The organism is Brooklawnia propionicigenes, from assembly GCF_030297015.1.
Lineage (GTDB): Bacteria > Actinomycetota > Actinomycetes > Propionibacteriales > Propionibacteriaceae > Brooklawnia > Brooklawnia propionicigenes.
In genome coordinates this window covers 2,069,942-2,127,612 of the sequence record NZ_AP028056.1, presented here as the reverse complement: position 1 = coordinate 2,127,612, position 57,671 = coordinate 2,069,942, and the positions used below count along the sequence as shown (strand labels likewise).

The 57,671-nt window shown below is 63.1% G+C and carries 53 protein-coding genes and 3 pseudogenes (2 of these 56 running past the window's edge); 28 read left to right on the top strand and 28 right to left on the bottom strand.

Annotated features, from left to right (window positions below; translation table 11 throughout):
- Positions 1-817, top strand: the 3' portion of a protein-coding gene (locus QUE25_RS09670) for an SGNH/GDSL hydrolase family protein (RefSeq protein ID WP_286264449.1). It extends 26 nt beyond the left edge of the window; only the last 817 of its 843 coding nucleotides appear in the window; the start codon falls outside the window, past its left edge; it ends in the stop codon at positions 815-817.
- 376 nt (positions 818-1,193) lie between these two features.
- On the top strand, positions 1,194-1,646 hold the full coding sequence (locus QUE25_RS09665; RefSeq protein WP_286264448.1) for a hypothetical protein: 453 nt from the start codon (positions 1,194-1,196) through the stop codon (positions 1,644-1,646).
- A 69-nt stretch (positions 1,647-1,715) separates the two neighbouring features.
- Here QUE25_RS09665 and QUE25_RS09660 read toward each other — a convergent pair whose 3' ends face one another.
- The 10 genes and pseudogenes from QUE25_RS09660 to QUE25_RS09620 all read right to left on the bottom strand — a co-directional run bounded on the left by QUE25_RS09660 (position 1,716) and on the right by QUE25_RS09620 (position 9,600).
- On the bottom strand, positions 1,716-2,273 hold the full coding sequence (locus QUE25_RS09660) for an arsenate reductase/protein-tyrosine-phosphatase family protein (protein ID WP_286264446.1): 558 nt from the start codon (positions 2,271-2,273) through the stop codon (positions 1,716-1,718).
- Entirely contained in the window at positions 2,270-3,730 is a 1,461-nt protein-coding gene (locus QUE25_RS09655) for a tyrosine-protein kinase domain-containing protein (RefSeq protein WP_286264444.1), read from the bottom strand. The genes QUE25_RS09660 and QUE25_RS09655 overlap by 4 nt, the downstream gene beginning before the upstream one ends.
- A 220-nt stretch (positions 3,731-3,950) precedes the next feature.
- Complete coding sequence (locus QUE25_RS09650; RefSeq protein WP_286264443.1) at positions 3,951-5,141, bottom strand: tetratricopeptide repeat protein; 1,191 nt, start codon at positions 5,139-5,141, stop codon at positions 3,951-3,953.
- A 199-nt stretch (positions 5,142-5,340) separates the two neighbouring features.
- A complete protein-coding gene (locus tag QUE25_RS09645) occupies positions 5,341-5,631 on the bottom strand; it encodes a type II toxin-antitoxin system RelE family toxin (protein ID WP_286264441.1) in 291 nt (96 codons plus the stop codon).
- 5 nt (positions 5,632-5,636) lie between these two features.
- Positions 5,637-5,921 carry a hypothetical protein gene (locus tag QUE25_RS09640; RefSeq protein WP_286264439.1) on the bottom strand — a complete coding sequence of 95 codons (285 nt, stop codon included), beginning with the start codon at positions 5,919-5,921 and terminating at the stop codon, positions 5,637-5,639.
- 179 nt (positions 5,922-6,100) lie between these two features.
- Entirely contained in the window at positions 6,101-6,979 is an 879-nt protein-coding gene (locus QUE25_RS09635; RefSeq protein WP_286264438.1) for a VOC family protein, read from the bottom strand.
- Between the two features lie 172 nt (positions 6,980-7,151).
- Positions 7,152-7,886 (bottom strand): SDR family NAD(P)-dependent oxidoreductase, encoded by a 735-nt coding sequence (locus QUE25_RS09630; protein ID WP_286264436.1) that lies wholly within the window; start codon positions 7,884-7,886, stop codon positions 7,152-7,154.
- Entirely contained in the window at positions 7,879-8,346 is a 468-nt protein-coding gene (locus QUE25_RS09625) for a zinc-binding dehydrogenase (RefSeq protein ID WP_286264434.1), read from the bottom strand. The genes QUE25_RS09630 and QUE25_RS09625 overlap by 8 nt, the downstream gene beginning before the upstream one ends.
- A 208-nt stretch (positions 8,347-8,554) precedes the next feature.
- A pseudogene (locus QUE25_RS14870) lies at positions 8,555-8,857 on the bottom strand (alcohol dehydrogenase catalytic domain-containing protein); the annotation flags it as partial.
- A gap of 20 nt (positions 8,858-8,877) precedes the next feature.
- Positions 8,878-9,600, bottom strand: a complete 723-nt coding sequence (locus QUE25_RS09620) for an ABC transporter ATP-binding protein (protein ID WP_286264433.1) — start codon at positions 9,598-9,600, stop codon at positions 8,878-8,880.
- On the opposite strand from QUE25_RS09620, the gene QUE25_RS09615 reads away from it, so the two are divergent.
- The 5 genes from QUE25_RS09615 to QUE25_RS09595 all read left to right on the top strand — a co-directional run bounded on the left by QUE25_RS09615 (position 9,500) and on the right by QUE25_RS09595 (position 16,760).
- On the top strand, positions 9,500-10,030 hold the full coding sequence (locus tag QUE25_RS09615; protein WP_286268601.1) for a hypothetical protein: 531 nt from the start codon (positions 9,500-9,502) through the stop codon (positions 10,028-10,030). The genes QUE25_RS09620 and QUE25_RS09615 overlap by 101 nt on opposite strands.
- 145 nt (positions 10,031-10,175) lie before the next feature.
- Positions 10,176-11,636, top strand: coding sequence for a DUF3375 domain-containing protein (locus QUE25_RS09610; RefSeq protein ID WP_286264431.1), 1,461 nt, complete (start codon positions 10,176-10,178; stop codon positions 11,634-11,636).
- Entirely contained in the window at positions 11,633-12,298 is a 666-nt protein-coding gene (locus tag QUE25_RS09605) for a DUF4194 domain-containing protein (protein ID WP_286264429.1), read from the top strand. Before QUE25_RS09610 ends, QUE25_RS09605 begins: the two co-directional genes overlap by 4 nt.
- The gene (locus QUE25_RS09600; protein ID WP_286264428.1) at positions 12,295-15,621 is read left to right on the top strand and encodes an ATP-binding protein; all 3,327 of its coding nucleotides are present in this window, start codon (positions 12,295-12,297) and stop codon (positions 15,619-15,621) included. Before QUE25_RS09605 ends, QUE25_RS09600 begins: the two co-directional genes overlap by 4 nt.
- Positions 15,618-16,760, top strand: a complete 1,143-nt coding sequence (locus QUE25_RS09595; protein ID WP_286264426.1) for a DUF3322 domain-containing protein — start codon at positions 15,618-15,620, stop codon at positions 16,758-16,760. Before QUE25_RS09600 ends, QUE25_RS09595 begins: the two co-directional genes overlap by 4 nt.
- A 223-nt stretch (positions 16,761-16,983) precedes the next feature.
- Here QUE25_RS09595 and QUE25_RS09590 read toward each other — a convergent pair whose 3' ends face one another.
- Positions 16,984-17,934, bottom strand: a complete 951-nt coding sequence (locus QUE25_RS09590) for an aldo/keto reductase (RefSeq protein WP_286264424.1) — start codon at positions 17,932-17,934, stop codon at positions 16,984-16,986.
- 134 nt (positions 17,935-18,068) lie between these two features.
- Between QUE25_RS09590 and QUE25_RS14865 the strand changes: the two genes are divergently transcribed.
- Both QUE25_RS14865 and QUE25_RS09580 read left to right on the top strand, forming a co-directional pair.
- A complete protein-coding gene (locus QUE25_RS14865; protein WP_425332705.1) occupies positions 18,069-19,529 on the top strand; it encodes a Fic family protein in 1,461 nt (486 codons plus the stop codon).
- A gap of 466 nt (positions 19,530-19,995) precedes the next feature.
- Entirely contained in the window at positions 19,996-20,526 is a 531-nt protein-coding gene (locus QUE25_RS09580; RefSeq protein WP_286264422.1) for a GNAT family N-acetyltransferase, read from the top strand.
- 86 nt (positions 20,527-20,612) lie between these two features.
- Here QUE25_RS09580 and QUE25_RS09575 read toward each other — a convergent pair whose 3' ends face one another.
- The 3 genes from QUE25_RS09575 to QUE25_RS09565 form a co-directional block, all read right to left on the bottom strand.
- Positions 20,613-21,581 (bottom strand): YihY/virulence factor BrkB family protein, encoded by a 969-nt coding sequence (locus QUE25_RS09575; RefSeq protein ID WP_286264420.1) that lies wholly within the window; start codon positions 21,579-21,581, stop codon positions 20,613-20,615.
- 320 nt (positions 21,582-21,901) lie between these two features.
- Positions 21,902-22,195 (bottom strand): DUF4235 domain-containing protein, encoded by a 294-nt coding sequence (locus QUE25_RS09570; RefSeq protein WP_286264418.1) that lies wholly within the window; start codon positions 22,193-22,195, stop codon positions 21,902-21,904.
- A gap of 336 nt (positions 22,196-22,531) precedes the next feature.
- Positions 22,532-23,191: a type 1 periplasmic-binding domain-containing protein gene (locus QUE25_RS09565; RefSeq protein ID WP_286264416.1), complete on the bottom strand. Its 660-nt coding sequence runs from the start codon at positions 23,189-23,191 to the stop codon at positions 22,532-22,534.
- A gap of 256 nt (positions 23,192-23,447) precedes the next feature.
- Here QUE25_RS09565 and QUE25_RS09560 point away from each other — a divergent pair, with 256 nt between their 5' ends.
- From QUE25_RS09560 to QUE25_RS09550, 3 genes are all read left to right on the top strand, one after another.
- A complete protein-coding gene (locus QUE25_RS09560) occupies positions 23,448-24,680 on the top strand; it encodes a HupE/UreJ family protein (protein WP_286264414.1) in 1,233 nt (410 codons plus the stop codon).
- A gap of 273 nt (positions 24,681-24,953) precedes the next feature.
- Positions 24,954-26,855 (top strand): purple acid phosphatase family protein, encoded by a 1,902-nt coding sequence (locus tag QUE25_RS09555; protein ID WP_286264412.1) that lies wholly within the window; start codon positions 24,954-24,956, stop codon positions 26,853-26,855.
- Between the two features lie 219 nt (positions 26,856-27,074).
- Entirely contained in the window at positions 27,075-28,226 is a 1,152-nt protein-coding gene (locus QUE25_RS09550; protein WP_286264410.1) for a COG1361 family protein, read from the top strand.
- Positions 28,227-28,276: 50 nt separating this feature from the next.
- On the opposite strand, the gene QUE25_RS09545 is transcribed toward QUE25_RS09550, so the two are convergent.
- Complete coding sequence (locus QUE25_RS09545; protein WP_286264408.1) at positions 28,277-29,002, bottom strand: NUDIX hydrolase; 726 nt, start codon at positions 29,000-29,002, stop codon at positions 28,277-28,279.
- Positions 29,003-29,081: 79 nt separating this feature from the next.
- On the opposite strand from QUE25_RS09545, the gene nadA reads away from it, so the two are divergent.
- The 3 genes from nadA to nadC are packed head-to-tail and all read left to right on the top strand — an operon-like array spanning position 29,082 to position 32,658.
- The gene (nadA, locus tag QUE25_RS09540; protein WP_286264406.1) at positions 29,082-30,131 is read left to right on the top strand and encodes a quinolinate synthase NadA; all 1,050 of its coding nucleotides are present in this window, start codon (positions 29,082-29,084) and stop codon (positions 30,129-30,131) included.
- A complete protein-coding gene (gene nadB, locus QUE25_RS09535; RefSeq protein ID WP_286264404.1) occupies positions 30,131-31,765 on the top strand; it encodes an L-aspartate oxidase in 1,635 nt (544 codons plus the stop codon). The genes nadA and nadB overlap by 1 nt, the downstream gene beginning before the upstream one ends.
- Entirely contained in the window at positions 31,762-32,658 is an 897-nt protein-coding gene (gene nadC, locus QUE25_RS09530) for a carboxylating nicotinate-nucleotide diphosphorylase (protein WP_286264402.1), read from the top strand. The genes nadB and nadC overlap by 4 nt, the downstream gene beginning before the upstream one ends.
- A 303-nt stretch (positions 32,659-32,961) precedes the next feature.
- On the opposite strand, the gene QUE25_RS09525 is transcribed toward nadC, so the two are convergent.
- From QUE25_RS09525 to QUE25_RS09515, 3 genes are all read right to left on the bottom strand, one after another.
- The gene (locus QUE25_RS09525; protein WP_286264400.1) at positions 32,962-33,276 is read right to left on the bottom strand and encodes a VanZ family protein; all 315 of its coding nucleotides are present in this window, start codon (positions 33,274-33,276) and stop codon (positions 32,962-32,964) included.
- A gap of 74 nt (positions 33,277-33,350) precedes the next feature.
- Positions 33,351-34,235, bottom strand: a complete 885-nt coding sequence (locus tag QUE25_RS09520; protein ID WP_286264398.1) for an IS3 family transposase — start codon at positions 34,233-34,235, stop codon at positions 33,351-33,353.
- The gene (locus QUE25_RS09515) at positions 34,232-34,552 is read right to left on the bottom strand and encodes a transposase (protein WP_286263755.1); all 321 of its coding nucleotides are present in this window, start codon (positions 34,550-34,552) and stop codon (positions 34,232-34,234) included. The genes QUE25_RS09520 and QUE25_RS09515 overlap by 4 nt, the downstream gene beginning before the upstream one ends.
- A gap of 679 nt (positions 34,553-35,231) precedes the next feature.
- On the opposite strand from QUE25_RS09515, the gene QUE25_RS14860 reads away from it, so the two are divergent.
- The 8 genes from QUE25_RS14860 to QUE25_RS09475 all read left to right on the top strand — a co-directional run bounded on the left by QUE25_RS14860 (position 35,232) and on the right by QUE25_RS09475 (position 41,048).
- Positions 35,232-35,477, top strand: coding sequence for a toxin HicA (locus tag QUE25_RS14860; protein WP_425332704.1), 246 nt, complete (start codon positions 35,232-35,234; stop codon positions 35,475-35,477).
- Complete coding sequence (locus QUE25_RS09505; protein ID WP_286264395.1) at positions 35,477-35,824, top strand: type II toxin-antitoxin system HicB family antitoxin; 348 nt, start codon at positions 35,477-35,479, stop codon at positions 35,822-35,824. The genes QUE25_RS14860 and QUE25_RS09505 overlap by 1 nt, the downstream gene beginning before the upstream one ends.
- A 238-nt stretch (positions 35,825-36,062) precedes the next feature.
- Positions 36,063-37,853: an AAA family ATPase gene (locus QUE25_RS09500; protein WP_286264393.1), complete on the top strand. Its 1,791-nt coding sequence runs from the start codon at positions 36,063-36,065 to the stop codon at positions 37,851-37,853.
- A 36-nt stretch (positions 37,854-37,889) separates the two neighbouring features.
- On the top strand, positions 37,890-38,750 hold the full coding sequence (locus QUE25_RS09495) for a ParA family protein (protein ID WP_286264390.1): 861 nt from the start codon (positions 37,890-37,892) through the stop codon (positions 38,748-38,750).
- A complete protein-coding gene (locus QUE25_RS09490; protein WP_286264388.1) occupies positions 38,747-39,490 on the top strand; it encodes a hypothetical protein in 744 nt (247 codons plus the stop codon). Before QUE25_RS09495 ends, QUE25_RS09490 begins: the two co-directional genes overlap by 4 nt.
- A 102-nt stretch (positions 39,491-39,592) precedes the next feature.
- Positions 39,593-40,150: an isopentenyl-diphosphate Delta-isomerase gene (idi, locus tag QUE25_RS09485; RefSeq protein WP_286264386.1), complete on the top strand. Its 558-nt coding sequence runs from the start codon at positions 39,593-39,595 to the stop codon at positions 40,148-40,150.
- Between the two features lie 351 nt (positions 40,151-40,501).
- Entirely contained in the window at positions 40,502-40,825 is a 324-nt protein-coding gene (locus QUE25_RS09480) for a hypothetical protein (RefSeq protein ID WP_286264384.1), read from the top strand.
- Positions 40,809-41,048 (top strand): DUF6290 family protein, encoded by a 240-nt coding sequence (locus QUE25_RS09475; RefSeq protein ID WP_286264382.1) that lies wholly within the window; start codon positions 40,809-40,811, stop codon positions 41,046-41,048. The genes QUE25_RS09480 and QUE25_RS09475 overlap by 17 nt, the downstream gene beginning before the upstream one ends.
- 380 nt (positions 41,049-41,428) lie before the next feature.
- On the opposite strand, the gene QUE25_RS09470 is transcribed toward QUE25_RS09475, so the two are convergent.
- Both QUE25_RS09470 and QUE25_RS09465 read right to left on the bottom strand, forming a co-directional pair.
- Positions 41,429-41,758, bottom strand: a complete 330-nt coding sequence (locus QUE25_RS09470; protein WP_286264380.1) for a nucleotidyltransferase family protein — start codon at positions 41,756-41,758, stop codon at positions 41,429-41,431.
- A gap of 353 nt (positions 41,759-42,111) precedes the next feature.
- On the bottom strand, positions 42,112-42,624 hold the full coding sequence (locus tag QUE25_RS09465) for an acyltransferase (RefSeq protein WP_286264378.1): 513 nt from the start codon (positions 42,622-42,624) through the stop codon (positions 42,112-42,114).
- Between the two features lie 780 nt (positions 42,625-43,404).
- Between QUE25_RS09465 and QUE25_RS09460 the strand changes: the two genes are divergently transcribed.
- Both QUE25_RS09460 and QUE25_RS09455 read left to right on the top strand, forming a co-directional pair.
- Positions 43,405-43,593: a hypothetical protein gene (locus QUE25_RS09460; protein WP_286264376.1), complete on the top strand. Its 189-nt coding sequence runs from the start codon at positions 43,405-43,407 to the stop codon at positions 43,591-43,593.
- Positions 43,593-43,961, top strand: coding sequence for a helix-turn-helix domain-containing protein (locus QUE25_RS09455; RefSeq protein WP_286264374.1), 369 nt, complete (start codon positions 43,593-43,595; stop codon positions 43,959-43,961). The genes QUE25_RS09460 and QUE25_RS09455 overlap by 1 nt, the downstream gene beginning before the upstream one ends.
- 167 nt (positions 43,962-44,128) lie before the next feature.
- On the opposite strand, the gene QUE25_RS09450 is transcribed toward QUE25_RS09455, so the two are convergent.
- Both QUE25_RS09450 and QUE25_RS09445 read right to left on the bottom strand, forming a co-directional pair.
- Positions 44,129-45,346 (bottom strand): trans-sulfuration enzyme family protein, encoded by a 1,218-nt coding sequence (locus QUE25_RS09450; RefSeq protein WP_286264372.1) that lies wholly within the window; start codon positions 45,344-45,346, stop codon positions 44,129-44,131.
- Positions 45,347-45,460: 114 nt separating this feature from the next.
- Positions 45,461-46,267 carry a glycosyltransferase family 2 protein gene (locus tag QUE25_RS09445; RefSeq protein WP_286264370.1) on the bottom strand — a complete coding sequence of 269 codons (807 nt, stop codon included), beginning with the start codon at positions 46,265-46,267 and terminating at the stop codon, positions 45,461-45,463.
- 866 nt (positions 46,268-47,133) lie between these two features.
- Here QUE25_RS09445 and QUE25_RS09440 point away from each other — a divergent pair.
- Both QUE25_RS09440 and QUE25_RS09435 read left to right on the top strand, forming a co-directional pair.
- Positions 47,134-47,532, top strand: a pseudogene (locus QUE25_RS09440) (integrase core domain-containing protein); the annotation flags it as partial.
- A gap of 92 nt (positions 47,533-47,624) precedes the next feature.
- Positions 47,625-49,325, top strand: a complete 1,701-nt coding sequence (locus QUE25_RS09435; RefSeq protein ID WP_286264369.1) for a hypothetical protein — start codon at positions 47,625-47,627, stop codon at positions 49,323-49,325.
- Positions 49,326-49,561: 236 nt separating this feature from the next.
- Here the strand turns inward: QUE25_RS09435 and QUE25_RS09430 are convergent.
- From QUE25_RS09430 to rfbB, 5 genes and pseudogenes are all read right to left on the bottom strand, one after another.
- Positions 49,562-50,067 (bottom strand): annotated as a pseudogene (locus tag QUE25_RS09430) (IS1634 family transposase); the annotation flags it as partial.
- A gap of 268 nt (positions 50,068-50,335) precedes the next feature.
- On the bottom strand, positions 50,336-51,853 hold the full coding sequence (locus tag QUE25_RS09425) for a deoxyguanosinetriphosphate triphosphohydrolase family protein (RefSeq protein ID WP_286264365.1): 1,518 nt from the start codon (positions 51,851-51,853) through the stop codon (positions 50,336-50,338).
- A gap of 1,009 nt (positions 51,854-52,862) precedes the next feature.
- Positions 52,863-53,075 (bottom strand): site-specific integrase, encoded by a 213-nt coding sequence (locus QUE25_RS09420; RefSeq protein WP_286264361.1) that lies wholly within the window; start codon positions 53,073-53,075, stop codon positions 52,863-52,865.
- 219 nt (positions 53,076-53,294) lie between these two features.
- Complete coding sequence (locus tag QUE25_RS09415; RefSeq protein WP_286264360.1) at positions 53,295-54,680, bottom strand: sugar nucleotide-binding protein; 1,386 nt, start codon at positions 54,678-54,680, stop codon at positions 53,295-53,297.
- Positions 54,681-54,684: 4 nt separating this feature from the next.
- Positions 54,685-55,686, bottom strand: coding sequence for a dTDP-glucose 4,6-dehydratase (rfbB, locus tag QUE25_RS09410; protein WP_286264358.1), 1,002 nt, complete (start codon positions 55,684-55,686; stop codon positions 54,685-54,687).
- A gap of 94 nt (positions 55,687-55,780) precedes the next feature.
- Between rfbB and rfbA the strand changes: the two genes are divergently transcribed.
- Entirely contained in the window at positions 55,781-56,650 is an 870-nt protein-coding gene (gene rfbA, locus QUE25_RS09405) for a glucose-1-phosphate thymidylyltransferase RfbA (protein WP_286264357.1), read from the top strand.
- A 344-nt stretch (positions 56,651-56,994) separates the two neighbouring features.
- Here rfbA and QUE25_RS09400 read toward each other — a convergent pair whose 3' ends face one another.
- Positions 56,995-57,671: the 3' portion of a GDP-L-fucose synthase family protein gene (locus tag QUE25_RS09400; protein WP_286264355.1), read on the bottom strand. Its footprint extends 301 nt past the window's final position; the window shows 677 of its 978 coding nt (coding positions 302-978); its start codon lies off the right edge, out of view; its stop codon occupies positions 56,995-56,997.

Here is a 57,671-nt window from a genome sequence, read left to right as displayed (position 1 = left end):
CCTGCCAATCGTGGGGTTGATCGTCCTTGCCGTGATCACCGCCATCGTGTCGATCGTCGCATTGCTCCAATACCGCCCCGGAACACAAACCGCCATCCCACCGGCATCGTCAGCCACGCAGACCCCGCAGCAAACCGACGAAACCCCGACGCCCTCTGAACCCGCGACACCGGAGCCCACCCCGGCGACTGCGCTCGATCACTTCGCAACCGCTTTCGCACAAGGTCATTCGGTGCTCGTCTTCGGTGATGGCACCGGCAACGAGGACGACGAATGGGTCTCGATCTGGGCGCGCGACCACATTGCCCACGCTCGCGCTACCGAGTACGTGCTGTGGGACCGTGACGCGGCCGTGTGGGGCGCACCGCTGGCGCTGAGTTCCGTCGGCCAACCGATGACCGTGTGGAATGCGAGCATCCGCAGCCCGCAACTCGACTACGAGACGACCCGGGTGGCGCAGGCCTGGCAGAACGTGGACGCCGTGTTGCTCAGCTACGGGCATGTGCAGACCGCCGATGTCATCGCCGCCGACATGCAGGCGATCCTGGATGCGGTGCGTCTGCAGTCACCGACCGTTCCGGTCGCCGTGATCTTGCAGAACCCCGATCCCACGGCCAGCGCCGACCAGCAGCAGGCCACTGTCGCCGCGATCGCCGCCTGGGCACAGGCTCAGAGCCTGGCGACCATCGACGTGTACGCGGGATTCCCGCAGAACCAGGCCGAGCGGGATGCTCTGGTCGAACTGGATGGCAGCCCCAATGAGCAGGGCTCCCAGTTGTTCGCCAGGATCGTGGCGGACGCCCTTCCATTGGCCTGAGGCTGGCGTTTCCGCCCGCCTGAGGCTGACTTTCGGCCGCCTGAGCGCGTTGTTTTCTGGTATCGGGGTGCACCTCGCGCTCGTCATCGGCGCTGAGCGTGCCTAATCTTCTTCAGTTCGGGCCTCCTGGCTGCCCGCCCACGCTCAGCACCCATCCGGGGGCGCCATTTGGAGAGCAGGTGAAGAAGATGAGGCACGCTGCCCAGCCCCAACTCCCGGGGCCCAGCAGGCTGGAGCCCCGTCGTCGGGGTATCCGGCATCACCGGGTCGGCTGATCGCTTCCAGATGCTGCGATCACTTCGGGCGCACTCCATTCGAGGAGCCTGACGACTGGCACAGGCGCCAAGGCACCCGGAAGCACATCTAGACTGATGCCATGAGTGTTTCGGGGGCTGCGCTGACTACCCCATTCGGCGCATCCGGAACCGCCATTCACGGTCTCGGCGGCTGCGTGCGCGTATTGTCCGACGGCCCCGACAGCAAGCAGCGGATGGCGACGCTGCGGCAACTATGGGCGCGCTGCCTGCAGCCTGAATCGTGCAACCAGGAGGCTCCCGTCATCAGTCTCGGGGCGATTCCCGATGATGGGCCGACCTTCTGGGAGCGCACCACCCAGCAGATCACCGCCGAGCTGATCGGCCAGCAGGCCGGCAAGCTGCTGATGCTTCACGCCGGCGGCCTGTGCAATCCCGAGACCGGCGCAAGCGTCGTCTACGTGGCGCCGAGTCGTACCGGCAAGACCACACTCACCTTGTCGCTGAGCGGCCGGTTCGGCTACTTATCCGATGAGACGATCGCCTTGGACGAGCAGCTCCACATCCTCGGCTAGCCGAAAGCCCGGCGTCATCACCAAATCTGAGCTAATCAGACCGGGGCCTCATCGCCCCTACGCACCAACTCAGTGAACAGCGTCCACGATCACGTCCACCGCATCGCGGATCATCACGAACGAGGACGCAAATACCTCGGGCCCACGCCGGAAGGGGTCCGGCACGTCGTCGTCGACGACACCGTCGGCTCCCAGCATCCGTCGCGGAGCCGCTTGTTGCACCATTTCCCGGAGACGATCCGAAACGGAGTCCGTGGTCAGGGCAGGAAACGCCGGCGAGCCGACGATCCGCGCCAACTCCAAGAGGGTGAACGACCGCCGCACTGCAACCGGCGCCAGCCGCACCGCCTGACTACGATGAGCCGTCGTCAGCGCCAAGATCAGGTCTGCTGACTTCACCATCGCGGGCGTGAGTTGCCGCGCGGCGAACCCATCCACCGATGCTCCGGCGGCCTGCACCAGGGGCACCATGGCGGCGTCCATCGGATACCCGGACAGAGCCCCCGTCCCGGCGCTGGTTACCTGCGCCGCGTCGCCAAGACCGGCAGCGAGCAGTCGCTCAGCGGCGGGCGACCGGCAGATGTTCCCGGTGCACACCGTCAGGATGCGGATGGAGTCGGCGCTCACTGCACTGGCTGAATGGCTCGGGTCGGGCGCCGCCCTGTGCGGGCCCGGGCGGAGGAGATCGGCGCAGGCTCATTCTTGTCCCGGCTTGCGCGCGACGAGCTGTGCCCGTCCTGTCCGTAGACGTACTCGTAGTGATAGGCGCCGGCGTCGCCGCCCCGCACCCGCGTGAGCAGTAGACCAAGCACCCGGGCGTCAACCATCTCGAGCTTTTCGAGTGCCTTCTCGAGTTCCGGACGCCGAGCAACGCCGCTTCCGACTACAACCAATGTGCCGTCGGCGACTCGCGACAAGACTGCTGCATCCGTCACCGGCAGCAACGGCGGCGAGTCGATGATGACCGTGTCATACCGGCGCGACGCCTCGGTGATCAACTGCTGCATATGTGGCAAGCCGAGCAAGTCGGCGGGGTTCGGAGGAATGGGTCCGGAAGCCAGCACGTCCATCAGCGAATCATTGGTGGGCTGGATGACCTGCTCAAGCCGGGCCTCACCGATCAGCACGGTCGTTAGCCCGACGCTGCCTTCGAGTCTCATCAGCTTCGCCACCGTCGGACGCCGCAGATCGGCGTCAATCACCAGCACTCGCTCCCCCGAGGCGGCAATCGTGGACGCGATGTTGATCGCGGTGGTTGTCTTGCCCTCGCTGGGAACCGACGACGTGATGACGATCGCACGCTTGCCTCGGTCCAGCCCCAGGAACTGAAGGTTCGTGCGTAAGGAGCGATAGGCCTCGGCCCGTGCCGAGCGAGGGTCGGCGTCCAGGATCAGCGGATTCACCGCGGCGTCATCGTCGTTGGGCACCATGCCGATCACCGGGATCTCCGTGACGCGAGCCACGTCGCGCTCCGAACGGATGTCCAGGTTCAGCATGTCGCGCAGGATCGCCTGGCCGGCTCCGAGTAATAGCCCCAGCAACACCCCGAGCGCCAGATTCTGCATCGTCTTCGGAGTGGTGGGCGAGGTGGGCACCTGCGCCGGACGAATGATCGTCGCGACAACAGGCTTGGTCCCATCGGGCGAAGGCGGGGACAACTCGTCTACGGCCTCCACCAACTGCTCACTGATCGCCGCCGTCACTCGGGCAGCCTCATCCGGGCTGCCCTGGACGACCGCGATGTCGAGCGTGGCCGTTCCGGTTGGGACGCTCACCGTCACCTGCTTGGCCAACTCGCTGGGCGTCGTAGCCAGCCCGAGGTTGTCGATCACGGGCTGCAGGACGATATCGGAGCGCGCCACCTTCGCGAACGACTGCACCTGGCTTTCCGCGTAGCTCGACCCGGCATTGAGATCGCCACCACTGGATGCCGTACGCACCGACAAGAACAGCGACGCATTGGACGTGTAGGTGGGTTTCGCAAGCATTGAGAATAACGCGGCGAACAAAACGGCGGCCAGCGTGACCGCTGTGGCGCTGCGCCAATACTTGCGCAAGATGCTCAAGTAGTCGGTTAACTCCATGCTGTGCTCTTCTCCCAGGGTGCCGTACTCGTTCTAAGCCTAAGCGAAAGCGCAGCCAAGCCGGTGATCGCGCCAGTTCCAGGGCCCTGAGCGGTGTTGAAGGACCCGTGTGCCGCCGCCCGGCAGGTCGCCGCGGGAGTGCTGGCTTGGGGAATGTACTCGGCGCCTGCCCAGAACGCGCCTCGCTTCGCCTACGACCGCCTCAGGAGCTTCTGACATCTCACTCGTGAGAGCCAGACGAGGCACCTCCGCTGACCTCGAGTGAGTTGACTACGTGCGTGCGCAGTTGATCCACATAGGAGTCCAAGGCCATGACCGCGAGTTCGAGTACACCGCATTCTCGTTCCAACCACACGGCGGCGTTACCATGCGCGACTGCGATTTGGTCGAGGAACTGAGCGGCCAGCTGATTGTCGCCTAGCAGATGGTTGACAAGAGCGCGGTTTGCCAGGCTCAACGCCGGGTTACCCATCGGGAGTTGGGCGCCTCTCGCGAGCGGCCCGAGGGCCCGCACTGGCGAGACAGGAATTATGCAGAATCCCAGATTGTTCAAGGCGTCACCGTCCGCCGGATTCATGTATGCAAGCGCGGTGAACATCTCCTCCGCTGCTGCCTGGTTTCCCCTCCGAAGGTGAATCAGCGCCTGCTGGACGAAGTGCTTGGTGCTGAGGTCCGGGGCAGGCTGATTCCGGTGCGGGGTTTGACTGGCCAACTTATCGAGGGCAGCTGTCGCGACCACTTCTGCATCGACAACGCGCGCAGCCAACACTCGATCAGGGCACAGACCTGCACGCCTTCCTCTGGCGGTGTCCCACTCGAGGATCAGACTCTCAGTCGCCCACAGCTCGAGATGGGTAACGGTGAAACGATCCCAAATCCACTGAGCCTCCGGATCAGCCTGTGGTGGCGGCAGATTCACGAATACAGCCTTCTGGGGAACGCTCCAATTTAAGAAAGCCTTAATGTCAGAGGCCAGGAGACGAGTGAACCACTCCGTGACCTGCGCTTCGAACCACTGAGGATAGTCGGCGGTACTGCCCCGCCATGCGGCCTGGCAGCCATCCCGCAGTCCTCTCCAATCCATCAACAGGGCTGGCAGCTCAGCAGTCAGCAAAGACGCTATCGAGGCGGCGACGCGAGGAGCGGCGCCCACGCGCAGAACTCTCTCAACCGGCACTCCGCGCCTCGCCAGTTCAGCCCAAATCGCCAAAAACACATCATCGTCACTCATTCGCATGTCCGGCGGTGTCGAAACATGCTTGCTGGCTCGCAGCAGAAGAGTCGTTGTGCTGGCGTTCGGAATAGGCTCCCGCAACTCCCGCATGAAGATCTCGGTTGCGTCGAACGGCGTAAGTCCGGACGCCACCTCAAGCGGTCGCACGACTCCTGTCATGACGAGCCCATCAAGCACAGCGACGGACTCTGTGGGCCGATCCTCTCCATAGTCGACTAACAGCGCGCGGCACTCTTCGTTGCAGGTGCAGCCATCCCCAGCCAAGCGATAGAAGGGGCAACTCGGAGTCAACAACGGCAGGGTGCATGAGTCGCTGTAGGCCGCAAGAGCCCTTCCGATCAGCTGCTCACGCGCACTCCGCATGCATGTAGCCTAATCAGTCGGGATGTGGCCCGATAGTCAGGATGGTGACAGTGTCCTCGCCCGGGCCGTACTGCCAGAAGATCCGCCAAGCCCCCGACGTGTGGTTCTCGACATAGGATTCCCACACGTCTGATCCATCCACGCCCCGGATGGACTTGTACTTGTGAGAGTTGAGGCCCGGATGCCGAGGATTCTGCTCAATAAGCGCAAGAGTCCTGCGCACCTTCCTCAGCTTCACCGCATACTGAGGCGAAGTGAGCTCATTGAGAACCCTCGCGGCTTCTTTGGTGAATCTCAGCACCATCACCGTCAGTCTTCAGCGTCGTCGAGGTACTCCGCGAAGCTGCCCAAGTCGACAGTTTCCCCTGCAGCCGCCTCAGCCAAGCCGCGCGCCAGTGATTCGCGGAGCAGCTGGTCCTCCCACACGATCAGCTCGCGCCGTGGAATCGAGACCAAGGGTGTCAGCAAGATCTGGCCATCGTCGTTCACGGCAACCGCGTACCGGTCATCCTTGCGGACGCCGCTCTTCCCCATCGGCAAGCGACCGCGTTCGTCGGCGACGGCTTCGCCCACGTTCTTGAAATCCGCGATCATTCTAAGTCCCTTCCGCTGCTGGGGTCCGATCAGACATCAGCGATACTCGATCTTGTCACCCCATGGGGGCAATACCCACGATACACACGAGTGGGGCAATGACACAACTGGACCGTGCATCTCGTCTCGTATCAAATCGGGACGCGCGGGCAGTCCCAAGCGCTCGCCAACCCCGGAACTCAGACCGCCTGACCGATCCTGACCTCGTTGCCCCAGGGGTCATACGTCGTGATGCGGTTGCCGTCGTCGCGGATCTCGTGCCCGGCGAATCGAAGCCGCTCGGCGATCCGATCCAGCTCTTCACGCGTGGGGACTGCGATGTCGAGCGAACCGAGACCCAGAGTCTTCGACCGCACACCAGCACCGCGGGAGTTCCACGTGTTCAAACCGATGTGATGGTGGTAGCCGCCCGCCGACACGAACAGCGCCCCGCGTCCCATCCGTGCCGTCTGGTCGAAACCGAGCGTGCCGACATAGAAGCGGTGGGCGGTCTCGATGTCACCGATCTGCAGGTGGGCGTGACCCAGTCGTCCGACCAGGCGCGACAGCCCAGAGGACGATTCTGCAGCGTTGCGGTCAAGATGGCTTGCGACGAAGCGGTTCGGGTCCAGCGGCAGTGAGTCCATGGCCACCTGGTCTCCGGTCCACCGCCACTGCTCGCGAGGACGGTCCACGTACAACTCGAGCCCGTTGCCCTCGGGATCGGTGAAGTAGAAGGCCTCGCTGACCAGGTGATCGGCCGAGCCGATAAATGTCTGCGGGTACCGGGAGGCCATGCTGTGCAGGCTGGCCGCAAGATCGCTGCGGGTATCGAAGAGAACCGCAGTGTGATACAGCCCAGCCGAGTTGGATGGCGCCGGACGCAACTCGGGGGCGTGCACCAGCTCGAGCACCGCCCGATCTCCCAGCCCGAGCACAATGCGCCCGCTCCCCTCGGACAGCGGAACGAGTCCCACCCCATCGGTGTAGTAGGCGAGCAGGCCCGGCAGATGACGGACGCGCAAGCTCAGCATGTCCATGTGGGTGGCCGGATCCAGCCGCTCGGTTGGTGCGTTCATAGCTCGTCCACTCCTAAGTAGTTGAATACTCAACCACTTTGTGGAGACGACTATTCCCTTCAGTAGCGACCGCGGGCCGTCCGGAGAATGCGCACGCCTCGCTGACAGTCCGTGGCGCACACGTGTGGGCAGGGATCGGGGACATGGAGGCGCTCTCCTGGCCCGCGACGCGTCACAAATGTGAGGCGCCCGCGATGGGAATTCCGGCCCCGGCCAAGAAGGGCACACTGCCCAGCATCAGAAAGCCGACCAGGGACGCGATCTCGTCCGCGCTGCCGAATCTGCCCTGCGGAATACGCGCCAGCAACTCCCCCGCGGTCTTGGGATCGTCCAGATATGACTCCGTCATCCGGCTCCTGAAGTAGCCGGGACAGACCGCATTCACCGTGATGCGCTCGTCTGCCCAATCCAGCGCGAGACTCTGCGCGATGCTCAGCGATGCGGCCTTGGACGCGTTGTAGTCCGCGAAGTTCTTCTCTGGACGCAGCGCATTCACCGATGAGTTCACCACAATCGCACCGGGCCGATTCAGTACCTGGAACGCGGCCTGACAAGTGGCCAGTATGCCGATGACATTGGTGGCCAGCACGTCCGCAAAACAGTCCAGATCCAACTCTTGCGCCGGTAGTGCCTGGCCGTCGCCGCCCGCATTGGCGAATACCGCATCAAGTCCGTCCATTTGTTCGCAGGCCGCATAGACACCCTGCTTCGCAGCCCGGGTATCGGAAACGTCGCAGACCAGACTGAACTCTGCGAGCCCTGCCCGGATGGCCTCCGCAACCCGGCCTTCATCACGTCCGGTCACTGTCACCGTGGCACCAGCGGAAGTCAATGCCTTGGCCACGTATGCTCCGATTCCCGACGTACCGCCAGTTATCAGATACTTGCGCCCCTGATGATCACACATGACTCGGCTTCACCACCATCTTCACTCCTGGCAGTGTTGTTCGGCCAGCCAGAAAGTCCCTGGCCACAGCGAAATCCATGATCTCGGTCACGACACCCCGATACGTCTCGGGCGCTTCGGCCAAGGCCGCCAGGCTGCGATCCAGATGGACTGCCTCAAATCCGATCGAGCCCACCAGGCTCCAGCCGTGTTCCACCAGCTCGCGCACCGGTAGCTGAAGCTCCGATTCGCCCAGCGCAATCGCGATCACCGTGCCGCCGTTGGTTAAGCCTGCAAATGCGTCGTCCACCGACCTCACATATCCGGCCGCGTCAATGACTGCGTCCACCCTGGATCCGGAAGAATGCTGAACGGCGTCTACCGACAGCTGCCGAACCAATCCGACGCGTTCGGGCACAACTTCCACGATTTCCACCTCCACGCCTGCGAACCGCTGGGCCACACGCAGCGCGGCCAACACGCCGATGGGTCCACCACCGAGTATCCGCACCGTTCCCGCAGTCGCGGGTAAGTGATCGAGAGTACTGTCGACAACAGCGAGAGGCTCCGCCAAGACTGCGACTTCGGACTGCAATCTGTCTGGGATCCGGTGTAGCGTCCAACTGGGCACAACAACGTATTCGGCGTAGCCGCCGGGTGCTGATTCGCCCATCCACGTGAGACTCTCCGCACAGCCCGCGCGCACCCCTTCGGCACAGCGCACATTGTTCGCACGGACGCCGAGAATCGATGACCACACGTTCGCCGATGCGGATCGCGGGGTCCACAGATTCCTCGACCACTCCCACCGCCTCATGCCCAAGAATCGCCGGCCAATACTCGATCCAATCGCCTGAGGCGATGGCGTGCCGATCAGATCCACAGATCCCGCAGTACTCGACCCGTACCAGCACCTCGCCCGCTTCTGGCCTTCGAACCTCCGCTGTGCCGAGCGAGAGCTTCAGATCGCGACCCAGCAGGATCGCTCGCATCTGGCCCATGGCCACGGATGTCATGGGTGGCTGTCCTCCATCACTTCGGACATAATCTCGCGTAACAGCGTGCGGGCGCCGGGCTCGAAGAGGGTGTCCGAATTCCGCGGCCGGGGCAGATCGACCAGATGCTCGGCGACCATTCTTCCCGGTTTGGAAGCCATCACGAGCACCCGATCAGACAGCAGTACTGCCTCGTCAATGTCATGGGTAATGAAGACCACCGTCAGTCGGTGTTTCTCCCACACCGAGATGAGGAGTTCCTGCATGGATCTGCGGGTAAGCGCGTCGAGCGCCCCGAACGGCTCGTCCATCAGGAGCATGCCCGGGTGGTAGGCGAGTGAGCGAGCGATCGCGACTCGCTGTTGCATGCCCCCAGAGAGCTGTGCTGGACGATGGGTCTCGAAGTCTTCCAGCCCGACCCTGGCCAGCGCCTCGCGAGCCACCGCGGCACGCTCCGGTTTCGTCATCGGCTCGTCGAGCAGCCCGAACTCCACGTTCTCCAGAACCGTCTTCCACGGCAGCAGCGTGTAATTCTGAAAGACCACTCCCCGGTCGCGTCCAGGTCCGTCGATCTCGGTCCCATCGACCAGGACTCGTCCAGAGGTCTGCTCGCGCAGCCCGGCCAGCACGGCGAGCAATGTGCTCTTCCCGCAACCAGACGGGCCGACGATCGATACGAACTCGTTGTCTGCCGCACAGATCGAAACACGCTCCAAGGCGGTGAGACCACCGAACTGCATGGTGATATCGACAGCCTGGCTCTACAAGATCCCGCACTCCGGTGGACAGACGAGCGGCAATGCTGACATCGCTGTCGTGCAGATCGGTTCAGACTACGAATCCTTCCCGCTGAGCACCAACCAGTGGGTCGGCTGCAACGGAGCCGTCAACACTGCGAGCTACAGACTGCAAGCGCAATGGAGCACGTTGTCATTCGCATTTGCGTTGCAGTCACACACGCCGCCCGATCTTGTCGTGGAATGGACCGTGATCGCAGACGGCGCGACGATCTACTCAGGTACAGCCAAGCCTGGGGATCCCTTCGAACGCTTAGAACTCGATGTCTTCGGCGTGCGAGACCTTCAATTCACGGCACGAACCGACAGCATCTGCGGCACGGCCGACAAAGGCTACGCCGCCCTCGTCCAAGGCTACGTAGCCGCCCGCTGAGCACGCTGCGACAAGGTGTCTACGGACAGGCGAGCATGAAACGCGCCCGCTAGAGGGCTGTGTCTTCGCAAATGTCGGACCCGACGATCGGGCCGGATGCGCGCCTGGGCACAGCTTCCCCAGCCGGCAACCTATGCTTGGCTCCATGGCCGGAGCAGTCGGTGCCGCCACGGGGGCCTACCGCGCGCTCGACACCGCTGCCCTCAGACTTCTTCGAGCCAACAACATGCCCGTGATCGTGGCCACCTGCGGCCGCCACCTTGTCGATCGGCGGATCATCGCGTATCCCGAGTTCGTGACCTTGGTTGCCGACGATCTCAGCGAGCTACGAGACGAAGGCATCGCCCTGCCGCGCACTGCCCAGGAGTACATCGCTGACTGGATCCGGGACGGAATCCTCATCCGCCGCGCAACCGCAGCCCGGGACGAGAGCATTGAGCTGTCTCCCACCGCCGCCGACGCCATCGCCTTCCTCGACGCGATCGATCGTCCGGTGGCAACAGTGACATCGTCGCGGCTCGCCAACGTCTCCGATCTCTTGGCTTCGCTGGCCCGCGACACCGATCCCGATCCGTCAACTCGAATCGCAGCCCTGCAAGCCGAGCGCGATCGCCTCGATGCTGAGATCGCTCGGGTTGAGTCCGAAGGATCAGTGCCCGCCGATGACGCCGCGGCGAGCGAACGCCTGGCTGAGATTCTGCGCCTGGCCGAGGCCGTACCCAGGGACTTCGCCAAAGTGGCCGACTCCTTCGAGCGACTCAACCAGGGTCTACGGGAGCAGATCATCAACCACGAAGGACAACGCGGGGAGGTGCTCGACGAGATCTTCGCCGGAGTTGATCTGATCGAGAGTTCCGACGCTGGACGCACCTTCGACGCCTTCTACCGTCTGCTGCTTGACCCCGAACTCGTCGAACGATTCGACGCATCCGTGGATGCCGTGCTGGATCGCGATTTCGCGGCCGACCTCCCGCTGGCCGGGATCGCCTTCTTGCGGCAGTACCTCACCACGCTGCAAAGCGAGAGCGCACAAGTGCGCGGCACGCTGACCGACCTGTCCCGCAGCCTGCGACGGTTCGTCGAGACCCAGGAGTACCGCGAGCAGCAAAGACTGGCGACGGCAATCAACACCTGCGAGCAGGCCCTCATGGGGTTGCTCCACAGCCTGCCCACAACCCACAAGATCGGCGTGGGATTGGACCTGACATCAATGAGGTTCTCGTCCATCGGGTCGTGGGCGCTGCACAACCCCGCGGACGTCCGCACCGCGGAGACGGTCGACGAGCACGACACCCAGCCGCTCAATCTGGAGAATCTGCGCGAGATGGTGCGTCTCACCGAGATCGATTTCGGCGAACTGCACGGCAATGTGGCCGCGGTGGTGGACGAACGAGCGACCGCCACCGTTGGCGAGGTGCTGGAGCGCTTTCCCGCGTCGCAGGGCCTGGCATCGATCGTGGGGCTGCTCGTCCTGGCAGTCGAGTACGCAATCCGGGTGCCCGGCTCAGAGGTTTGGACGTGGCAGTCCCGATCAGGCAGATCGAAAAATGTCAGTGGCCCGCGATATCTCTTTAGTACTGTTCCTGCCGATTGGACGAAGAGATGACGCTGCAGCCTGCGCCCCGCCGCGCAGAAGACACCGGCGACGGAGATCTCGAGATCGCCGTCGAACCGATCGACATTGCCGATCCGAGCCCGCTCCCTCCGGGCGTGCGCCGCGTCCTCATCTACATGATGCAGGGTCCGTACCTTCGCGCCGACGCCAACGCCCGGCTGTGGGAGCAGCTGAAGGCGCAAGAACCACTCGTCCGCTCCCGGCTCGCAGATGTCTATCTTGACTTGGTGGTCGACGACGAGGCGGGAGTCGCCTTCGTCCGCCATCTCGATGTTGAAGGGGCCGTCAAGGCGATCCGCACCCAGCCGCTGACACTGATCGAGACCGCGCTGGTGCTGTATCTTCGCCGAACGCTGCTGAAACGCGACAGCGGTGCGGTGCGGGTTTTCGTGGGCCGCGACGAGATCGAAGATCAACTGCGTAGCTATCGCGCCGCCGACATCAGCGACAAGCGCGGATTCGACCGCCGCATTGAAGCGGCAGTCAACAAGATGAAGAAGTACTCGGTGCTGCTGTCGGTGAGCGGGGACGATGACCGGTGGGAGATCTCACCTGTGCTCGCCCTGGTCGTCGGCGCGGACGAGGTAGCCGCCATCACCGACGAGTTGCAGCGACTGCTGCACGATCAAAGAGCTCAAGGAGATCAAACGTGATCGGCCAGCAACGCCTCTGCAAGGTGCAGTTGGTGAACTGGGGGACGTTCCAGGGGGCGAGGCAATTCGATGTGCCGCGCGCGGGCCTGTTGTTGACCGGTCCGTCCGGGTCGGGCAAGTCGTCATTGTTGGACGCGATGGCAGCCATTCTCGTCAAGCCTGCGCGGGCACGGTTCAATGCGGCCGCACAAGGCACCGATACCGGCGACCGGGATCGCAACCTGCTGACCTATGTCCGCGGCGCCTACAAGCGTCAGACTGACGAGCAGACCGGCGAAATCCAGACCGCATATCTTCGCATCGGTGCCACTTGGAGCGGTATTGCGCTCACGTTCGGTGATGGCCAGCAGCAGCGCGTCACCTTGGTCCGGCTCTTCCATATCGCCAGGGCGACAAACGATGCCAAGGACCTGAAATCGGTCTTCATGCTCGCAGACGGCGATGTTGAGTTGCTGGCGCTCGCGCCTTACGTGGAAAACGGCCTCGAGGTGCGCCGCCTCAAGCGCGAATTCCCAAGTCACGATGTGTACAGCGGCGACGCGTACGCGTCATTCGCGAACAAATTCCGGCGGCGCCTGGGCATCACCTCGGAGCAGGCGCAGCTCCTGCTGCACAAGACCCAGTCGGCGAAGAACTTGACCAGCCTTGATTCTCTCTTTCGGGAGTTCATGCTAGATGAGCCGAGGTCATTCGAGCTTGCGGACGAGACTGTCGTGCAGTTCACCGAGCTTTCCACCGCACACAGCGCGGTGGTTGACGCCCGTCGTCAGGTGGAAGCGCTGACCCCCCTGCGGATCTCGGATCAGGAGTTGACAAGGCTCAACGCCCAGCTCACCCACCTGTCGAACCTCGAAGACCAGGTGGGCACCTGGGTGCGCGATAAGCGGCTGGCCGAATACCGCGGGCAAGAACACCGGCTCCAGCAAGAACTGAGATCGACGGCGGCGGAGTTGTCGTCCGCCGAGCAGGCCAAGCTGGCCGCCGACACTGCACTGCGGGATGCCGAGCGGGCCCTGGACGGGGCGGGCGGAGCCGAGGGCGAACAGCTGCTCGAGCTTCGCGCGGTCCAAATCGCTGTTCTCGGCCAGCGCCGGGCGGAGCGCTCCAGATTGTCCGACCTGGCGGCAGGCGAACGGCTCGGCCTTCCCACCAGCGAAATCGACACAGAGCGCTTCGCGCGCGAGGCGGCGGCACGCGAGGCCGAAGTGAGCGCGCAACTCCGGCAACGCAAGACGTCGACCCACGACAGGCACGCCCGGCGCAGCCAGGCAAGCCAACGCAGAGCCGCATTAGTTGATGCGCTCAAGGGGCTCCGACAACACCATTCGAACCTGGACCGGATGCTGCTGAACGTGCGTTCCCTGCTGGCCGAGCGACTGCAGGTAGATGAGTCCCGGCTGCCTTTCGTTGGTGAACTGCTGGAAGTCCGCGCGGCCGAGCGGGCCTGGAGTGGGGCGATCGAGCGGGTGCTCGGGTCGTTCGCCCGCACGCTGGTCGTCCCGGATGCGCACTACCGTGCTGCCGCCGAGATCATCGACGAAGAGAACCTGCACACTCGCCTGGTTTACGAACGGGTGTTTCCAGGGCAGCCTGCCAGCGGGAACGTTCCCGACGACCCGCGCTCGCTCGTCCACAAACTGGCACTGGCCGATGGCCCGTTCAACGGCTGGCTGTGGGAGCGGCTGTGCAACCGTTACGACTACGCCTGTGTCGACCACCCCGACGGATTTGCCGGGGTTCGGCGGGCGGTCACCATCAACGGCCAGATGAAGCACAGCGAATACCGCCATGAGAAGGACGATCGGTCTCGGCTGAACGATCGTGCGAACTGGGTCCTGGGCTTCACCACTGAGGCGAAGGAGGCCGAGTTGGAGGCCCGGTTGAGGCAAGCCGAGGACGAACTGCGCGCCGCGGAGGCCGAGTTGCAGGCAGACGATGACCAGAACGAGGCTCTGCGGCAACGCCAACGCGTGCTGGACGAACTGCAGAGGTGCTCGTGGGCTGCCATCGATGTCGCGGCGGCCCAGCAGAAGGTGACCGAGTTGGACGCGCGGCTGGCGCAGCTTCACCAGGCCCAGCCCGACCTGGCCAGACTGGAATCGGTGCGAGCCCAGCTGCAACAGCGCGCCGATCGCGCCGAACAGATCCGGCAGCAACTCGCGCTGCGCAGCGCACAGGTCGACCACAGGCTCGCCGAACTCGGCGAGCTCATCGCGAGCCTCGCCGATCAGATCGCCCAAGCTGCGCCTGTCCCCGCCGAAGTCGCCGCGGATCTTGAGGAACTGGCGGCCGACACCAGCGTCGGTGCCGACGAACTCAGGCTGCGCCGCGAACTCGGTCAGCAGCACAAGAAACTGGACGATGCCGTTCGAAAGACACAGCAGTCGGCGGTGCGCGCGATGAGTCACTATCGCCAGAACTGGCCGGTGCCCTCAGCCGACTGGGGCGACGACACCGAGTACCTCGCGGACTATCTCGCCCGATTGCGTTCGTTGGAGGACGACGGACTGCCCGCCTTCGAGAATCGCTTCTTCGATCTCCTGCAGCGACAGGCACGCAACAACATCAGCCAGCTGGCGCTTGTCATCAAGGGGGCCCGTCGGGATGTGCGGATACGGGTTGACGAGGTCAACAGGTCGCTGCTGATGACCGAGTTCGCGCCGGCGTCGTACTTGCAGATCGAAGTGCGGGATCGCACCCTTCCCCAAGTGGAGGAGTTCCTGGCGAACCTGGCCAAGATCACTTCGGGTTCGCTGGCCGGCACGCTTGAGGATCAGGACGATCGTGAAGCAGCGGAGCGCCGCTTCGAGTTGATGCAGGCGTTGCTGGACCGGCTGCGCTCGGCCGATCCTGCCGACAAGAACTGGCGGCGGCTCTGCCTCGACACCCGCCAGCACGTCTCGTTCCAGGCTCGGGTGCAAGATGCCGAGCGCAACGCGCTCGATCACTACACCGGGTCGGGTGGACGATCGGGCGGCGAACGGCAGCGACTGGTCACCTTCTGCCTTGCTGCTGCGCTGCGTTTCCAATTGGCACCGGCAGATCAGGAGCGGCCGGAGTACGCCCTGGTGGTCATCGACGAGGCATTCGACAAGGCGGATCACAACTTCACCAAGGCCGGGCTCGAAGTGTTCCGCCAATTCGGCTTCCAGTTGTTGCTGGCCACTCCCTTGAAGATGTTGCAGACCATTGAGGACTATGTCGGGGGTGTGGTGATGGTGAGCAATGAGGCCGGGAACAGCTCGCAGCTGCACCAGCTCATCTTCGACAACGACGATGTGGACGACAACCCTGGCACCACGGTGCAGGATCGGCTGCTGTGAGAACGCTTGCCGATGCCCGGGAATGGGCGGAGGGCCAGTGGCAGCGCAACTGGAAGCGGTGGCTGACAGCAACAGAAACGGACGCGAAATCGTGGCCGCTTCACCCGCCCAGCCAAGCTCAGTTCGCGGCCGATCCCGAGGCAGTTGCTCGCTGGGCGAGGTCGTGGCGCGACATTCGGGTCGCGGGAGTCGAGGTGGAGTGGGTCGAGCGACAGTGGCCTGCCTATGGCCGCCAACTGCTCCCGCAGCGGCTCATCGCCTCGCCGGAGGCCATCGCCGGGCTAGCGGGGCATGCGTCCGAGTGGCGGCGGGCCAACGCGAACGTTGCCCGGCTGCGCGAGCAATGGCCGGGCCTTGACCTCAGCGCGGCGACCCGACTGGCAGCACGGGCACTGAGCCGTCTTGATGACCATCAGACCGAACAGCTGATTGCAGTGCTGGCCTGGCTGATTGAACACCCGGGGTCGGATTTGTGGGAGCGCGAGCTGCCGGTGCCAGGGATCGACACGAAATGGTGGGAGCAGCACCGGTCGTTGGTGGAACCATTCGCGCTTGCACTCACCGGCCAGCAGGACGCCGCCGCGCCGCCGAACGATCCGGTGTTCGGGGTGCGGGTGCTCGATCCTGGCTTGTCGGATGGCCCGCAGCAGTTCACTGCCGGGGTGGCCGGCCTGAACGCTGCGAGGCTGGTCCCCCGCGTGGTGCTGATGAGCGAGAATCAGGTGCCCGTCTTGAGACTTCCGGCGCTGCCTGGGGTTGTGGGCATCCACAGCATGGGATTCGCTGCCGTCAACCTGGCCAAGGTGGCCTGGATCAGGGATGCGCCCCAGCTGTATTGGGGCGATCTCGACAGCTATGGCTTCCGCATTCTGGGTCAGCTGCGGCAGGTATTGCCGAACGTCCGGTCTGTGCTGATGGACGCAAGGACCCTGCACCGTCACGCTGAGCTGATCATTGCTGAGCCTCATCCATATCGCGGTGAGATCGGTTACCTGAGTGCCGCAGAACGGAGTGTCGTCGCCGAGATTCGTCGTGGCGACCTTCGTCTGGAGCAAGAACGCATCGACAAGGCATACGCGCATGCCGAGCTGACAGCCGCCGTAGCGACGATCATCCGCCTCGCCGAGGACCGCGGCTGACGGCATGGCCACAAACACGAATCCCGGGACGGCAGCCTGGGCTCGCGTGCCTCATCTTCTTCACTGTGGGCCCTCGGCCCGGCCGGCCACGCTCAGCAACCGCCGAAACCGGCATTCTGGGCGCCAACTGAAGAAGATCTGTCACGCCCGCGCCAAGTACCGCGGCTGACGGCATGGCAAAGGCGGCCTGCGGGCCACTGCCCACAGACCGCCCACGACGCCATCAGACGAATTCGTCTGGGTCCTTGCCGACACGCTGGCCGGTGTCGAGGCTCGCGATGCGCTCGAACTCCTCACCGGTGAGCTCGAAGTCGAACACGTCGATGTTCTGGCGAATCCGCTCCTCGTGCACCGACTTCGGAATCACGACCAAGCCGTTCTGCAGATGCCAGCGGATCATCACCTGCGCGGCAGTCTTGCCGTGGGCCTCCCCGATCTCGGTCAGCAACGAGTCGTGCAACAACGTGTTCGGCTTGGACGCAGGCCCCCAACCCGCACGGTCACTGCCCCCGAGCGGGCTCCACGACTGGGTCACGATACCGTGATCATCATCGAATGCCCTTGTCAGGTACTGCGGAAGATGGGGATGCAGCTCGATCTGATTGATCGCCGGGGCGATCGTCCCGTGATCCAGCAGAGTCTGCAGATGGTGCGGCTTGTTATTCGCCACGCCGATCGCGCGAGCACGCCCGGACTTCGCGATCACCTCGAACGCGCGCCACGTCTCGAGGAAACGCTCAGTGTTCCCCAGCGGCCAGTGAATCAGGTACAGATCGATGTAGTCGAGGCCGAGACGCTCCAGACTCGCATCGAAAGCCGCCAGCGTCGAGTCGTAGCCCTGATCGGCGTTCCACAGTTTGGTGGTGACGAAGATCTCGTCGCGCGGTACGGACGATTCCCGCAGACCCTTGCCCACCGCCGCCTCGTTACCGTAGATGCGCGCGGTATCGATGTGCCGGTAGCCGGCCTCGTCGATCGCGAAACGCACCGCACGCTCTGTGTCCTCGTCACTGGCCTGCCACACGCCAAGACCCAGCTGCGGAATCCGGACCCCATTGTTGAAGGTGACAAGCGGCACCGGCGCCGGCGACCCGGTGCCCGTCGTCACCTCCGGCACTTCATCGAAACGCAACGACCTACGTGTGCCGGCGCGCGCAAGAGCACCATCAGCCATATCTGACCTCCTTGCCAGGTCCCCGGACCGATGCCCCGGGATCACGTCCTCCACGGTAGCCGCGCTGCGCAGAAGACACAGCGGAGTCCTAGGGTGCGCTGCCGGTTTTCCGGCTCTTCACAATCGAGGGTGTAGTGCCCAACAACGGCGCGCGACGAGTCGGCGGGGACACCGTTGTGTCGTGCTGGCGCACTTCCGATGCGAAGGCACCAGTGCGACGTATCCTTACGCCGACGGCACGCCTAGTAAACTTTAAGCACCTATCTTTAAGTCAGGGCGCGACCGAAGAAAGGATACGGCGGATGGCCACATGGGAGGGTGTGCACTGGGAATCCAGGATCGAATCAGGAGCACCCAAGTCCGAGCAACGATCGGGTCTGTACCGCCGCTATGTCCCGGATCTTCTCGATGGTGTTGGTTTGACCGTTGATGGAGAGCTGTCACGTCGCGTGATGAAGGTTGAGAGGAACCTTCTAACGCTCAATGGGCCAGGGGCCGAAGGATTGGCTGGAATCGCCCGGTTCTTGTTGCGGTCAGAGGCGATTGCCAGTTCACAGATCGAAGGCATTGCGCCTTCGACCCAGCAAGTAGCCCTGGCCGAACTTGGCCAGTCGGAATCCGTGCGCGGAGTCAGCGAGCAGGCGAGGCTGGTCGCCAACAACATGACCGTCGTGCGGGAGGCAACAACGGCGCTTGTCGAAGCCGAGTCGGTGAGCGTTGATGACATTGTCGGTCTTCATCGCTCGCTGCTGCCCGATGAGCTGCAGCATCACGGGTTGCGCACGGTCCAGAATTGGATCGGTACGTCGAGTTCGACGCCGGTCGGCGCCGCGTTCGTGCCGCCCGACCCAGGACGGGTACCGGAGCTCATGCACGACCTGGTCGACTACCTCAACGGAGCTGCCCATGCGCCGTTGATTCAGGCAGCGATGGTTCACGCACAGTTCGAGACCATTCATCCCTTCACCGATGGCAACGGCCGCGTCGGACGCGCACTCATCCACACTGTGCTCGCACGACGCGGCCTCACCGACCGTGCCGTGCTGCCCGTCAGCCTGGTCCTGGCGACGCTGCGCGATCGCTATCTCGACGGGCTGACCTCCTTCCGGCATGCACGCCCAGCGACCAGCACCGAAGCGAGCGAGGCGATCGGCATCTGGCTGGCCACGTTCATTGACGCCGCCGCCATAGCCGTCGAGCAATCCAAGACGCTCGCAGCGGGCATCCAGGAACTGCGAGAGTCCTGGACACAACGCCTTACCGAGCATCGAGCCTCGGTCGGCCTGCGACCCTCACCGCGGGCCGATTCGGCTGTTGCACGGTTGCTCAACCACCTGCCCGAGGCACCAGTAGTCACGACGACAACGCTGACAAAGATCCTCGGAGTGTCGGCGCCCGCCGCCGGATCGGCGCTGGACGAACTGACGCGGGCGGGAATCCTCACTGGAAAGGCCATCGAGCGCGGCGCGAAAGCGTACCTGGCGCGCGAGGTTCTCGATCTCGTCACCGTGTCGGAGCGCGCCTTGGCCAGCACACAGTTCGACACCCGGATTTCGCCACCCAACCGTGATGTGCCGGCGGCACCTCAAGACTGACTCAACGAGGACGACCCCGATCATGGAGAGCCATGAGTCGCGTTCCGCGACCCTCCAGGTGCTCGGGCCTCGAGCCGGCTACCCCGTCTCGCGTGCCTCATCTTCTTGAGTGTGGGCCCTCAGCCCACCCGGCCACGCTCAGCGACTGCCGAAACCCGCATTTTGGGGGCCAACTGAAGAAGATCTGTCACGCTCGCGCCCAGTGCCGGGCCTGCGAGCGTCGTCGCTCGAAGGCTCATTCTGCAAAGACAAGGGCTTCTGCACAGATCGAGCCCTCGCTACGACGGGCCAGCTCCCAAGACCGCTGACCTGCCGAATGTTCTCGTAGACTGCGGCCTGCTGCCGAATGTCGATGACAAGGGGCGTTTGGACGACGCCTGCCAGGCTACGGCATGCTGGAGGGAACACAGCCGTGCAGGGCGGTGGCGGCGCTGACGAGCCTGATATGAGAAGGATGGGCATCCACGTGACCTTGAGTTTCCGGCGCGCCGAGGCGGGCGCGATCCCCGCTGCGCAGCAGGTCTACCGGCGGATCATCGACTACTCGGGTGAAACGGTGGATTTCTCCCGCTGGCACGCCGAGAACCATCCGACGCCCCAAGAGGTGGCCGACTGGGTGGAGGCCGGCAACCTCTACCTGGCCGCGGATGCCGATGGGGGCATCGTCGGCGCGGTGATGCTGGATCATGAGGCGCCCGGTGGATACGAAAAGCCCGACTGGGCGATCGAGGCCGGCCCAGACGAAGTGCTGATCGTCCATGTGCTCGGGGTCTCGCCCGACCACCGAGGCAAGGGCGTCGCCAGATTCCTGCTGGCCGGCGTGATCGAGGTGGCCCGTCAGCTGGGTTGCCGCGCGATCCGGCTGGACACCTACGTTGGCAACACCCCTGCTCGCGCGCTGTACGCGCGCTACGGCTTCACCGATCTGGGTCGCCACACGTTGCACTACGAGGGCATCGAGGTGACCGAGTTTCACCTGTTCGAGTACGTGCTGTGAGGCCAGAGCGGGAGCGTTCAACACACGTCTGCGTGCGCTGGTAGGCCTAGCCAGACCATCAAACCGCGGACCGGCGTCCGGCCCAATCATTCCCCCGCCTCACCGGCCTCCTGCGTCCGCCCACCTGATTTGCGCAGCGTCTCGGCCCTTTCCATGTCCTTCTCGTACTTACGCGCCCGCTTGTCGCTGGCCTTGGTGTCACGGACGGGAAGCTGAAGGTCCCTCTCGGCGGGCATTCCGGCCTGGAGTTCACGAACACGCTCCAACTCGGCATCGACTTCGGCCCCGAACAGCAATATCGCGTTGACGATGTAGAGCCACAACAGCAGGACGATAACCCCCGCCAGCGCACCATAGGTGGCGTTGTACTTGCCGAAGTTCGACACGTAGAAGAAGAACCCGGCCGTGGCCAGCACTGTGACGACGATGACAACGAGCGCGCCCACGCTGATCCAACGGAACTTGGGCTGCTTTACATTCGGCGTCGCGTAATAGAGCAGCGCGATGACGAAGACCACGATGAATGCCAAGATGAACCATTTGGCGATGTCCCACGCTGCGACGGCGAACGATCCGATTCCCAGAGCGGTGCCGACGGCTTGGGCGATGGGGCCCGAGATCACGAGTGCCACCAACGACACCGCGCCCAGAGCCAAGATGATGGCCGTCAGCAGGTACATCTGAGCGTTGAGCTTGATCGCGCTTCGTCCCTCGTCCACGCCATAGATGACGTTCATCGCGCGACCCACGGCCTTCACATATCCCGATGCAGACCACATCGCGATCAGCAAGCCGACGATCAGCCCGACGCCGGGAGCAGGAGCGGTCAGCACCGCGTCCAGCACGGGTTGCACGGATGCCCAGGTGTCAGCAGGTACTGCCCCCTTGAGCTGATCGAGGACGTCGGTCAGCGCCTGACCGCTCTGGCCCAACAGGCTCAGGATCGACACCAGGGCGATGAGGCCGGGGAACATCGACATGATCGTCCGATAGGTCAGGCCGGCGGCAAGATCTGTGCACCCGTCCGCGGAGAACTCACGCACGCTCGCTCGCATGACGTACACCCATGAGGGCTTGGTGATCTGAGTAGGCGAATCGGGCTTCCTGCTGTCATCGGCTGCGGGCTTCCCACTGTCATCGGCTGCGGGCTTCCCACTGTCATCGGCTGCCGGTTTCCCACTGTCATCGGCTGCGGGCTTCCTACTGTCATCGGCTTCAGGAACATCGCTCCCGTCGCTGTCGTCGCGCCGACGGAAAGGGAATTTCATGATGGTACCTTTCGAGTTCTATCTCACATTCACTGACACGCAACGCGAGGACGAGGTCGCCCAGTTCCGGACGATGAGCCGCCCGAAATGACACCCGCGATCAGCCTCTAGTCACCCGGCCATTCACCGGTTGCCCGCTGGAACAATCTCGCGCCACCGCGATCCACGAGGGCCTTGACGCCCGCGTAGATAGCGCCCTGCACAGCGGCGGCCACCAGCACCTGTCCCAATCCGAATTCGGATTTCAGAGCCTTTGGGGCACCGTCCGAATGGGAGACCTTTTCCCATACCTTCTTGAAGACAATCCCGGCAATGACGCCACTCAGAATGCTGCTGGCTAGGCCGATCGGCCGGTACAGCATCTTCGCGGATTTGCTGCCTTTTTCCTTCTTGGTCATCATGATCTCTCCTCGTGGTCACTGACCTCGACTCGGCGGCTAACCGCGCGCACCACACACAGCGAGTCGCCAAAGGCCCTACACTCCGAGCGTACCTGTCGCGATATCACTTTCAGCCCAGCTCAACACCGAGTCGAACAACCCATCCCGCTACATCAGGAATTTGAATCGGAATTCCACCCTTTCGGGTGTAGTCTTCTCCCGCTTTGATGAGATAGATTTCCGAACGCGGTGGGGGCACGGCACGGCTTTCCACACGTACCGCCCCTCAAGCGGACGAACTACCCCGCCCATGGCGAGCACTCGCGGCCCCGGGCCTACGCGTCCACCAAGAACCGCTCAGTCAATCCAGACGATGATCCCCGTGGTGCCGGTCAGCACTGCTGTCGTCCCGGCCGTGATCGCACGACCCACCCGTTCGGGCGTGAACGAGTCCGGATCGTACGCCGAGGCCATGGGGAGTCCCTCACCGCGAAACGATGCTCCCTCCCAGCAGACCGCCGTGACGTTGTGGGTTGGCTCCGCCACCTCAGCACCGATGATGAGGAAGTCCTGATCGAGATGACTTGCCGTGATCAGCGCGAGCGCATCGATGACACCGTTGCCCGCGCTCACGATCAGATCCGGACCCAGGTCGATGGCTCGGGATATGTCGTCGATCGGATCCCCGGTAGCCTGCACGGTACGCAGATCGACACGCTCGTCCTTGGCCCACTCCTGCACCCCGGCAGTCAGAACTCGCGTCTGGTCGTCGGCGCCGCCGGACACCAACACCACGCGGTAGCCGGCCGATGGACGCACGTCGCTCCACGAACCCGGCGACGGCGTGACCGTGGTTTCCGGGCCCGGTGTGCCCTCCGGAAGAAAACCCGCACCAGGCTCACCCACGGCCGACGGCGAGGCATGCGGCCGCTGCCATGGATCCGAACACCCCGTTGCGAGCATGGCAACCATCAACAGAACCAGTGATGCGATGGCGATCCGCAGACGACGAGACAAGTCTGAGTCCTTTCCGGCAAGCGCACGGGAACGACTGGCGAACCCATCGGCATGCTAACCAACCGCCGACGGGATCGCTCCGCCAGAGGCCCGTTTACACGGCGATGTCTCCCAGAGTTCAGGCCGGGTTAACTCGGCATCAACGCGACGCACACCTGCCGATCATGGGCCCGGCGCATTGTCGACAGGGCACCTGCAGCCCCGTCTGCTGATGACCCCAGAACAACCCGCCCACCGACCAATGAGGAGAACCACCATGCCCCGTCCCCGCGAACGCCGAGTCGAACGCTGCGCGCTCATCGCGCCGCTGCTCGTGCTGCTGGCGGCCATCCTGGCGTCTCTCACTGCGCAGCCGGCGGTCGCCCACGGCTTTTCCTCCGTCGTCTACGCCAATCTGACATCGGACGAAACCGGCCGCATCACCGCAGAACTGCAACTCGAATACGACCTGCTGGTGGTTTCGGCGGCCGACATGCAGCAGGTGGACCAGCTGTTCCGAGACGGCACCGCAGCCTTCGAACGAGCGGACACCTCCGCCCAGGCGAAGGCGCTGCAGGACCACACGGACGCAGTGGAGAGCTATGTCACCGAGCGCTTCACCATCGCCACCGCGTCCGGGCAGTCCTGCCGGTCGAGCGCCGGCAGGGATGTGACGATGACGGTGCAGCAGGGCGTGCCCTACGCGGTGGTGACGCTTGACTACACCTGCGCATCCGACGCGAGCGCCCACGAGGTCACCGCCACGCTGTTTCCGGACGACGAGGGCTACGTGCGCGACACCGAGACGATCGTCACCTACGAACTCGACGGCCAGTCCGGCAGCGCGGCGCTCAGTGCACAGCAGCCCTTGTTCAGCACCGAACAGAGCGCCGGGCAGCGATTCGTCCAATTCTTCACGCTGGGCGCGGAGCATCTGCTCACCGGTATCGACCACATCTTGTTCCTGCTCGCCTTGATCGCCGGTTCGAGACGGCTGCGCGAAGTCATCCTGGCGGCGTCGGCGTTCACGCTGGCCCACTCGGTGACCTTCATTCTGGCCGCCACCGGTGTGGTCAAGGTGCCGGACGCCGTCGTCGAGCCCGTCATCGCGCTCTCGATCAGCTTGGTCGCCGCCTGGTACCTGTGGTTGATCTGGCAGCGTCGCGCCCACGCGAACGAGTTGGACAGGTCAGCCGGCCCGATTGGTATCGACCGAGCCGGATGGTTGCGCCTCGGCGTCGTCTTCTGTTTCGGGCTCATCCACGGCCTGGGATTCGCCGGAGCGCTCGGCATCGACGAGCCGTGGTCGTGGACCCTGCTGTGGTCGCTACTCGTATTCAACCTCGGCATCGAGGCGGTGCAGGTCGGCATCATCGTGATGATCTTCCCCCTGCTCGCGCTGTTGCGCCGCCGCGCCCCGCAGGCCGCCCTGTGGGTGACCGGCGGGCTCGCCGCCCTTGTCGCCATCACAGGTCTGTACTGGTTCGTGGAACGTGTAGTTGCGGGGTAAACAACAGGCCAACGAGAGTTTCCTTCTTGGACACGAAGAGTCCGGCCGACACTCACTGTGAATTCACATCGGATTGACAGTCTGCAGAGGCATCGGCCCAAGGGACCGTGCGTTACTCACAGCCCTGCACGAACACAGGAAAGAAGAACGATGTCCCCGTCTGCTTCACGCGCGACCTCTCAACAAGGCGCCAAAAGACACCTGATCGCCTGGCTCTCAGCAGCCACGCTCGGACTCACATTCGCCTCCAGCTCGCTCCTCACGGCACCGGCCATGGCCGAAGAAGTGTCAACCGCCCCCACTGCCATCGTCCTCGGGGTCGGCGCCAACGAATCACAGCGCATCCTCTCGTGGTACACCAGCGAAGACACCAGCCAGCTGGTGCAACTCGCCCCCTCCGCATCGGTTATCAACGGTCAGTTCCCTGGAAATGCCACGAGCTTCGCAGCTTCCGGCAATGCGAACACCACCACGGAAAGCGCCGGCACCCACAACCGTCACGCCGTCATCACCGGCCTTCAGGAGAACGTCGAGTACACCTACCGGGTGGGCTCGGACAACAACTGGTCACCGGCCTACACCTTCAGGACGCAGAGCTTCGAGGGTGACTACGACTTCTTGTTCTTCGGGGACCCGCAGATCGGATCCTCCGGCGACGAGGTGGCCGACGGCCTGGGTTGGTCCGAGACCCTCGACTACGCCCTGAGCGTCAACCCCGATGCCGAGTTGCTGGTCTCCGGCGGCGACCAGGTCGAGAAGGCCAACATCGAGACCCAGTGGGACCAGTTCCTGGCCAATGACAACCTGCGTCAGTACCCATGGGCGGCCACCATCGGTAACCACGATGTGGGTGGCCGGGCCTACGACCAGCACTTCTACACCCCCAACACCGATCGCGCACCCAAGTACTATAAGGACGCCGACAAGACCGCGACCACCTCGGGCGGCGACTACTGGTACATCTACAAGGATGTGCTGTTCATCGACCTCAACAGCAACAGCTACGCGAGCTCGGCTGCCGGAAGTGGCGGCGACGAGGCACATCTCGGCTTCGTGACCGACGTCATCAACAACCACGGCTACCAGGCCAAGCACACGGTGCTCGTCTACCACCACGCGATCTACTCGCCGGCCGACCACGCCAACGACACCGACAACGCGATTCGCCGCGTCGACTTCCCGACGGCATTCTCGGAGCTGGGCGTGGACCTCGTCCTGCAGGGACATGACCACAGCTACTCGCGCAGCTACGAGATCAAGAACGGCGAGAAGGCCAACCCGGACGAGCAGGCCGGCGACGCTGACATCTTCACCGGTGTCGGCGGCGTGATCTACGTGACGGGCAACTCGGCCTCGGGGTCGAAGTACTACGGCCTCACCGAGCCGGACTCCAGCAAGAACGGTGGCGACTTCGGCGCAGATCCGACCGCAACCCCCGACTCCAACGGCCACACTCGCCACTGGGCGAACTCGGTCGAGAATCAAGAGAACGTACGCACCTACGTTAAGGTCGCGGTGAAGGGTGACTCCCTGACGGTGCAGAACATTCGCGCCAGCGCGACCGGTGACGTCAACCCGGCCTTTGACCGTGGCAACGTGAAGTGGCAGGGCACGGTCTCGCAGAATGGCCAGTCACAGACCCTTGCCAAGGGCACCATCGTCGACGAGTTCACCGTCTACCCGAACAACGGCGAAGGCAGCCAGACCATCCAGGTCAGCGTCAACGAAACCCCCGGCGAGTTCGGCTGGACGATCAACGGCACCAACCGCCTGGTCGACCTGGGGACTGCTGAGGACCACAACGCCGAGTACTACCTGGCCAGCGGCCAGATCAACCCGATCACCGTCACCGACACCCGGCGCCCGAAGTCGCCGTGGTCGCTTTCCAGCAAGGTGGGCGATTTCACCGACGGTGACAAGAGCTTCAGCGGAAAGTACCTCGGCTGGGCTCCCAACGTGCAGGAAGCCGGTGCCGGGGCAACCGCCGGTAACGCCGTCGCCTCCGGCTATGACAGCGGCTCGGGGCTTTCGTCCTCCCGCGTTCTCGGAGCGGCCGCTCAGGGCCACGACATCGGCCAGGCAGTTCTGGGCGCCGACCTGAATCTGAAGATTCCGGGCACGGTCTCGTCCGGCAGCTACCGCACCACCTTGACGATCACCTCGTTGGCTCAGTGAACAACACTCGCCGAACTACTTGCATGATCATCATCTGACCGGACGACAGACCAGGGCGGTCGGCGCGCACATCGGCCGGCCGTCCTGGTCCGTTCCGGTGGAATCGAGCGGATCGGGCGGATCGAGCAGTCCCCCGAACCAAGGAACCATCGCTCGTCCGCACCACAACTCACTACTTCGCACTGACTACCAGATATCGCAACACGCTGAGGACCTTCCATGAGCGCTCATACCCGTCATCTTGTCCGCATCCGCCCCCACCTCCAGACTCACCGGCCCCCCGCCCACGCGATCGTCACCGCCCTCATAGCCGTGCTGGCCGCCGTCGTGGGCATTGGTCTGGCCATCCCCACGCAGGCATTTGCCGACGGCGAGGTGACGTGGACGGTGCGCACCGGCGACAACGGATTCGGGGCGCAGCGCAGCAGCTACAGCTACAGCATCAATCCGGGAAACGAACTGAGTGATTCCATCGTCATCACCAACCGCGGCAGCGAATCGCTCGAACTCGGCATCTACGCCGCCGACGGCTACACCAATGAAGACGGCCAGCTCGATCTCAACGAGGCCGGCGCGACACCGACAGGCGTCGGCGCCTGGGTGCACGGCGAGGGCGATCATCTGAGCATCGATCCGGGTTCCTCGGTCGAGTACGCATTCACCGTGAGCGTGCCGGACAACGCCACCCCGGGCGACTACGTCGGCGGCATCCTCACCTCGCTCACGTCGTCGTCGGACGCGAGCCAGGTCAACACCGACAGGCGCCTCGGCATCAAGATGGCGTTGCGCGTCAGCGGAGATCTCGCCCCCGGCATTGCCGTCGAGAATGCGCAGCTGGACTGGGCGGGCAGCATGAATCCGTTCGCCGGCGGCGACGCCACGCTCAGCTACACCATCCGCAACACCGGAAACACCGTCATTGCGGCCCTCCACGGCACCGACGTGTCCGGCCCGTTCGGCCTCTTCTCCTCCGAAGTGGAGGCTGAGGACGATCTCCCGCAGCTGTTGCCCGGGGAGACCTGGGACGTCACCACGGTCGTCCACGTCGCTCCTCTGGTGTGGTTGACCGGCACCGCCACCGTCATTCCGCTGGCACTCGACGCCGCGGGGACCACGTCACAGTTCGACCCCGTCTATGCGAAGGCCGGCACGCTAGCCATCTCGTGGATGCTGCTGCTTACTCTCGCGGCAGTCGGAGCGCTCGTGTGGCTAGGTATTCGTCTTCGCCGGGAATCGGCCGCGCGTCGCCAGGAACGCGAGGACGCACGCGTGCAGGAGGCCGTCCAGCAGGCACTCAACACGAACGCTGCCGACGCTTCGAAGAACGGCCAGTCCGACCCCGCCAATCCAGAGCCGAATCCTCGCGTCTGAGACCAGTGGTTGCGACTCCGCGGCGTCCAACACTCGCGGCCAGGTCGAAACTAGACCGTCGTCCGCCGACCGGGACCCAGCGCTGCGAACGGATCAGTGACCTGGTACTCGTTCGAAGTGAACTTCCAGGTGCTCGGCGGACGCCCGCCGCGGGCCCCAGACCCGGCGAGAGTGCCGACCCGTTCGATCTGCCCGCGGCGCTGGAGCACCCGCAGGAGGTTGGTGACGTCCACCTCGTGACCGAGGGCTGCCTCGTAGATGCCACGCAGGCTCGCCATCGTGAACTCGGCCGGAGCCAGCGCGAACGCGATATTTGTGTATGAGAACTTGCCGCGAAGCCGCTTCAGCGCGCTCTCGATGACCAGGTGGTGATCGAAAGCCATCTCCGGCAGATCGGTCACGTCCACCCAGACCGCTTCAGAAACCAACGACAGCTCGGCGTCGCTCGGCACCAGGCCCAGATACGCGGTGGCGATGGTGCGTTCGAAGGGGTCCCGTTCGGGATCGGAGTAGGTCTCCAGCTGCTCGCGGTGCGCGAGTCCGGCAAGCCCGAGCTGACTGGCCAGATGGCGGGTAACCGCGTCCTCCATCGACTCGTCCACCTCGACGGGGCCACTGGGCAGGGCCAGCTCACCGGCGAACGGCTCATGTTCGCGGCGCCGGACGAGCACCTTGAGCCGCGCCTGCTCACCATCCGCGGCACGGAGCACGACGGCGAGCACCTCGTGGCGATACTTCGCCACCCCCGTCCGGTCTCTGAAAGGTGCTCTCTTCACGACGCATATGCTACAGTTCAGATGTTTTCGACTATCCGTCGAAAAGTTCTCGTCTCTGAATCGGATAGGGAGCCTTCTGATGACGACCACAGTTCTGCCGCCCTCGGCGCCAAATGTGACACCTTCGGCGCCAACCTCGACACCTTCAGCACCAACCATCGACAACGACTTCGAGCAGTGGGCCGACCGGGTACGCCGGGCAGCACGCAAGCAGGACGCGGTCATCTTGGCGCACAACTACCAGGACCCCGCGATTCAAGACGTCGCCGATCACGTGGGTGATTCCTTGGCGCTGTCGCGGATCGCTGCCGAGTGCGATGCGTCCACGATCGTCTTCGCCGGTGTGCACTTCATGGCCGAGACCGCCAAGATTCTCTCCCCTGACAAGCGGGTGCTCATCCCGGACGCGAAAGCCGGCTGCTCACTGGCCGATTGCATCACCGCCGATCAGCTGCGCGAATGGAAGGCCCAGCACCCCGGCGCAGTGGTGGTCAGCTACGTCAACACCACCGCTGCCGTGAAGGCCGAGACCGACATCTGCTGCACGTCGTCGAATGCTCTTGAGGTGGTCCGCTCGATTCCGGCGGACACCGAGGTGCTGTTCTGCCCCGACCAGTTCCTCGGCGCGCATGTGCGCCGCACGCTGGGCCGCGACAACATCCACACCTGGATGGGCGAATGCCACGTGCACGCCGACATCTCGCCCAGCGATCTCATCGATCAGGTGCACGCCAACCCGGACGCCGAGTTGTTCGTCCACCCCGAGTGCGGCTGCACCACCAGCGCGCTATGGCTGGCCGGACGGGGCGAGTTGCCCGCCGAGCGCACCCACATCCTGTCCACCGGGGGCATGCTGACCGCAGCCCGCGCCACCACCTCGGCGACGGTGCTGGTGGCCACCGAGGTGGGCATGCTGCATCAGCTGCGCCAGGTCAACGGGCTCACCGACTTCGAGCCGGTCAATCCTCGCGCGATCTGCCCGTTCATGAAGATGACCACCCGCGACAAGCTGCTGAGCTGCATCGAGGAGGGCCACGACGAGGTCACCGTCGACCCGGCAATCGCCGCCAAGGCGCGCCGGGCCGTCGAGCGAATGATCAGCATCGGCAACCCGGGCGGTGGTGAGTGATGAACGGCGCGCAACTGCCGAGCGCAGAGGTCTCGTGGACGCGCCACTGCGATGTCGTGGTGGTAGGCACCGGCGCTGCCGGCTTGTCGGCGGTGGTCGGCCTGCTTGCGGCGGGACTTGATGTCGCAGTCGTCACTCGCGGCGAGATCACCGACTCCAGCACCGATTGGGCCCAAGGCGGGCTGGCCGCGGTCTGGTCGCCCGATGACGATGCCGAGCTTCACCTCAATGACACTCTGGTCGCCGGGGCCGGGCTGTGCGACGAGGACGCTGTGCGCGATCTGGTCGTCCATGCCCCGGATGCGTTGCGGCGGCTGATCGGGCTGGGCGCCCACTTCGATACCGACGCCAGCGGTGCCATCGACCTGCACCTGGAGGGCGGCCACCACGCCCGCCGGATTCTGCACGCCGGCGGGGATCAGTCCGGTCACGAGGTGGAACGTACCCTCATCGATTCCGTGCTCGGGAAGCTTGACGTGCTGACCGGCACCCGGCTCGTCGATGTGCTCACCGATGCCGGCCACCAGGCCTGCGGCGTCCGTGTTCTGGACGATCAGTCGCGCATCGGGGAGGTCAGCGCCCGCGCCGTGCTGCTGGCGACCGGCGGCATCGGTCAGCTGTGGCCGACCACCACCAACCCGGAGGTCTCGACTGGCGACGGGTTGGCGGCGGCGCTGCGTGCCGGCGCGGTGATCCGCGACGCCGAGTTCATGCAATTCCATCCGACGATCCTGGTGGTGCCGCCGGCGCATCGGATTCCCGGTGACCGTGGCGTCCTGATCTCTGAGGCCGTGCGCGGCGAAGGCGCATTCCTCATCGACAGCGCCGGACGCCGGGTGATGGCCGGGGTCCACCCGCTCGCCGATCTCGCGCCGCGCGATGTGGTCTCCGCCGCCGAGCAGGCCCACATGGCCGCCACCGGAGAAGACCATCTGTTCCTCGACGCCACCGGCTTCGGAGCCGAGCGCTGGGAGACCTCTTTCCCGTCGATTCTGGCCATGTGCCGCGAGCGCGGAGTGGACCCGGTTACTGAGCCCATCCCAGTAAGGCCGGGCGCGCATTACCATTGCGGCGGGGTGGCGGCCACGATGTCGGGCGTCACCAGCGTGCCGGGGCTCCGGGTGATCGGCGAGGCGGCCTGCACCGGTGTCCAGGGGGCCAACCGGCTGGCGTCCAATTCGCTGACCGAAGCATTGGTGATGGGCGAACGTGCGGCGGCCGAACTCGCGGTCGATCTTCGTTCGCGTCCGCTGCCCGGACCGGCTTCCGCCCGCCCGGCCGCCGGATTGCGAGCTGCCGAGGTGGTCGACGACATCCGGGAGGCCATGGCTGATCATGTGTCGGTGCTGCGGGATGCCGTCGGACTGGCTGATGCCCTCAGGGTGCTGGCCGATCTGCCTGCTGCCCCTCGACTCGACGATGCCGTGCTGACCGCAACCAATGCGGCGCAGGTAGCCCAGCTCGTCGCGACGGCTGCCGCCGAACGCACCGAGTCGCGCGGCTGCCACCGGCGCAGTGATTACACGCAGCGCCGCGAGACGTGGCGACTTCACATCGATCAGCAGCTCGACGAGGCCGGCCAGGTCGTCCTCAGCTTCACCGACCCGATCTGCGGTCACCAGGTGGCGGCATGACCCGCCAGCGCGTCGGCGCCTGGGGGGTCGCTCTGGAGGACGCCGGCCTCGATACCGCCCTCGTCCTCGAGGTCATCAACCGGACGCTGGACGAGGACCTGTCCTGGGGCCCGGACGTCACGACCGGCGCCATCTTCGGGCCCACGCAGCGTGGCCGGGCGCGGGTGGTCTCCCGGCAGGCCGGCTGCCTGGCCGGGGTCCCGGTAGCCGCCGCTGCCCTGCATGTGCTCGCCGACCGCAATGGCGATGACGCGTCCACCTCGATATTGATCAGCGATGGCAACAGGGTGCGTCCAGGAGACGCGGTCTTGGAGATCGAGGCCCCGCTTCGGACCCTGCTGACTGCCGAGCGCACGCTGCTCAACCTGCTCGGACAGTTGTCGGGGGTGGCCACCGCCACCGCTGCCTGGGTCGACGCCCTCGGAGACTCGGGGGTCCGCGTGCGGGATACCCGCAAGACCGTCCCGGGGCTGCGCGTGCTGCAGAAGTATGCGGTGCGGTGCGGCGGTGGCGTCAACCATCGGATGGGACTGGGAGATGCGGCCCTCATCAAGGACAATCACGTGGCCGCCGCGGGGTCCATCACCGCGGCACTTGAGGCGGTTCGCGCTCATGCTCCCGGCGTGACCTGCGAGGTGGAGTGCGACACCCTCGACCAGGTCCGCGAAGCAGTGGCGGCAGGTGCCCAGTTGGTGCTGCTCGACAACATGCCCGCGGACGAAATGGCCCAGGCCGTGCAGATCGCCCGGCCGGCCGGCGTGATGACCGAGGCATCCGGAGGGCTCACCCTGCCCGACGCCCCCGCGGTCGCAGCCACCGGCGTCGACTACGTCGCTGTGGGCGCGTTGACCCACTCGGCCGTCGTCCTCGATCTCGGCCTGGACATGGTTTGAGGCCCAGGCCCCGCTGCTGTCTGCCGCAGAGCCTGCATCGACGAACGGGCACGGGTCGATGGACAGCTGCTGTCTGAGCCATTCGTTGGCGATGGCGATTTGGACGGTGCTGCTGCCCACGAAGCGCGAGTCCGTCCCCGTCGCGTCCCCCGTCCACCACCTCCCAAACGCTCGCCGTAAGTAAGTTCGCTCACGTTCCAACAGAAGCGAACTGCCTTACGGCGAGCGGATTGTACGGACGGCGAGCGTTTGGGACCGACAGCCTTCAGCATGGACGCGCTCACCCGCGCTCCCCCATGCCCCTCACTGGCCCTGCCGCCCCTCGGCAACGAACTCGGCGATCACGATGACCAGGCTGACTCCGATCCAGCCCCCGATCGAATTCGCCACCACGTCGCCAAAGCTGGAGTACCGCCGCGGCAACACCACGAACTGCGCACACTCAATGACCGCAGACAACAACGGCAGCACGACGAACCCGATCCACCGTCGCGCGGGCGGTAACGCCAGCGCCAGCACCACCCCGAGCGGGATGAACATGACAATGTTCGACACCGTCTCCAGCTCGCTGTAGCCGAACGACTCCGAAACCCCGATCCGGTGAAGAACTGACAACACAGCCGCAACCCAGGCACCGCGCCCCTGATCGACCGGCGTAGGGCTGGAGTGTTCCCGATAAAGTGGATAGCTGTTTAGGCTGCGAGTTCAAGTATGTTTCTGTAGCCTAGCTCATATTCTTGCGGTGTCAAGTATCCGAGCGTTGAATGGCGACGAGTCTGGTTGTAGTATTCCTCAATCCAAGAAAACGTGTACTTCTTCAGAGTCTTGAGGTCTGGCCAAGGCCGGGTATGGATGAGTTCCTTCTTGTAGGTCGCGAAGAACGATTCCGCGACGGCGTTATCGTAACAAATCCCGGTACGGCCCAATGATCGACGAATCTTGTGTTTCCGACAGTACTTAGCAAAATCCGTCGACGTATACTGCGTCCCACGGTCCGAATGAAAAATCACGCGTGTCCGAGGCTGGCGATGAACCCGAGCCATATCTAAAGCATCAGTGACCAACGAGGTACGCATATGGTCATCGACAGCCCAGCCCACCACCTTCCTGGAATACAGGTCGATCACCGTCGCCAGATAAGCCCAGCCATTCCACGTCTTGACATACGTGATATCACCGCACCACTTCTCGTTCGGTGCCGACGCCTCGAACCTTCGACCGATCAGGTCTGGGGCTGGCACCGGATGCTCGCCAGCCACCGTGGTTCGCCGCCACGCCGCGGGATGACGGCCCTGGACACCCAGCGCCCGCATCAGCCGCCATACCCGCTTGCGCGATACCCGGTGCCCGCCAGCAGCGAGTTCGGCATGAATGCGTCGGACCCCAGGCCGGCCCGGGCTGCTGGCGTGAAAATGTCGAATCAATCCCATCAGCAGATCGTCTTGGTCGTGCCTGGCCGAAACCCGATGGCCCCGCCACTTGTAATAGCCCGAGGTCGACACCTGGAGTTCCCGACACATGAACACCACCGGATAAACGCCCTGATCAGCCCAGTCCGCGATCGCAGCAAACTTCACTGCTGGTCTTTCGCGAACCAGGTCGCCACTTTTTTTGCGAAACTGGCCTGCATCTGGAGATGAGCGTTTTCGTCCAGCAGTCTCTGGTAATCCGCGCGGAGCTGTTCGAGCTCGGCCCGTTCCGAGCGGGTCAAAGGCTCGTCCGGGTCACGCTGCTCATCGCGCAAGTCTCGTTCTTTCTTCACCCATTTCCCTAACGTCTTCTCGAGGACGCCGATATTCCGTGCCGCCTCAGCGATCGACCGCCCATCATCCAACACCAACGCCACCGCGTTAGCTTTGTACTCCGCCGTGAAATGCCTCCGCGTAGATCCCATAATTAGGTCCCCTTCACCCTATCGGGAACCGCAAACCTCACCAGTGTCCACCAAACCGGGAACGGTCCAGGCTCAGCGTGATCGCAAGCACCAGCCCGAGGAGCACAAGAAAGCCCACGACACTCGCGCGTCGGGCTGAAGTCACCTCCCCAGGCTAGTCGGACGCTGGCGCCACAAACTCCACCTCACTACGGGCGGACGAACACCCCACCCCAGACGGCCGCCCCCAACCAGACGACCACCCCCACCCACACCCGGTCCGCCAACCCGAGGAAAACCCTGCAGCACGCTGAAGTCGCGATCCTTGGGTCAGGTTATCTACGACAGTCGCAGATAATCAGACCCAAGAATGCGGATTGGCCATCCCCAACCGGCGTCCGCGCCAGATCGTGGCAGAACTCCGCCCCTGCGATTCGCCAGCGGGTCGACCCGCGCCGACTACGTCGCCGCGATCGCCCAGGGTGGCCGGTCGAATCCCCGGCAATATTGGTGCATGTCCATGACCGCGGCAACGCCCGAGACGCTCGCCCTCCGCGGGCTTCTTGATGCGCGCCGCGAGGAATTCCAGGCTGTTCGGTAGCCCGGCGACGACCTTATCTACCGCCCCTGAGGAGATCTGGCCACTGCAGTCTGGCCCCAGCACCCTTGACCACGGTACTGCCCGCGGTACCATGGGGATGTGGCGACCGTCGACAAGCTCGTGAAAGCGATGCGGGAAAACCCACAAAACGTGCGCTACGACGACCTCCACAAGGTCTGCGAGCACTACTTCGGTCCACCCCGTCGAACCGGCGGATCGCACGCGGTGTTCAAGACTCCTTGGCCGGGCGATCCCCGGGTGAACATCCAGAACAGCAACGGCAAGGCCAAGGCCTATCAGGTGCACCAGGTACTGGCCGCAATCGACAAGAAGGAGGCGAAGTGATGGCCCAGACCCAGACTGCCGACGTGTCCCGCTACACCTACCGGGTGACGTGGTCGATCGAAGACGGTGAGTTCGTCGCCACCTGCGCCGAGTTCCCCTCGCTGTCATGGCTCGCCGACTCCCAAGCGGCCGCACTCCAGGGGCTCGTCGACCTGATCGCCGACACCGTGGCCGATCTCACGGCAGAGGGCGCGGCCGTCCCGGAACCGCTGTCGGAACGGAGCTACTCGGGCAAGTTCAACCTCCGGGTCGGGGAAAGCCTGCATCGCCGGCTCGCGATCCAAGCCGCCGAGGAACACCTCAGCCTCAACCAGTACGTCGTGCGACGCCTCTCAGAAGCCTCCTGAGACCATCAGGAATATGAGCCCGTGCGCTCCTGAAGCGTGCGGGCGATCGGCGTGAACCCACGCGATCGGCACCTTAACCTGGTCCCCGCGGAGGAGCCTGTATTCATCAGAGGTCTCCCAGGCGACGCGGACGATGACCGCCGACCTCCGCTGTCACAGCCCGCCCCTAGACTGGCTTCCGACGACGAGGTGTACGACGAAGCGGCGCGCACCAGATGGACCGGGGGTAGGCGGGAGCGTGTCCGAGCAGGGCGAAGTTCTGCAATGCGAGCAGGCGATCAACCGGAGGTACCAAGAGGTCTTGGCGACCATGCCGGAGTACATCGCGATCGACGATGCTCGGGTGCAGTTACATCGTGCGGTGCCTGGCCCGCTCACCGGACGGGTGCGAATGCGCTACCCGGGAGACGATGAGGACGACAGCTTCTACGTGGGACCGACCCATGCGCGCATCGACCTGGGCGGGGGCCGCGAAACGCAGGTGGTCAGCTGGGTGGCCCCGGCGGCGGCGGCCTTCTTCGAGCGGCACTACGAGGCCGGGTTGGTCAAGGTCCGCCGGCACCTCGACTCGGACGGCCACGACCTGACACGCGCCTGGGACGAATGGCTGACCGACCCCGACGGCATCGCCTTCGACGGCGACCCGGTCGCGCAAACGGAGGAACCCGGCACCGCCTCGACGGCCGAGGACGCATTGCGTGAGCGGCTACTTGCCCCGCGAACCCCGCTCACCGCGCTGCTCGGCATGCTGCAGCCCGAGCAGTACGCGCTGGTGGCCGCCGACCCGACTTCGTCCCTGGTGGTGCAGGGCCACGCCGGCACCGGCAAGACCGTAGTGGCCACCCACCGAGCCGCCTGGCTGACTCACGCCGAGCGAGAGCAGCGGCTCAGAAACGTCCTGTTGCTGGGGCCCACCCCCACCTGGGCCAGTCACATCGCGCCGGTCATCAGCGAGCTGGCTACACCGGACACCGTCATCGTCCGCTCGTTTGGGCAGGTACTCGCCCAGGTACTCAGCGCGAACTCGAATCCGCCGCACAAGCCATCTCGCAGCGCAGACGTGGTGCACGCCACATCAGAGCAGCTGGGCAGGACGCTCGCCACCGTGGTCGCCAATCAGTTGCGTACCGATCCCGAACTCACTCCCGCCAAGGCGTACACCGCGTTCCTCAAGACCAATCGGGTGGCGCCGCCGAGCGGCACCCGCCAGGACTTCCTCGAATGGCGCGAGGCCCTGCCTCGTAGGTTCGACGAGGCGCTGGCCGACGACCGCCTGTGGCCGCTGCTGGCATACCTGGTCGTCCTGCTGGGCGAACCCGAGGGCCACGCGCATGTGATTGTGGACGAAGCGCAAGACCTTCGTCCGCTGGAGTTGATGGTGCTGGCCCGGCTCAATGCAGGCAGCTGGACATTGATCGGCGACATGCGGCAACGGCGCACCAGCCACACCCCCGGCTCGTGGAAGCGGGTCTGCAAGCTGCTCGGCATCGACGACAGCCCCGAAGAACAGCTTTCGGGTGGGTACCGCAGCACTCAGGCGATCATCGACTTCGCGGGTTCGCTGCTGCCGAGGTCGGCCGCGCGGCGCAACCCGGCGATGCTGGGCGCGGGGACGCCGCCCCGCGTGGTGAACGCGTCCGCCGCCGAGCCGAGCCTTCCGCAGGTAGTGCTGGACGAGGCAATTCTCCTAGTGGATGCGCATCCTGACGGAACGGTCGCGGTGATCACCGAGCTGGTCGAGGAAGTCGCGAACTGCGCGTACGACCATGGCTGGCAGACCGAGGGAAGCCAGATCTGGACGGACGATCACGGCCGGCGATTCAGCCTACTGAGCTCCGAGCAGGCCCGGGGGTTGGAATTCGACGCCGTCGTGGTTGCCGAGCCCGCGGCGTTCCGGGAGCGGGCCGGGGATTTCGGGCCCCTGTACACGGCGCTGACCCGGGCCAACCTGGAGTTGACCGTGGTGCACCGCCGTTCGCTGCCGCCGCCGCTGATCCGCTACATCCGCGAGCATTCCGACCGATTCTGACCACCCCAAAGCCGATCAAAGGAGACGTCAGCGACGATGACGCACGTGATATCCCTGCTGAATATGAAAGGCGGGGTCGGCAAGACCACCAGCACCGTTATCTTGGGCGAGTTCCTCGCCGGAGAGCTCGGGCGCAAGGTGCTGCTGATCGACATGGATCCGCAGATCAGCCTGTCGATCACGATGCTGGGCGAGAAGCAGTGGCTGCTCCTCAACGGGAACCGCTTCACACTGGCGCAGTTGTTCGTCGACGCTCTGCACGAGGACGACGAGCCCCGCTTCAACCTTGGCCAGACGCTGCAGCGCGATGCCTCGAATGTCAAGAACGTCTGCGACCTCGACCTGCTGCCGTCGTCCCTGGACATCATCCCGGAACTGCCCCACCTGGAGGCGATCAGCGCCGCGGCGCGGTCGGCGGACCCGCCGGTCTGGGAGATCTTCCGTCAGGGTATCGAGCCGATCTTGGACGACTATGACTATGTGCTGGTCGACTGCCCGCCCAACCTTGGGGTGATGACGATGAGCGCGCTGCGAATCAGTGCTGGCTACGTCATTCCAACCATCCCGGATGTGCTGTCGACCTACGGCATCTCGGCCGTGCAACGCGAGGTGAAGAGATTCGCCAAGACCGCGGGCATCGCGGAGCCGGAAGCACTCGGCACGATCATCACCAAGAATCAACGAGGCATCGGGGTGCACAAAGGTCAGCTCGCCCGGCTGAAGAACGATCCCGATATTCCGCCGCTACTGTATCCGCCAATACCGCAGAGCAATCAGATCGCCGGATCAGTCGAAGGCGATTACAGAACCCTGAAGAGCAAGTACAGCCGAAACAACTACGACGACCTGTTTGATCTGGCCGAGGCATTTCGGCAGCGCATTGAGGAGGGCGAATGAGTTCGGCATCGAAGCGGCAAGCCAAAGCGCAGATCCGGCGGGCAACCGCAGCACTGAATGCGCTTGCCGAACGCGATGAGCAGAGTGCGGTTCTCGCTGCCCAGCTCGCCGGCTTGGTGGCCGTACTCGCCGAAACAGCCACCGATGGGACGCAGTTCAACGCTGGACTCGTCACAGCGCTCGCGGGGCCGGTGGGCCCGAAAGTGGCCGGCGAAACCCACGTCGCGAAGGCCGCCGAAGCACCGGACGTAGCAGCTGCACCCGATGCGACGACGGTGTCCCAGGCATCCGGTCAGGACGAGGCAGTCGATGATCAGCGGCGCCGACTGAATGCGATGACCGTGGCACAGCTGCGGGCGCTGATCAAGGAGCAGAGGATCCCGCACCCGCAGATCTCAGCTCTGTCCAAGGCCAAGAAGGCGGACCTGATCGAGACCATCGCCGCAGATACACCGCTGGCCGGCCAACAAGCTGGCGGCAAGCGCAAACGTATGCCCAGCGTGCTCGACCCGTACGCGCTGGCCCGCCAAGAGGGCGAGGCCGCGCTCCGGGCACGGCTTGGCGACCTCGACGTCGACCAACTCAAGGATCTGGTGCACGACTACGGGATGGACTACGACCACCGAGCGATGCGCTGGACCGACCAGCAACGCCTGATCGGCCGCATCATCGAACGAGTCGACTTCGGTACCACGCAGGGATCGGCCTTCCGAGACGCGGCGCTCCCGGAGAACCCGTAACCACGTCACTCACCAGCACGTTCGGCACCTGCTCAGGAGCACAAGGGAGGAACCCGACCGGCTAGGCTGCTCACTCGGTCGCCATTCGTGATGGGAGTTCAAATGGAAGACCCCCTGGACCAGGTGGTGCTGCTCAACGAGGACGGCCAGCCGATCGGCAGCTACCCGCGGCAGAAGGTTCACAGTTCCGAGACACCGTTGCATTTGGCTTTCTCGTCCTATCTGTTCGATCCTGCTGGCCGGTTGCTACTGACACGCCGAGCGCTGAGCAAACGGACTTGGCCAGGGGTGTGGACGAACTCCTGCTGCGGACATCCTCGCCCAGCCGAACAAATGGCCGACGCAATCCGGCGCCGTGTAGTAGTCGAGCTGCAAGTGCATCCAACTGAACTGTGGTGTCTGCTTCCAGAATTCAGATATCGGGCGCGTGACGCCAATGGACTGGTGGAGAACGAGATCTGCCCGGTATGGGCAGGCATCATTGATCCGGCCGACATTCAGCCCAATACCAACGAAGTCGCCGAAGTCAGCTGGGCGCAGTGGGACGACTTCGTGACTGCAATCCGTGCCTTTCCCGCGGGCTTCAGCCCCTGGGCCGTGGACCAGGTCGCGCAGCTGGGTGGAACTCACCCGATGAGCCACCCATCGGCGCCACGATAGGAGTTCCGCGAGCTGGGTCCTGGCGCTTCCAGGGGTCACCCGCGGAGCTGACGGGCCCGTTCGGCCCTCGAAGAACGCGCTGCTGGATCTCTTGGGGAACAGACTGATTAACCCTGTTCTGGGCCACTTTGCCCAGGGCTCGAAGCGGCGGCGTGCCTAATCTTCTTCACCTGCGGCATTGGATCGATCCAAACCCGCTAAATCGGCAGTTCTGGGCTCAACTGAAGAAGATCTGTCACGCCACCGCGATCGCATCCGATCCCGAGTCTCCTGGCCGGAACGTGGAAGGTTCGGCCGCAGCCGGTCGAAATCAGACGTACTACATCGTCTGACATCAGGTATCATGGAACGATGAGTGAGGAACTCATCTGGGACGACGAGTCGGCCACCTACATCCGCCTACGACAGAACCGCTACCCCGGCGCCATAGGCATCCAACCGGCTTGGACGCAAGAGGTGATGGCGGACGCCGACCTAGCGGCATTGGAGCCGGACCCGAAGTCACGAATGGGCGCCTCACGATTCGTCGGCTACTCCCCGACTGCAGGCCGGGTATTAGTGGTGATCGCGTTCCGCGACACCGACGGAGACCTACATGGCATCAACGCGTGGCCAGCCAGCGGCGCGGACCTCAAGATCTACCGGAAAGAAGCAACCAATGGCCAAGACGATTGACCCAGCGTTCAGGGACGCGCTCCGCGAGGAGTCCGAGCACACAAGGGACGAGCCCTACCCCGACATCACACCGACCCGACCGAACAGGTCTCGGGTCTACTCCATCCGCCTCAGCCCCGAAGAACAAACCCGCGTAGAAAAGGCCGCCCGCGACAAGCACCTCCCGCCCTCGACACTCGTGAGGGCTTGGATACTCGAACGGCTCGAACAAGAGAGCGCCTGATACGGCTGATCATGTCCGTCTCCCGGACAACCTCACTATCGCTCGCGTACGCGCCGGACGCGACGCGCTCCTTCAATGCCTCGGCCATGCCAGGGCTCGAAGCGGCGGCGTGCCTAATCTTCTTCACCTGCGGCATTGGATCGATCCAAACCCACCAAATCGGCAGTTGTGGACTCAACTGAAGAAGATCTGTCACGCCACCGCGATCGCATCCGATCCCGAGTCTCCTAACCGATCGCGGAGCATGGGAGGTTTGGCGATAAACGATCGAAATCAAACGTAGTACATCGTCTGACATCATGGAACGATGAGCGAGGAACTCATCGAGGACGACGAGTCGGCCACCTGTTCACCTCGCCGCTGTCGAACCTTGCGGTCCATCACAAGAGCACCGCCTCACGGCGGATGTCGTCATCGATCCTCGGCTTCAGGCCGCCCCACGTCACGAGGTCGATCTCGCGATCCAGTACCTGTTCAAGGAGCGCCTTGAAGCGCGCGAACGCGAACCCACTCGTGCCCGCAGGTGCTTCGACCAGGAGGTCGATGTCGGAGTCGGGTCGAGCTTGACGGCGGGCGACCGATCCGAAGACAGCCAACTTGGAGTAGCCGTGTTCAGCAGCCAAAGCCCTAAGAACCGGCCCAGCGGCATCAAGCAGAGTCTCGGGATGGACCTCGCCGAGCCCGGGCGCGAACTTGAGCTGCTGACTCACTGCTGGCTGACTGATCCGGAGCGCTTCGGCGACTTGGCGCTGGCTCATCCCAGTGGCAAGCATGGCCCGCAGTGCGATAGCACGCCGAAGCCGCGCGGCGTCTTCATCGCGCCGAGCGTTCTGATACTCCGCCAGGAGGGTCATAAGACGATCTTATCGGGTCCTCGCGGGTCACTCAGCGAAAGCAAAGGTCGACGTGGGCGATTAGAGAAGCAACGCGAGTCCGCCCGCGCCAAATTCAACAGTCGCCTGAACTGGCTCAAGATGGAAGCCCCTCATGAGCACAAGCGGCGCCTCCGATCACCGGCCTGAGTATTCGCACTCGTGAGGGCCACTGAGCGCGAAGAATCTGGTCAACGACGCCTGAGTCCCCATTCGTACAGCGACGAACGCCGATCCCAGAGATCATCGGTCGCGCATATAGGGTGTGCAGGATTACCTGCAACGACCGTGTTCGGTGCGACGTCTTTCGTGACCACGGAACCCGCACCCACGATGGCGCCGTCTCCGATTGTGATGCCTGGAAGCACGATCGTGCCGATTCCCAGGAACGCGCGAGCACCGATGCGGATGGGCGCCGTGCGGCTTATCTCCCGCTCCGATTCCCCGAATCGACTCTCTGCAACCCGGTCCAAACTGAAGTCGTGCGTGAGCAAGAAGACACCGTGGCAGATCACGCAACGGTTTCCGAGAGATATGGCCCCGGGAAAGCCAAGATCAAAGTTTGTCTGAGGACTCACCCACAGCGGACTGCCGTCGACTTCGACTCCACATCTCCTTAAGAGAATGACCGTCAGCTGACGGTAGCGAGTCTGGCTGAATCTGTCGACCAGACTGACGGCCCTCAGAAACCTCGCGGGATTCATGTCATGTTCCCTCCCATTCTCTCGCCACCCGCGATGATTCTAAGCTGCCGATGCACAAGCCAGCCCTCGCACCCAGAAGTCATCGCGATCCGGGCTGCACGACCGGGTCAACCTTGGGATCGCAGCCGCGACACCGCGACTTGTTCACGCGCCCCCCAGCAGGCATCACGGCATCCACGGCCTGCCGCAGATCAGCGAGAAGATCGTCGGCATCCTCGAGCCCGACAGAAAGCCGCAAATGACCGAACCGACGGAAGTGTTCAGGGTAGTGCTCCCACCCACCCCGGCCGGTCGGACCCACCTGGACGATCAGCGACTCGTCATGGCCGAGCGAAACCGCTGACATGATCACCGAAATACCAGTGCCACACATCGCTGGGGCAGACTTGCACTTCTGCACGGCCTCTAGCACGGGATCCAATTGGGAGGAAATGGCGCAAGGGAGGTCAGATGGATTCTCGTGTCGCGAAGCATCGCGCCTTCCGCCCCGGGAACTTGGTATCAATTCGGTGCGGTTACTGTCCGAGGAACGCATCAAGCTCGTCGTTGACGGCGCGCATGCCGTGATCACCCCTCCGAGACCGAAGGACTGGTCCGCCTGGCCATCCTCGGCGGTGGAGCTTGGGCGGCGGACAAATGCGCCGAAGGAACCCGGCATGAACTCGCTCGAGACGCCTTCGCTGGCTCTTGGTCAGTGCCGGGCCAGCGTTGACGCACCAACCGAAGTTAGTAAGTAAAGATGGCTTGACTTGAATACTAAAGTGCCCTAGACTTATAGTCGTGAAGCGCAGGGACTTGATGAAGCAGCTCGCGGTGATCGCCAAGGATGCGAACCAGACGATGGCCATTACTGAGGGCGGAAGCCACACTCGAGTCCAGATCGGTGAGAACGTCACCTATGTGCCTCGTCACAGCGAGGTCAACGAGATGACAGCCAAGGCGATCATCAAGCAAGCGAAGGGGATGTGATGGCGACCATCATTGCGAAGGCCACTCGCTCGGGCGAGTGGTGGGCGGTGGAGTTCGAGGGACCAGCTGGCCAGCGCTTCACTCAGGCCAAGCGTTTGGATCAGGTAGAGGCGATGGTTCGCGATATCTGCGACATGGACGGCGTTGAGGTTGATGCGGTTCAGGTCGATCCGGTTGTCGGCGATGTCGAGATGGAAGCAGTCGTTAGCTATCGCGAAGCTGCCGAGGCGGCCGCGCAAGCGAAGGCGCAGGCGTCCCTGGCCTCGCGGGCTGCGGTGTCGCGGTTGCGCGCCGAGGGTCTGAGTGTGCGAGATGTTGCGGCGCTGATGGGTGTTACACCGCAGCGCGTGTCTCAGCTGGCGGGCTGAAGCGACACGCCCATAGCGACGAGGTGCGCGCCGCGACCGTGAAGCGCCTTGGTCTGTTATCCGCATGAACGACATGCCTGCCAGAGTCAGCCACTGACCACCGTGATCGAGCATGGGACAGACACCGACCGAGGCACCGAGCTAGCGATTTCGCGTAGTGAACTCGTTCACGCGCCCCCAGCAGGCATGACGGCATCCAGGGCCTGCCGCAGGTCAGCGATAAGATCATCGGCGTCTTCGAGTCCGACAGATAGCCGCAAATGACCGAACCGGCGGAAGTGTTCAGGGTAGTGCTCCCACCCACCCCGGCCGGTCGGCCCCACATGGACGATCAGCGACTCGTCATGGCCGAGCGAGACCGCTGACGTGATCACCCGAAGCCGCGCCACGAACCGATTCTGAAGCTCACCGTCCCCGGCAAGCGCGAACGCCAGCATGCCACCAAAACCCCGGCGCCCGAACTGGCGCAACGCAAGATCATGCTGCGCATGGGACGACAAGCCCGGGTACTCGACGAAAGCCACCCGTGGGTCACCGGCCAAGAACTCCGCAATGCGCTGGGCGTTCGCCTGATGCTGCGCCAAGCGCAACGGCAAGGTCACCGAACCGCGCATGATCAACCACGCATTGAACGGCGAGATCACCCCACCCACATCGGTCAGCGCATCATGACGCAGCGTTGCGATGTCGGCAGCAGAGCCGATCACCGCCCCACCCATCGCGTCCCCGTGCCCGTTGATGTACTTCGTGAGCGAATGCACCACCAGATCAGCACCATCGGCCAACGGCCGGTACAACGGCGGCGGAGAAAACGTCGAATCCACGCTCAGCACGGCCCCGGCATTGTGCGCGATACCGGCCAACTCGGTGATGTCGGCCACCCGCGTCGTCGGGTTGGCGATCACCTCGGTGTGGATCAACCGGGTGTTCGGACGCAACGCTGAGCGCACCGCGTCCAGATCGGATGTGTCGACGAAGGTCGCCTCGATGCCGTACTTCGCCGGCAACAGTTCGGTGAACAGCCGCCACGTCGCCTCATAGGCAACGTCGGACACGATCGCATGATCACCGCTGGCCAAGAAACAGAAGAACACCCCGTGCAATGCGGCCACCCCTGAGGCGAACACAGCTGCAGCCGCACCGCCGTCCATCGCCGCAAGCTTTGCCTCCAACGCCTGCTGATTGGCGCCGGTCGTGCGGGTATACAACAACTGCTCAGGGTTCGACCAGTCGATACCGCTCGGATCATCAGGCAAGAGGTACGCATTGGCCATGATGATCGGGGTACGGATCGCCCCCGATCCGCCATCCACGGCATTGCCACCATGCACCGCCCAGGTGGCATCCCCCACCGTCCGCGGATCATGCCTGTCTGGGACGATCATCTTCGCTCCTTCTTCCCGGGTACACCCGTTGTAGCAGACAGCGGACGGCCATCTACGAGCAGTTGCAGCTCCTGCCACGATCCGGGCTCATGCCTCGAGCCGAGGACTCCCGCCCTAGCGCAGATCAAGAATCCGTTCAGGGGTGGCATGACCGCCACCCTTCATGTCGTCCCACAGCGCCAGACAGTTACCGATGAGCCGCTGTCGCCGCATGGCATACCTCTGGCCGGGGATTGGCGCCAGAATCACGTTCATGGCCATGGGACGCAGCATCACCCGAGCCACGAGTCTCTTGGTGAAGGTCCCTTTCTCCAGCAACCAGAGCGGATTGGCGACCTGAGAGTAGCCGAATCTCAGATGAGCGGTGCGTCCGCCCGAGTCGGATCCACGATGCACAGCCACCGCCTCGCGCAGCTTTCGAATCTCGCCCCGAACCAGCAGCTGCCGGGCAAGATCGAAATCCTCAAGCCACGAGTAGAGCGGCAATCGCTCGTCAAACCGCAAATCTCGCGCGGCTGTCCAGCGCACCGCGGCGTTGCAGCCATAAAGTTCGAAGTGCTCGACTCCAGTTGTTGGCGAGTCAGCGGGCGTGGTCTCCCAGCTCAGATCAAGGAGCGCCACAGCCTCCTCCAGCGGAACCTCTCGCTTTTCGCCAGCGCCGTCCGCCAGGAGAGTTCCCGTCGTCGCAATCACACCAGGATTCGACGCGAAGAATTCGCAGGTACGCGCAATGTAATCAGCCCGAGGAATCGTGTCATCGTCGAAGAAGAAAACAACGTCGGTGTCAGCGGGAACCAGGTCAAGCGCAGCATTTCTCTGGGCCGACGCACCCCGACTCCCAGTTATGAGTTGCCAAGCCGGGCCCGACACCCGCGGAAGATCGGCCTCCGTCGGGGCGGAGACAATACCGCGCACCTCCACGCTCGCATCATGAATCCGACCGTCAATAGCGGCCAAGGCTTGCTCGCAAGCCGACACCCGACCCACTGTTGCGATAACCACAACGGCCTTCAAAGCCACCACCCCGTTCAGGTAGTCGGTGGGCTTTGCCCGTTCTCCGGAGCTGAATCAATGCTATCGATTGTCCGGTCAATCAAGTGCGGCCAGGTGACTCATGGTGGGCCTGCACGCAAAGCGGTGCCGGTTTCAGGATTGGTTTCGTGGCGCCTGCGCGGACGATGACCACGATGTCTGTTCAGAGACCATCAAGCCCCCGGAGGAGACCTCCAAAAGGCGACCCGCTAGCTGAGCGAATTCACAGTCCGCAACGCGAGTGCGAGCGAGCGCCCGCCGCCAGGCACGAAGCCGCCCCGGCGACGCCGCTCACTCAGCCCTCCGCATGATTCGGCGCGGAGGCAGTTCACCGACACACCGAAGCCAAGCGCCCGACCCCCGTCACTGGGTCCCCCACTCACCAGGTCGCCAGTCAGAAGATCGACTCCGCGAATCAACCTACCGCCGGGCATGCGGCTGCAAAGCGCAACCGTATGCCTGCTACTTAGACCCCGAGCACTTCGGAATCTGACTGCAGCTATGTGTCGAGTACTTGTTCGCCCGCGCCTCTTTGCACCAGGCACACTGGCAATTGCATGACGCCACACTGATCACTTCCTCACTCAGACCGCGAACACCGTCGCCCGCTATGACTACCTTCCATCGCTATCTTGACAGACACGCGCACCGAGCGGCCGTTGGCCGTTGACTATGTCATCCGTGACGCACCAATCCGAAACCTGAAGGAACTTCAGGCACGTCTCATTCAGTTGAGTCACCCCGGTCTCGCCGCCCTCGCCTGCTCCGAAATCCCTAGCGACGGGCGGAAACAGACCGCTGCCCGATTCACGGACCGGGCCTTGGCGTTCTTCACCAGTATCGGGCGGCGCGTGACAAGGGCTCCTGCCACCGCTCCTCCCTGTTCGACAACGTCCTGACCAGACACCGCCAGACCGGGCCCTACCAGCCCCTGACCAACCGGAAAGTCGAACGATTCAACCGGACCCTGGTCAACGAATGGGCCCACTCATGTCCCTACACCAGCGAAGCCGAACGCGAGCAAGGCCTACGCCACCTGGCTTCACCGCTACAATCATCACCGGCCCCACACCGGCATCGGCGGCCAGACACCTCAGAACGCGTTCGCAAACTCGCGGAGCTATACCCCCGGCAAAACAGCAAACACTCCTTAGTTTGAACCAAACCCCCGACAGCACTCGAGAACGTCAGCCACAAGACAGCATCAGACCACAACCCCAGATACTGCAGCCCAGAAGGAACAGAAATGAAGATCATCAAAGCGATTGTTGCGGCATTCGCTGTCATCGCGCTAGTTGTTGGGGCAGCCATGCCACTTCGCTACTATGAGTACATTCATGACCAAACCTGGGCAGATGTCCAACCACCGTTGTACATCACACCCATCAGAGTAATTCTCTTGACTGCGGCACTGGTTATCACCTATACAACCTCCACCTGGGCAGCACGTAATAGGCAACGACCCCTTAGGGCGACGGCGGATGAGCTCAAGCACTCTAACCTCGTCCCTCTACCCCACTGCGACGTGGCCAAGCAGCTTGCATCTCGCTATCAGGACGTCGCACCAACCACAGACCCTGGAGAACTCGACAAGTTCATCAGCGACCTCTTAGATCAGCAGGCCAGATCGGCGGTCCGCGAGTCTGTCGAGATCGATCGCTGGTCGCTAAGCCGCACTGTTCGGATAGAATGTCATCCACGCCAAACGTTCATAGTATTGACTCGCCCCCGAAAGGGAGAGACATATCGGGCATTCAAGCCCGGCAGTGAGGACTTCAGCGTACTTCCATTTGTAAAGACGCAGGCATTATGTTTGGCGGCGCTCGTGGGCTGCTGGAAGCAGACCGGACGCCCCATTACTCGCAGACTGGTCTACGACTTCGCCCGCATGGTTACCGAAGGATATGCCAACCCCGATGAGTCGTTCAATCTCGCTGTAAGCTACTTGGGGTCAGAAAAGGGAAGAAATGCCAAGGAAGTACGCTTTGCACGACTGCTCAGCATGCTTTCTCAAGTTCGACCGATCGTGGCTCAGCGCACAGGTGCCGGTCATTCAACCGTCTCGTTTTCATACTCGCAGAGCATCGGCGAAACAAGGCTTAACGACTATCCTGCTTGCCTGACATCATGGCCAACACTAAAAGAATGGGTCGCACGTCGACTTGGCATCAGGCGTAGTACTTTTCGGATTGCGACCGATCGCGGGCGACTGAGCGGTCGCTTCCAACTTGATGTCCAAGCGCCTTCGGGGATGTACATTCAAGATGCTGCCGGGCGCGCAACCCCTAACAGACATTCATCCGCATCGGGACGCTGGTTTCCGAACATGAATCGCGAACTGCATTATAGCACATTCAGTAGCGTGGAGATCGCACCGGATCGCGTGCACTGTCGATGGAATATAACTAATGGGTATCCTTTGCAGCTAGATTCCTTGCAGCTAGTCATCCGCCTTGCCGAGACACCATGGGGTTCTCGCGGCATAGCAGCCGCGCTTGCGCTGCTTGTCGCGCTAGAAGTATGGATGGTCGCCACCTCTATAGAGGTTGGACGGAAGACAGGAGACACAGGTATCAACGCCCCCGAGTGGGTCCAGTTCATGTTGGCAGCGCCAGCAATGTTGCTCGCGTTCTACTCGCTACACAGGCGTGCAGCCGGATTCATCTCTGGATCTGCCCTTGTTTCGATGGCCATGAGCGCAGCAATCAGCATAGCCTCCACAGTCCTATATGTGTCCGCAGGGCGAGGCCAGACCTGTACCACAATGATGCCGATCTGGATATGTGGGTCAGACTCCGTGTTTTTCATTTCCGACCCGATCTGGTTGTTGGTGACATTAGCGTCTATAGCTGCTTGCCTATGTTCGGTAGCATCCGCAGTTTCCGCCAATGCTAGATACAGGTCATTACTAGAAAGATCGCCGGCTGGATCTCACCGCGAGTCTTAGTGAGCCCGGCTTGGCCAATTTGGCGCCAGCCCGAGTTCTTAAATGGTGGTGGGCGCTTCCCCCAATCGTTAGAACTGAAGCCGCTCGAGCCAGCCCTTTCCGCCGGGGGAAGAAGGTCCACAGGGTTCATTCTCCAACTTCGTGGAGGAGGCTGGCCTGTCGCGATGGATTCGCCTGTCGACACCCGCCGACCGAAGTCCAAGCCGACACAGAAGCGTATCTCTCGGCGGGCTCTCGCCGGCGTCGGTCCGGACGTGGGTGAAGCAGGCCTTCGCGATCTGTTCGCGGTAGTCACCAGCCATGCAACGACGCAGCGCGGCGTAGTAGGTGTTCTCGTGGAACGCGTGCATGCCGAGTTGGTTGATCACCCGGATGCTGTCGCGTTTCGAGGTCGGCTCGACGAGCCGGGCTGCGACCAGCTGGAAGAACGCCTCGTCATCGATCACGGTGAACCCGAGCCGGCCCCAGGAGGCCCGGATCGCATCCATCAGGAGTTTCGATCGTGTCCCGGCGACTACCGCGACCGCACCCACCGGCGCACCGTGGGGATCGATACCCAACTCCAAGGCGGGCTGGCCGGCGTGAAGCTTGTCGTGGCCGGCCCGCATCAACGCCGCGAGCTCGGCGTCGGTATGGGCCGACCCCAGATGCTCCACGATCACTCGCTGGCCGTGCTTGGTCTCCACGATCTGCACCGCGGTGCACCAGACCGGGTCTTCACTTTCCGCAGATACGGGCTCACAAGCCCGATTCTAACCGCCCGTTAGTGCTCGAAGAGCACCAACCGCGAGCCTCTGACAAGCACAAACACTCACGAAACACGCGCACCTGTAAAAGTCAGGAGATTAAGAACTCGGATGCGCACTAAATTGGCCCAAGTCGGGTTCTACTATCCCGCTCCGGAGAACATGAAGAGGCACGAGAAGAATTCACACACGCGGTGCAGTCGAGACCTGAATGTGCTCTGGGCTGGCTCAACCTCGGCTCAGAGCTGATACCAGCGTACCTGCCTACATGAACGGGAGCCCAACTCGAGGTGCCCTAGAGCCAAGTAATGCATCCAGCAAAGAAAGGCACTGGAGGTCAGTCAGCGAGCAGAGGTAGTCCAACACGCACCGTTTCCTTTCTTCCTCTGTTTGCGCAAGCGCGTACAAATCCTGAAGACGCCTCGGTGCGCGCCTACGATCCTTTGAGTCGTTTATCCACTTATCAAGTAGTCCAGCAAGTGTCTTGAGTGCCGCAGCCTGCCCGCGCTGAATCACCGCAATATCGGATCTTGAGATTACGTAGTTCATTGTGATGGCCTTGAATATCTGAAGCTCATGCCACTGTCGCCTATCGACCGACAAGTGCGGTCCCCCGACCCACAAGGGCTGCTCCGACAGTTTAACCGCCAGAATATACCTGCCAATTAAATCAGAGGTGGCTTGACGGACTGTCGGCTCCACTTTTGGGCTAGTCAGGCGCGGGAATTCGTCGGTCAGTTTGGACCGGACATAATCTGCAGCCTCTAAGAACATGCTGTGGTCGTAGTACTCCACATTATTCTGCGAAAGACTGGACTCAAGCTTCTCAATAGGGCTCGGCGACTGGGGGGGCTTTTCCGAAACCAGGTGGCGCAGTTCCTCAACCACGAGCGAGCTGTCTAGAAGACCGGATAAGTAGAAATCTTCAAGATCATGAATCGCATATGTGATGTCATCAGCAATATCCATGATGGAGGCTTCCACGGTCTGCGTCCCCGCGCCAATGCCGGTCGCAAACTCTCTGACACGTGGCAACAGGTAAGCTTGACTATTATAAAAGCTGAATTTGCTCCATTTCTTGCGATAGTCCGAATCGTTGTCGATTTGATCGTCATGATTCTTGTGGCGTTTAGCTCTAACCCAGGGATACTTGGCAATGGCCGCGAGAGTGGCGGATGTTAAATCGAGACCCAAATATTCAATCGATCGAACATTTCCGGTTGTAACTATTCGCATCGTCTGCGCGTTGCCCTCAAAGCCGTCATCTAGATGCCACTCCTCTCGAGCGATCTGATCTAGCGTTTCCTCGCCTATATGGCCAAAAGGCGGATGGCCCAAATCGTGAGCCAGGCCGGCAGCCTCGCACACGTAGACATCTATCCCTCCGAGCTTTCGAATCAATGCCGAGCGTTCGCGTTGTAAAACAGTTGCAGCAATCGTCCTTGATACCTGCGCTACTTTCTCGGAATGCGTCAGCCGATTGTGCCAAGTCGGGTAGTCGCTATAGGGGGTGAGCACCTGAGTGACCCCATCAAGACGCCGCCAAGCCCAGGAGTAGGTAATTCGGTCGCAATCGCGAGAGGACTCGGAACGTACGTCACCCTCGCCCTTGGCTCTACCGCTCTCTCGCCGATCTCTCTTACGGGCCACATCTGGGGTGACTTTCGCTGCCGCGCGGGCTGCAGTAGTGCGGGGCTTCGCACCGGCGTGGGTGGCAGAGCTGGCTCTGGATGCGTTGGCTCTAGGTGCGTCGGCTGGCCGCTGTGCGGCAGGGCTTGGCATTCCGCATCAGAGCCTTCTCTTGCGATTCTTGCGGCGGAGGCGAACTCGGCCATCTGGCTTCTCAACCAAGTCGAGTGAGGCCAACGCCACCTTGACTGTATCTCGATAGTAGGGCCCTGAACGAGCAACTTCGTCAATCAACTCCCCGCGATTGATTGGACCGTTGGCAAGCGCAGCCTTCGCCATACGCCTCGCCCGTTCCAGATCGCGATCAGGGCATGCAACTGTCATCTCTTCGTCCCCTCCTCGTTCCATGACTCGAACCGTAGCGTCAGTCTCTGACATCTTTGTGTTCCCCCGACCTGCGGGCAGTATTTTGACACCTCTCCTCTTCTCTCGTGGCAAAGCTATGCTGTCCGACCAGCACATTCGTGTTGACTCTCCGGAGACTCACCGAAGTTCACCCGAAATGGTGGAGGCGTTCATCAAGCTTCCTCACGGTCACCGTCTTCTCAACTCTGGCACAGCGCGATAGCCGCAGGAACTGACTATGCCGACCGCAAACAGCCATGCGCTCGCTGCGATTGATCGCGAACGGATCGCGGAGACAAGTACCACTTAGCACCACGCACGCGGCGAAGCGACCACGGGGACGTCATTCTACTTTTCGACCGTCATCGTCAGGCAGAGCCGCTAAGGCCTCAAACCGGCTGTCACTCATCCTCTGGGCAAACACCATTAGCCTCTCTTCGACGGGCGCGTCCTCGGGGGTCAAGTGAATGATGGGAAGTGGTCTCGTTGTCCCCCGCCTGATAACCCACGAGCAGACTAGACCTCTACCACCGGCTTGCGCGAGTTGATCATGAAGTGCGAACGCGTATGCAAGCGTGTGCAGCTCCCGGAGCATCGCCGCTGGAGTGTGAAGCGCTGCTCCCCCCCGTCCGATGAGAGTCACCTGCACTGCACGGGACTGTACAGTTAATGGTGCAAATCTGCACAGGCCGTGGCCGTAGATGGCGCGACCGCGCTCCCCGGCCCGATGAGAGTCGTACAATCCTGGCGGCCGGTGTCACCGTCCCAGGGTGTCGAGCCAGCCGATCAGCGACGTGTCTGTGGTCCAGTCCGGCAAGGTGTCTGGGGTCAGCGGCTGGTGGGCGCTCTCGATCGCTTTGCGTTTGGTTTCTGCGTCTGCGCGGGCGTAGATCTCAGTGGCAAATACGTCGGCGTGGCCGAGCAGGTCGAGGATGCAGATCAGGTTGACGCCGCCTTTGCACGCGTACATCGTGACCGCGCACCCGACCCCCGAGCGCGGTGATCACGTCTTCTACAGCAGGACCGCGGACACCCCGATCGACCAGTCGACGATCTACGTGCGGTTTCGTGGTTGCCTGGCCGGCGCGGGTATCCATCTGATCGCAAGAAGGTCAACGAACCCCGCAGCACGGCCCATGAATACTGCGAACAGCCTCTGGGCTGTCATCGCGTGACTGGGAGACCCAAATCACGCCCCCAGGTACTCCCGCAACGCCCCACCCGCATCCCGCGGCACAAACCCGACGGACTTGATCTTGTCCAACCCCAGCCCACTATGAACAGGTCGCGGCGCCACGACCTTCCCCGCCCCAAACTCGGCCGTGCTCTGCGGAGCGACATCCGCCGGATCTCGCCCAGACAGCGCAAAGACATCACGCGCGATCTCGAACCACGACGTGACCGGTCCATCATTTGTCAGGTTGTAGGTGCCGACCGCAGGTCTCACAGCCAGCAGATGCGCGATCCCAGCAGCCAAGTCAGCCGCGAACGTGAGCCGGCCAAACTGGTCGTTCACAACCCGGGGTGAGACTCCCCTGGCCGCGAGACTCTCCATCGTTCGCACGAAGTTCTTGCCATCGCCAATCACCCAGCTCGTACGCACGACGTAATAATCAGGCAGCGTCATCACCACCGAATCACCAGCCGCCTTGGTTGCCCCATAGACGCTCAACGGACTGAACGGCTCATCCTCGGCATGCATCTCGGCCACACCATCAAACACATAGTCACTGGAGACCTGAACAAGGGTGATGCGGTTCCTGGCTGCAACATCGACGAGGTTCCTAACCCCATCAACGTTCACCGCCCAGGCTCCACGACGCCCCTCCCCAGTTTCAGCAGCATCCACAGCTGTCCAGGCAGCAGCATTGACGATTACGCCCACACCTTGCCAATCGAACGACTGAACCGCGGCACGGTCGGTGATATCAAGCTCCGCACGACTCAGCGCAACAGCACCCGGCAGAGCGTCCCGCAGCGCAAGGCCAAGCTGACCACCCGCCCCCACAATCACCGTCCGGCGTGGCTGCATCGGAGCCACCGCTGCCAAACGCGGGTGCGCAAGATCCGCATCAGACAAGATCGCCTCCGACAGCGGAATCGGCCAGTCAATACCAACCGTCTCGTCAGCGAGATTCAGATAGGTGTACGAAGCCCGAGCCTGTGGCGACCAGTGCTCATTGACCAAATAGGAATACGCAGTATCTGGTTCGAGCGCCTGGTAACCGTTGGCGACACCTCGCGGCACGAAGACCGCCTTCTCCGGGCCCATCTCAAGAGTGAAGGACGTCCCAAACGTCTCCCCCGGGCGCAGATCAACCCACGCACCAAAGATGCGGCCCCTGGCCAGGCCGATCAACTTGTCCCACGGTTCGGCGTGAAGCCCACGGGTCACCCCTGCCTCGGCGTTGAACGACATGTTCTGCTGAACCGGCCGAAAATCCGGCAGCCCGAGGGCAACCATCTTTTCCCGCTGCCAGTTCTCCTTGAACCAGCCGCGACTGTCGCCGTGCACCGGCAGATCGACAACGAGCAGGCCCTGGATGGGAGTGGTCTGAATCGCGAGATCACTCATGAATCTACTGACCCACCTTCGCGTACTTGGCTTCAGTAGCGGCCTTCATCGGACGCCACCACTGCTCGTTCGCGCGATACCAGTCGATAGTCGCTGCCAGCCCGTCCTCGAAGGAGGTGTACTGCGGAGCCCAACCGAGCTCAGTCCGCAGCCGGCTCGCGTCAATCGCATAACGCATGTCATGACCCGGCCTGTCCACGACGTGCTCATAGGCGCTCTCCGGCTGACCCATCAGCCGCAGGATGGCCTCGATCACCGACTTGTTGTCCTTCTCGCCGTTCGCACCGATCAAATAGGTCTCCCCCACCGTCCCGCGCTCGATGATCGCTAATACGGCCGCATTGTGGTCATCGACATAAATCCAGTCACGGACGTTCAGACCAGCGCCGTACAGCTTCGGCCGCTGCCCATCGATCACGTTGGTGATCTGGCGCGGAATGAACTTCTCGACGTGCTGGAAGGGGCCGTAGTTGTTCGAGCAGTTGCTGATGGTCGCCTGCACACCGAAGCTGCGGACCCAGGCACGCACCAGAAGATCCGAACCGGCCTTGGTGGACGAGTAGGGCGAACTCGGGTTATAGGGGGTCGTTTCGCAGAATTTCTCGGGGTCATCCAGTTCAAGATCCCCGTACACCTCGTCGGTGGAGACGTGGTGGTAGCGGACGCCGTGGCGCCGCACAGCCTCCAACAAGGTGAAGGTGCCGACCAGATTCGTCTGCACGAACGGTGTCGGGTCATGGAGTGAGTTGTCGTTGTGCGATTCGGCGGCGAAGTGGACGACCACGTCAGCGGTCGTCACCAGCGAATCAACGAGTCCGACATCGCAGATGTCGCCCACCACGAGCCGAACCCGATGCGCGGGCAGCCCAGCAAGCGATTCCCTCCGCCCGGCGTAGGTCAACCTGTCGAGGACGACAACGTCTGCGTCGCTGTGGCTCAACAGGTGACGCACGAAGTTGACGCCGATGAATCCGGCTCCGCCAGTGACGAGGTAGGTAGTTGGCATGCGGTCAGACTAGTATGCCGCCTTACTGCGGCCAGCACCCGCCCCGCGCAGGGCCCCTCAAAGCCTGCGCCGCAGCGTATGACAGGATACGCACATGCGCGGAATCATTCTGGCGGGCGGCGCGGGCACCCGCCTTCACCCCATCACGCAAGCAACTTCCAAGCAACTTGTGCCTGTCTACGACAAGCCGATGATCTACTACCCCTTGTCAACCCTCATGATCGCCGGCATCAGAGAAGTGCTCGTGATCACGACCCCTCACGAAGCCGAAGCCTTCCGACGGCTACTGCAGGACGGCTCGCAGTTCGGCATCTCCATCACGTATGCCACGCAGCCCGAGCCCAAGGGCCTAGCGCAGGCCTTCACTATCGGTGCTGACTTCGTGAGCGGACACAAGAGCGCGCTTGTTCTCGGAGACAACATCTTCTACGGACCTGGGCTCGGCCAGCAACTGACCAAATACCGCGACGTGGACGGTGCAGCAGTCTTCGCCTATTGGGTTGCCAATCCGACTGCCTACGGCGTCGTCGAGTTCGATCAGGATCATCGTGCTGTCTCTCTTGAAGAGAAACCAAAGAGCCCGCGTTCAAACTATGCGATTCCAGGGCTCTACTTCTATGACGAGCAAGTGGTCGAGATCGCCAGCGCCCTCACGCCTTCTCCACGCGGCGAGTACGAGATCACGGATGTCAACCGCGCCTACATGAACCAAGGACGCCTGCATGTCGAGGTTCTCCCTCGCGGCACGGCATGGCTAGACACGGGCACATTTGATGCGCTGAACGACGCGAACAACTTCGTGCGCACCATCCAGGCACGACAAGGCCTACAGATCGGATGCCCTGAGGAAGTTGCGTGGCGGAAAGGCTTCCTCTCAAGCCAGGATCTGCGGGCCCGGGCAGAACGGCTCAAGAGCTCCGGCTACGGAACCTATCTTCTTGGTCTACTGGAACACCGGATCTGACAGAACGAATCACTAGTGTCGGCGACAACCAGCAGGGTGCAGATCATCAAGGGTATCGCGCTGAGGCCCTTGCACCGCACAGCAAGTCGGCTTTCGACTGAGGTTTGTTGCGGGCGCTTGCGTTGACGAGTCTCTGACGGCAGCAGATGGCTGGCATAGGGTTGCGGTAGAAATGCTTCGCAACTGGGTGGACAGCTAGCTGAGCCCACAGTGAGTGCAGCGCCATCGCCTGCGTCCCGTGACCAACGACAGTCGCCAAGAGTTCGTCGTAGCTGTGACGCGATCGCCGAAAGAGCCGATTGGTTCAAGGAAGGCCTCAAGAGAGCACTCCTCACCCCCGCGAGCTACTGCCGAATGTCGAAGATGTGCTCGTGATACCAGTCCACCGTGCGCCGAACGCCCTCCTCCAAGGAGATCTGGGCAGTCCAGCCCTCGTTCTTCAGCTTGGACACATCCAGCAGCTTCTGCGGAGTCCCATCAGGCTTGCTCGTATCCCACAAGGTCTCCCCCGTGAAGCCCGTGACCTGCGCGATCGTCTCAGCGATCTCACGGATAGTCACGTCACTTCCGGTACCAACGTTGACCTGCTGCGGGCCGTCGTAATGCTCCATCAGATAGAAGCACGCATCCGCCATGTCATCGGAATGCAGGAACTCACGCCGCGGCGTGCCGGTCCCCCAATTCGTCACCGACTCCGCACCGCTACGCGCTGCCTCGTCGTAACGGCGAATCAACGCCGGCAGCACATGCGACCCCTTGGGCGAGAAGTTGTCATTCGGGCCATACAGATTGGTCGGCATCGCACTGATCCACGGCAGCCCGTACTGCCGACGCACCGCCTGCACCTGCAAGATGCCCGCGATCTTCGCAATCGCATACGCATCATTCGTCGGCTCCAGATAGCCAGTCAGCAGAGCATCTTCACGAATCGGCTGCTCAGCGAACTTCGGGTAGATGCACGACGACCCGAGGAACAACACCCGCTCCACGTCGTTGGCCAACGCCGCATCCAGCACATTCA

Bases quoted from the DNA above. Each gene is read 5' to 3' on its own strand.
- QUE25_RS09665 (WP_286264448.1), top strand. From the start codon at position 1,194: ATGAGTGTTTCGGGGGCTGCGCTGACTACCCCATTCGGCGCATCCGGA.
- QUE25_RS09655 (WP_286264444.1), bottom strand. From the start codon at position 3,730: ATGGAGTTAACCGACTACTTGAGCATCTTGCGCAAGTATTGGCGCAGC.
- QUE25_RS09645 (WP_286264441.1), bottom strand. From the start codon at position 5,631: ATGGTGCTGAGATTCACCAAAGAAGCCGCGAGGGTTCTCAATGAGCTC.
- QUE25_RS09640 (WP_286264439.1), bottom strand. From the start codon at position 5,921: ATGATCGCGGATTTCAAGAACGTGGGCGAAGCCGTCGCCGACGAACGC.
- QUE25_RS09635 (WP_286264438.1), bottom strand. From the start codon at position 6,979: ATGAACGCACCAACCGAGCGGCTGGATCCGGCCACCCACATGGACATG.
- QUE25_RS09630 (WP_286264436.1), bottom strand. From the start codon at position 7,886: ATGTGTGATCATCAGGGGCGCAAGTATCTGATAACTGGCGGTACGTCG.
- QUE25_RS09620 (WP_286264433.1), bottom strand. From the start codon at position 9,600: ATGCAGTTCGGTGGTCTCACCGCCTTGGAGCGTGTTTCGATCTGTGCG.
- QUE25_RS09610 (WP_286264431.1), top strand. From the start codon at position 10,176: ATGGCCGGAGCAGTCGGTGCCGCCACGGGGGCCTACCGCGCGCTCGAC.
- QUE25_RS09605 (WP_286264429.1), top strand. From the start codon at position 11,633: ATGACGCTGCAGCCTGCGCCCCGCCGCGCAGAAGACACCGGCGACGGA.
- QUE25_RS09590 (WP_286264424.1), bottom strand. From the start codon at position 17,934: ATGGCTGATGGTGCTCTTGCGCGCGCCGGCACACGTAGGTCGTTGCGT.
- QUE25_RS09575 (WP_286264420.1), bottom strand. From the start codon at position 21,581: ATGCGAGCGAGCGTGCGTGAGTTCTCCGCGGACGGGTGCACAGATCTT.
- QUE25_RS09570 (WP_286264418.1), bottom strand. From the start codon at position 22,195: ATGATGACCAAGAAGGAAAAAGGCAGCAAATCCGCGAAGATGCTGTAC.
- QUE25_RS09560 (WP_286264414.1), top strand. From the start codon at position 23,448: ATGCCCCGTCCCCGCGAACGCCGAGTCGAACGCTGCGCGCTCATCGCG.
- QUE25_RS09555 (WP_286264412.1), top strand. From the start codon at position 24,954: ATGGCCGAAGAAGTGTCAACCGCCCCCACTGCCATCGTCCTCGGGGTC.
- QUE25_RS09550 (WP_286264410.1), top strand. From the start codon at position 27,075: ATGAGCGCTCATACCCGTCATCTTGTCCGCATCCGCCCCCACCTCCAG.
- nadA (WP_286264406.1), top strand. From the start codon at position 29,082: ATGACGACCACAGTTCTGCCGCCCTCGGCGCCAAATGTGACACCTTCG.
- nadB (WP_286264404.1), top strand. From the start codon at position 30,131: ATGAACGGCGCGCAACTGCCGAGCGCAGAGGTCTCGTGGACGCGCCAC.
- nadC (WP_286264402.1), top strand. From the start codon at position 31,762: ATGACCCGCCAGCGCGTCGGCGCCTGGGGGGTCGCTCTGGAGGACGCC.
- QUE25_RS09515 (WP_286263755.1), bottom strand. From the start codon at position 34,552: ATGGGATCTACGCGGAGGCATTTCACGGCGGAGTACAAAGCTAACGCG.
- QUE25_RS09505 (WP_286264395.1), top strand. From the start codon at position 35,477: ATGGCCCAGACCCAGACTGCCGACGTGTCCCGCTACACCTACCGGGTG.
- QUE25_RS09495 (WP_286264390.1), top strand. From the start codon at position 37,890: ATGACGCACGTGATATCCCTGCTGAATATGAAAGGCGGGGTCGGCAAG.
- QUE25_RS09490 (WP_286264388.1), top strand. From the start codon at position 38,747: ATGAGTTCGGCATCGAAGCGGCAAGCCAAAGCGCAGATCCGGCGGGCA.
- idi (WP_286264386.1), top strand. From the start codon at position 39,593: ATGGAAGACCCCCTGGACCAGGTGGTGCTGCTCAACGAGGACGGCCAG.
- QUE25_RS09480 (WP_286264384.1), top strand. From the start codon at position 40,502: ATGAGTGAGGAACTCATCTGGGACGACGAGTCGGCCACCTACATCCGC.
- QUE25_RS09475 (WP_286264382.1), top strand. From the start codon at position 40,809: ATGGCCAAGACGATTGACCCAGCGTTCAGGGACGCGCTCCGCGAGGAG.
- QUE25_RS09465 (WP_286264378.1), bottom strand. From the start codon at position 42,624: ATGAATCCCGCGAGGTTTCTGAGGGCCGTCAGTCTGGTCGACAGATTC.
- QUE25_RS09455 (WP_286264374.1), top strand. From the start codon at position 43,593: ATGGCGACCATCATTGCGAAGGCCACTCGCTCGGGCGAGTGGTGGGCG.
- QUE25_RS09450 (WP_286264372.1), bottom strand. From the start codon at position 45,346: ATGATCGTCCCAGACAGGCATGATCCGCGGACGGTGGGGGATGCCACC.
- QUE25_RS09435 (WP_286264369.1), top strand. From the start codon at position 47,625: ATGAAGATCATCAAAGCGATTGTTGCGGCATTCGCTGTCATCGCGCTA.
- QUE25_RS09425 (WP_286264365.1), bottom strand. From the start codon at position 51,853: ATGCCAAGCCCTGCCGCACAGCGGCCAGCCGACGCACCTAGAGCCAAC.
- QUE25_RS09420 (WP_286264361.1), bottom strand. From the start codon at position 53,075: ATGTACGCGTGCAAAGGCGGCGTCAACCTGATCTGCATCCTCGACCTG.
- QUE25_RS09415 (WP_286264360.1), bottom strand. From the start codon at position 54,680: ATGAGTGATCTCGCGATTCAGACCACTCCCATCCAGGGCCTGCTCGTT.
- rfbB (WP_286264358.1), bottom strand. From the start codon at position 55,686: ATGCCAACTACCTACCTCGTCACTGGCGGAGCCGGATTCATCGGCGTC.
- rfbA (WP_286264357.1), top strand. From the start codon at position 55,781: ATGCGCGGAATCATTCTGGCGGGCGGCGCGGGCACCCGCCTTCACCCC.